This is a genomic window from Undibacterium sp. 5I2 (assembly GCF_035019605.1).
Lineage (GTDB): Bacteria > Pseudomonadota > Gammaproteobacteria > Burkholderiales > Burkholderiaceae_D > Undibacterium.
Map to the genome: position 1 here is coordinate 1 of NZ_JASJVS010000014.1, position 56,921 is coordinate 56,921.

At 59.8% G+C, this 56,921-nt stretch carries 52 protein-coding genes (1 of these 52 running past the window's edge); 14 read left to right on the plus strand and 38 right to left on the minus strand.

Annotation, left to right across the window (positions count from 1 at the left end; all coding sequences use genetic code 11):
• Window positions 1-313: 313 nt before the first annotated feature.
• The 4 genes from QN359_RS07055 to katG form a co-directional block, all read right to left on the minus strand.
• Complete coding sequence (locus tag QN359_RS07055; protein ID WP_322248677.1) at window positions 314-622, minus strand: helix-turn-helix transcriptional regulator; 309 nt, start codon at window positions 620-622, stop codon at window positions 314-316.
• A gap of 158 nt (window positions 623-780) precedes the next feature.
• Entirely contained in the window at window positions 781-2,148 is a 1,368-nt protein-coding gene (locus QN359_RS07060) for an ATP-binding protein (RefSeq protein ID WP_322248676.1), read from the minus strand.
• An 11-nt stretch (window positions 2,149-2,159) separates the two neighbouring features.
• Window positions 2,160-2,930 carry a two-component system response regulator OmpR gene (gene ompR, locus QN359_RS07065; protein ID WP_322248675.1) on the minus strand — a complete coding sequence of 257 codons (771 nt, stop codon included), beginning with the start codon at window positions 2,928-2,930 and terminating at the stop codon, window positions 2,160-2,162.
• Between the two features lie 137 nt (window positions 2,931-3,067).
• Entirely contained in the window at window positions 3,068-5,260 is a 2,193-nt protein-coding gene (gene katG, locus QN359_RS07070) for a catalase/peroxidase HPI (protein ID WP_322248674.1), read from the minus strand.
• 419 nt (window positions 5,261-5,679) lie between these two features.
• On the opposite strand from katG, the gene QN359_RS07075 reads away from it, so the two are divergent.
• A complete protein-coding gene (locus tag QN359_RS07075) occupies window positions 5,680-5,991 on the plus strand; it encodes a hypothetical protein (RefSeq protein ID WP_322248673.1) in 312 nt (103 codons plus the stop codon).
• Between the two features lie 16 nt (window positions 5,992-6,007).
• Here QN359_RS07075 and smpB read toward each other — a convergent pair whose 3' ends face one another.
• Window positions 6,008-6,457 (minus strand): SsrA-binding protein SmpB, encoded by a 450-nt coding sequence (gene smpB / locus QN359_RS07080; protein ID WP_186910631.1) that lies wholly within the window; start codon window positions 6,455-6,457, stop codon window positions 6,008-6,010.
• A 101-nt stretch (window positions 6,458-6,558) separates the two neighbouring features.
• Between smpB and QN359_RS07085 the strand changes: the two genes are divergently transcribed.
• Together QN359_RS07085 and QN359_RS07090 are read left to right on the plus strand one after the other, a co-directional pair.
• Window positions 6,559-6,990: a type II toxin-antitoxin system RatA family toxin gene (locus QN359_RS07085; protein WP_322248672.1), complete on the plus strand. Its 432-nt coding sequence runs from the start codon at window positions 6,559-6,561 to the stop codon at window positions 6,988-6,990.
• Complete coding sequence (locus QN359_RS07090; protein ID WP_322248671.1) at window positions 6,987-7,286, plus strand: RnfH family protein; 300 nt, start codon at window positions 6,987-6,989, stop codon at window positions 7,284-7,286. The genes QN359_RS07085 and QN359_RS07090 overlap by 4 nt, the downstream gene beginning before the upstream one ends.
• Here QN359_RS07090 and QN359_RS07095 read toward each other — a convergent pair.
• A complete protein-coding gene (locus QN359_RS07095; RefSeq protein ID WP_322248670.1) occupies window positions 7,283-7,750 on the minus strand; it encodes a DUF4124 domain-containing protein in 468 nt (155 codons plus the stop codon). The genes QN359_RS07090 and QN359_RS07095 overlap by 4 nt on opposite strands.
• Window positions 7,751-7,856: 106 nt before the next feature.
• Between QN359_RS07095 and guaB the strand changes: the two genes are divergently transcribed.
• From guaB to QN359_RS07115, 4 genes are all read left to right on the plus strand, one after another.
• The gene (gene guaB / locus QN359_RS07100; protein WP_322248669.1) at window positions 7,857-9,317 is read left to right on the plus strand and encodes an IMP dehydrogenase; all 1,461 of its coding nucleotides are present in this window, start codon (window positions 7,857-7,859) and stop codon (window positions 9,315-9,317) included.
• Between the two features lie 41 nt (window positions 9,318-9,358).
• Window positions 9,359-10,408 carry a GGDEF domain-containing protein gene (locus tag QN359_RS07105; protein ID WP_322248668.1) on the plus strand — a complete coding sequence of 350 codons (1,050 nt, stop codon included), beginning with the start codon at window positions 9,359-9,361 and terminating at the stop codon, window positions 10,406-10,408.
• A 4-nt stretch (window positions 10,409-10,412) separates the two neighbouring features.
• Window positions 10,413-12,005, plus strand: coding sequence for a glutamine-hydrolyzing GMP synthase (guaA, locus tag QN359_RS07110; protein WP_322248667.1), 1,593 nt, complete (start codon window positions 10,413-10,415; stop codon window positions 12,003-12,005).
• Between the two features lie 293 nt (window positions 12,006-12,298).
• Complete coding sequence (locus QN359_RS07115) at window positions 12,299-13,555, plus strand: tyrosine-type recombinase/integrase (RefSeq protein WP_322209306.1); 1,257 nt, start codon at window positions 12,299-12,301, stop codon at window positions 13,553-13,555.
• On the opposite strand, the gene QN359_RS07120 is transcribed toward QN359_RS07115, so the two are convergent.
• The 16 genes from QN359_RS07120 to QN359_RS07195 form a co-directional block, all read right to left on the minus strand.
• Window positions 13,533-13,904, minus strand: a complete 372-nt coding sequence (locus tag QN359_RS07120; protein ID WP_322118364.1) for a helix-turn-helix transcriptional regulator — start codon at window positions 13,902-13,904, stop codon at window positions 13,533-13,535. The two genes, QN359_RS07115 and QN359_RS07120, sit on opposite strands and share 23 nt — an antisense overlap.
• A gap of 151 nt (window positions 13,905-14,055) precedes the next feature.
• A complete protein-coding gene (locus QN359_RS07125; RefSeq protein ID WP_322248665.1) occupies window positions 14,056-14,283 on the minus strand; it encodes a DUF2274 domain-containing protein in 228 nt (75 codons plus the stop codon).
• The gene (locus tag QN359_RS07130) at window positions 14,280-15,533 is read right to left on the minus strand and encodes a TrbI/VirB10 family protein (RefSeq protein WP_322248664.1); all 1,254 of its coding nucleotides are present in this window, start codon (window positions 15,531-15,533) and stop codon (window positions 14,280-14,282) included. Before QN359_RS07130 ends, QN359_RS07125 begins: the two co-directional genes overlap by 4 nt.
• Before the next feature lie 2 nt (window positions 15,534-15,535).
• Window positions 15,536-16,549, minus strand: coding sequence for a P-type conjugative transfer protein TrbG (gene trbG, locus QN359_RS07135; protein ID WP_322248663.1), 1,014 nt, complete (start codon window positions 16,547-16,549; stop codon window positions 15,536-15,538).
• On the minus strand, window positions 16,546-17,253 hold the full coding sequence (trbF, locus tag QN359_RS07140; RefSeq protein WP_322248662.1) for a conjugal transfer protein TrbF: 708 nt from the start codon (window positions 17,251-17,253) through the stop codon (window positions 16,546-16,548). Before trbF ends, trbG begins: the two co-directional genes overlap by 4 nt.
• A gap of 25 nt (window positions 17,254-17,278) precedes the next feature.
• Entirely contained in the window at window positions 17,279-18,640 is a 1,362-nt protein-coding gene (gene trbL, locus QN359_RS07145) for a P-type conjugative transfer protein TrbL (RefSeq protein WP_322248661.1), read from the minus strand.
• 3 nt (window positions 18,641-18,643) lie between these two features.
• Window positions 18,644-18,907 carry an EexN family lipoprotein gene (locus tag QN359_RS07150; RefSeq protein ID WP_322248660.1) on the minus strand — a complete coding sequence of 88 codons (264 nt, stop codon included), beginning with the start codon at window positions 18,905-18,907 and terminating at the stop codon, window positions 18,644-18,646.
• 10 nt (window positions 18,908-18,917) lie between these two features.
• Window positions 18,918-19,646, minus strand: coding sequence for a P-type conjugative transfer protein TrbJ (gene trbJ, locus QN359_RS07155; protein WP_322248659.1), 729 nt, complete (start codon window positions 19,644-19,646; stop codon window positions 18,918-18,920).
• Window positions 19,643-22,081: a conjugal transfer protein TrbE gene (gene trbE, locus QN359_RS07160; RefSeq protein ID WP_322248658.1), complete on the minus strand. Its 2,439-nt coding sequence runs from the start codon at window positions 22,079-22,081 to the stop codon at window positions 19,643-19,645. The genes trbJ and trbE overlap by 4 nt, the downstream gene beginning before the upstream one ends.
• A 19-nt stretch (window positions 22,082-22,100) precedes the next feature.
• Window positions 22,101-22,373, minus strand: a complete 273-nt coding sequence (locus QN359_RS07165; protein WP_300060117.1) for a VirB3 family type IV secretion system protein — start codon at window positions 22,371-22,373, stop codon at window positions 22,101-22,103.
• The gene (locus QN359_RS07170; RefSeq protein ID WP_322248657.1) at window positions 22,370-22,747 is read right to left on the minus strand and encodes a TrbC/VirB2 family protein; all 378 of its coding nucleotides are present in this window, start codon (window positions 22,745-22,747) and stop codon (window positions 22,370-22,372) included. Before QN359_RS07170 ends, QN359_RS07165 begins: the two co-directional genes overlap by 4 nt.
• Window positions 22,744-23,760, minus strand: coding sequence for a P-type conjugative transfer ATPase TrbB (gene trbB / locus QN359_RS07175; protein ID WP_322248656.1), 1,017 nt, complete (start codon window positions 23,758-23,760; stop codon window positions 22,744-22,746). Before trbB ends, QN359_RS07170 begins: the two co-directional genes overlap by 4 nt.
• Complete coding sequence (locus QN359_RS07180) at window positions 23,757-24,242, minus strand: CopG family transcriptional regulator (protein WP_322248655.1); 486 nt, start codon at window positions 24,240-24,242, stop codon at window positions 23,757-23,759. Before QN359_RS07180 ends, trbB begins: the two co-directional genes overlap by 4 nt.
• Complete coding sequence (locus tag QN359_RS07185; RefSeq protein ID WP_322248654.1) at window positions 24,239-26,230, minus strand: conjugal transfer protein TraG; 1,992 nt, start codon at window positions 26,228-26,230, stop codon at window positions 24,239-24,241. Before QN359_RS07185 ends, QN359_RS07180 begins: the two co-directional genes overlap by 4 nt.
• 423 nt (window positions 26,231-26,653) lie before the next feature.
• The gene (locus tag QN359_RS07190) at window positions 26,654-27,577 is read right to left on the minus strand and encodes a hypothetical protein (protein WP_322248653.1); all 924 of its coding nucleotides are present in this window, start codon (window positions 27,575-27,577) and stop codon (window positions 26,654-26,656) included.
• Window positions 27,574-28,380: a hypothetical protein gene (locus tag QN359_RS07195; RefSeq protein ID WP_322248652.1), complete on the minus strand. Its 807-nt coding sequence runs from the start codon at window positions 28,378-28,380 to the stop codon at window positions 27,574-27,576. The genes QN359_RS07190 and QN359_RS07195 overlap by 4 nt, the downstream gene beginning before the upstream one ends.
• A gap of 167 nt (window positions 28,381-28,547) precedes the next feature.
• On the opposite strand from QN359_RS07195, the gene QN359_RS07200 reads away from it, so the two are divergent.
• Genes QN359_RS07200 through QN359_RS07225 form a run of 6 tightly spaced genes read left to right on the plus strand, consistent with a single transcriptional unit; the run spans window position 28,548 to window position 39,784 of the window.
• Window positions 28,548-29,429 carry a WYL domain-containing protein gene (locus QN359_RS07200; RefSeq protein WP_322248651.1) on the plus strand — a complete coding sequence of 294 codons (882 nt, stop codon included), beginning with the start codon at window positions 28,548-28,550 and terminating at the stop codon, window positions 29,427-29,429.
• Window positions 29,430-29,471: 42 nt separating this feature from the next.
• Window positions 29,472-32,186 (plus strand): DUF499 domain-containing protein, encoded by a 2,715-nt coding sequence (locus QN359_RS07205; protein ID WP_322248650.1) that lies wholly within the window; start codon window positions 29,472-29,474, stop codon window positions 32,184-32,186.
• Window positions 32,186-33,181: a hypothetical protein gene (locus QN359_RS07210; protein WP_322248649.1), complete on the plus strand. Its 996-nt coding sequence runs from the start codon at window positions 32,186-32,188 to the stop codon at window positions 33,179-33,181. Before QN359_RS07205 ends, QN359_RS07210 begins: the two co-directional genes overlap by 1 nt.
• Before the next feature lie 8 nt (window positions 33,182-33,189).
• Complete coding sequence (locus tag QN359_RS07215; RefSeq protein ID WP_322248648.1) at window positions 33,190-36,483, plus strand: DUF1156 domain-containing protein; 3,294 nt, start codon at window positions 33,190-33,192, stop codon at window positions 36,481-36,483.
• Entirely contained in the window at window positions 36,480-37,001 is a 522-nt protein-coding gene (locus tag QN359_RS07220) for a hypothetical protein (protein WP_323493564.1), read from the plus strand. Before QN359_RS07215 ends, QN359_RS07220 begins: the two co-directional genes overlap by 4 nt.
• Window positions 37,001-39,784: a DEAD/DEAH box helicase gene (locus QN359_RS07225; RefSeq protein WP_322248646.1), complete on the plus strand. Its 2,784-nt coding sequence runs from the start codon at window positions 37,001-37,003 to the stop codon at window positions 39,782-39,784. Before QN359_RS07220 ends, QN359_RS07225 begins: the two co-directional genes overlap by 1 nt.
• A gap of 27 nt (window positions 39,785-39,811) precedes the next feature.
• Here QN359_RS07225 and QN359_RS07230 read toward each other — a convergent pair whose 3' ends face one another.
• Complete coding sequence (locus tag QN359_RS07230) at window positions 39,812-41,776, minus strand: DUF3363 domain-containing protein (RefSeq protein WP_322248644.1); 1,965 nt, start codon at window positions 41,774-41,776, stop codon at window positions 39,812-39,814.
• 20 nt (window positions 41,777-41,796) lie between these two features.
• On the opposite strand from QN359_RS07230, the gene QN359_RS07235 reads away from it, so the two are divergent.
• On the plus strand, window positions 41,797-41,973 hold the full coding sequence (locus QN359_RS07235) for a hypothetical protein (RefSeq protein WP_323493256.1): 177 nt from the start codon (window positions 41,797-41,799) through the stop codon (window positions 41,971-41,973).
• A 139-nt stretch (window positions 41,974-42,112) separates the two neighbouring features.
• On the opposite strand, the gene QN359_RS07240 is transcribed toward QN359_RS07235, so the two are convergent.
• From QN359_RS07240 to QN359_RS07310, 15 genes are all read right to left on the minus strand, one after another.
• On the minus strand, window positions 42,113-42,622 hold the full coding sequence (locus QN359_RS07240) for a S26 family signal peptidase (protein ID WP_322248643.1): 510 nt from the start codon (window positions 42,620-42,622) through the stop codon (window positions 42,113-42,115).
• Window positions 42,619-43,152 carry a DUF2840 domain-containing protein gene (locus tag QN359_RS07245; protein ID WP_322248641.1) on the minus strand — a complete coding sequence of 178 codons (534 nt, stop codon included), beginning with the start codon at window positions 43,150-43,152 and terminating at the stop codon, window positions 42,619-42,621. The genes QN359_RS07240 and QN359_RS07245 overlap by 4 nt, the downstream gene beginning before the upstream one ends.
• Window positions 43,149-43,394, minus strand: a complete 246-nt coding sequence (locus QN359_RS07250) for a chromosome partitioning protein ParB (protein WP_322248640.1) — start codon at window positions 43,392-43,394, stop codon at window positions 43,149-43,151. Before QN359_RS07250 ends, QN359_RS07245 begins: the two co-directional genes overlap by 4 nt.
• Window positions 43,391-44,029 carry a ParA family partition ATPase gene (gene parA / locus QN359_RS07255; protein ID WP_322248639.1) on the minus strand — a complete coding sequence of 213 codons (639 nt, stop codon included), beginning with the start codon at window positions 44,027-44,029 and terminating at the stop codon, window positions 43,391-43,393. Before parA ends, QN359_RS07250 begins: the two co-directional genes overlap by 4 nt.
• Window positions 44,030-44,234: 205 nt before the next feature.
• On the minus strand, window positions 44,235-45,125 hold the full coding sequence (locus tag QN359_RS07260; RefSeq protein WP_322248638.1) for a replication initiator protein A: 891 nt from the start codon (window positions 45,123-45,125) through the stop codon (window positions 44,235-44,237).
• 22 nt (window positions 45,126-45,147) lie between these two features.
• Window positions 45,148-45,441, minus strand: coding sequence for a helix-turn-helix domain-containing protein (locus tag QN359_RS07265; RefSeq protein ID WP_322248637.1), 294 nt, complete (start codon window positions 45,439-45,441; stop codon window positions 45,148-45,150).
• A 134-nt stretch (window positions 45,442-45,575) separates the two neighbouring features.
• Window positions 45,576-46,322, minus strand: a complete 747-nt coding sequence (locus QN359_RS07270) for a DUF7011 domain-containing protein (RefSeq protein ID WP_322248636.1) — start codon at window positions 46,320-46,322, stop codon at window positions 45,576-45,578.
• 276 nt (window positions 46,323-46,598) lie between these two features.
• Window positions 46,599-46,946, minus strand: a complete 348-nt coding sequence (locus QN359_RS07275) for a DUF2958 domain-containing protein (RefSeq protein ID WP_322248635.1) — start codon at window positions 46,944-46,946, stop codon at window positions 46,599-46,601.
• A 308-nt stretch (window positions 46,947-47,254) separates the two neighbouring features.
• Complete coding sequence (locus QN359_RS07280) at window positions 47,255-47,599, minus strand: DUF2958 domain-containing protein (protein ID WP_322248634.1); 345 nt, start codon at window positions 47,597-47,599, stop codon at window positions 47,255-47,257.
• A 706-nt stretch (window positions 47,600-48,305) separates the two neighbouring features.
• Window positions 48,306-48,611 carry a DUF736 domain-containing protein gene (locus QN359_RS07285; protein WP_322125617.1) on the minus strand — a complete coding sequence of 102 codons (306 nt, stop codon included), beginning with the start codon at window positions 48,609-48,611 and terminating at the stop codon, window positions 48,306-48,308.
• A 590-nt stretch (window positions 48,612-49,201) separates the two neighbouring features.
• A complete protein-coding gene (locus QN359_RS07290) occupies window positions 49,202-51,172 on the minus strand; it encodes a ParB/RepB/Spo0J family partition protein (RefSeq protein ID WP_322248633.1) in 1,971 nt (656 codons plus the stop codon).
• A gap of 910 nt (window positions 51,173-52,082) precedes the next feature.
• On the minus strand, window positions 52,083-52,910 hold the full coding sequence (locus QN359_RS07295) for a DUF932 domain-containing protein (RefSeq protein ID WP_322248632.1): 828 nt from the start codon (window positions 52,908-52,910) through the stop codon (window positions 52,083-52,085).
• Between the two features lie 571 nt (window positions 52,911-53,481).
• Entirely contained in the window at window positions 53,482-53,988 is a 507-nt protein-coding gene (gene radC / locus QN359_RS07300) for a RadC family protein (protein WP_322248631.1), read from the minus strand.
• A gap of 379 nt (window positions 53,989-54,367) precedes the next feature.
• Entirely contained in the window at window positions 54,368-55,189 is an 822-nt protein-coding gene (locus tag QN359_RS07305; RefSeq protein WP_322118373.1) for an abortive infection family protein, read from the minus strand.
• A 198-nt stretch (window positions 55,190-55,387) separates the two neighbouring features.
• Window positions 55,388-56,921 carry the end of a helix-turn-helix domain-containing protein gene (locus tag QN359_RS07310; RefSeq protein WP_322248630.1) on the minus strand. Its footprint extends 2,501 nt past the window's final position, so 1,534 of the gene's 4,035 nt are visible here — the last part of the coding sequence; its start codon lies off the right edge, out of view; its stop codon occupies window positions 55,388-55,390.

The window sequence follows — 56,921 nt, forward strand, 5'->3', positions numbered from 1 at the left end:
GTTCGTGGTTAACTGAAAATGCCAGATATGATCGTGTTTTCAGCGCTGAAAACGACACTGGGTTCCCGCCAAAAGCACGCGGGAATGACGAGGTATACGGTGTTTCAGGTTTAAAAACGCGTCCATCAGGCTTTTGCGACAGCCTCTGAACGACGGGGTTTTACGCGCAAATCCGATAAATTGAATCCGGCAGCAATCGCCGCTGCGCTCCATTGGAAAGCCGCCACTTTTTCACTATCCACCCAGATGCACTCTCCAAGCAGCAGCGGTTTGGCGGTGGCACCGAAATCCAAATGCACTGCCAGTCGTTTGCTCATAGCCGCGCTCTGACACGTGAAGCCGTGGCACGGGCCGCCTCGATGCGCTCAATTTCATCGAGCGTTTGCGCTTGCGGTTGACAACTTTCCCATACGCCGCGTGCCAAATTCAAAGCCTGCACCACTTTGAGGAAGGTGATCAATTCGACTTTGCCGCCACCTTCCAAATTTTTAATCGCTTGCACGCTGGCACCGCTTGCCAGCGCTAAGTCTTCTTGGCGCAAACCGCGCGCCGCGCGCGCCAGTCGCAAGTTCTTTCCTATGCCGGAGGCCAACTCGGGGGCGCTCATCAGTTCGCAGATCATGGCTTTCCTTGAATCTCTTATTTACCAGATTAAGTATAGCAGCTCTTAGGAAAGCTACAATCAAGAGGATGAACGTTCGCACGCGACTCCCAGGAGTCTGTCGGGCTTAGGAGTAATCGGCTGCAAAATCGCTTCGATTCCTTCAGTCCGACAGACTCCTAGTAATCTCTGAACTTGATTTCCGGAAAAACCATCACCGCCACAAAGCCCTTGTGATCATGGTTGTAGATACGCAAGCGACCGCGATGACGGCGCACGATGCGGTCGACGATCGCCAGTCCCAGTCCGGAACCATTGGCTTGGCTGCGTGAAGCATCGGCGCGGGTGAAGGGCTTGAGTAATTTATTGAGATCGTCACCCGGGGCACCCTCTCCATAATCGCGAAAACTGATCAGTATGCCTTGCTTTTTACCTTTGTTTTTATACGAGCATTGAATCTCGATAACGGTATTCAATTGGTCCGGGTTTTTGCCGTAGCGGCAGGCATTTTCGATCAGATTGCTGAATAAGCGGCGCAATTCGGTGGCGTTGCCAGCGATATGCAAATCCTCGGCCAGTGCGCTGTGGATGTGCAGGTAATTCACTCGTGAATACTCAGAGACTAATTGCGCCAGTAATTGGCCGATATTGATTTGTTGGAAACGCAGACTCTCTATCGGCTTGGCATAATCGAGGAATTGATTGATGATTTCATCCATCTGGGCTAAATCGGCTTGCATGCCGGTGCGCGCCGCATCGTCGACGACCGCCATTTCCACTTCGAGTTGCATGCGTGCTAAGGGCGTGCGCAGGTCATGGGAAATGCCGGCCAAAATGATGCTGCGGTCGACATCGATGCGCGCTAAATCGGCCACCATGTGGTTGAAGCTGGCATTGGTGTCGCGAATTTCTTTGAGTCCGCGTTCCGGTAGTAGCGGTGGTTGCCGGCCTTGTGCCAGCAGGCGCGAGGCGCGGCTCAGGCGTGACAGCGGCTCGTTGATCAGTTTCGAACTGGCGGCCGCACCGAGTAGGGTGACGAGCAGGGTGGCAAACGCCCAACCCAGAACGGGCATCGTAAACGGTGGCTCAACCCGGTCTTCTTCCAAGCGCAGCCAATACGGGTCACCCTCGATATCAATGCTGACCCAAAAACCGCTGATACCGTTGACCGCGCGCGCGAAGCGGGTGGCCTGACCCAGCTTGGTTTTGAGCAGTGCGCTCAACTCTATGAAAAACGCGCTGGCTTCGGCGGCTTCAACGGTGTCGCCGTCGCGCAGAAAATAAATTCGTATGCCTTCGTTATTGGCCAAATCATGCAGTAGTGCGCGCCGCTGTTCCGGTGCCGCATGCGTCAGTGCCGAGCGCGTGATGGTCGCAATCGATACAATTTGCGTACTCAATTGCTGCGCCCGTGGCGAGCGCTCCAGGCTACGAAAGCTGAGTAGCCAGAATGCCATGCTGACGATGACCAAACATACCAGCATGAAGAAGGTGCGCCAGAACAGGCCGCTGCCTAACCATGTCAAGCTGTTGAGGTAAGAACGCATGCTACTGCGTGTTAGTTTTTATGGGCATCGGGAATGAAAACGTAACCGAGCCCCCACACTGTTTGTATGTAGAGCGGATTGGAAGGGTCGGGTTCGATTAATTTGCGCAGGCGAGAAATTTGCACGTCAAGGCTGCGATCAAACACTTCATATTCGCGTCCGCGCGCCAGTTCCATCAATTTTTCGCGCGACAGCGGTTGCCGTGCATGGCGCGCAAACACTTTGAGTACCGAGAATTCGCCGGTCGTCAGCGCCACGGTATCTTGCTTCTTTTTCAGTGTGCGGGTTGCCAGATCGAGAACGAAATCGCCGAAAGCGAAGCTTTGCGCGCCTTCCGAGGGGGCACCCGGCAATTCATCGGGGGCTTTGCGGCGCAAGACGGCATTGATGCGGGCCACCAGCTCGCGCGGATTGAATGGTTTAGGCAGATAATCATCGGCACCCATTTCCAAGCCGATGATGCGATCGACTTCATCGCTTTTCGCCGTCAGCATGATGATCGGTGTTTTATCACCGGCACCGCGCAGACGGCGGCAAATGGCCAAGCCATCTTCGCCTGGCAACATCAAATCGAGCACCAGCATGTCGTAGCGTTCGCGTATCCATAATTTATTCATGGCTTGCGCATTTTCCGCGCCGACCACTTGAAAACCTTGTTCGGTCAAGTAGCGGCGTAATAATTCACGCAAGCGCACATCATCATCAACGACCAGAATTTTTGCTTTTGGTGGGGAAATGGCGGGAGGGCTGCCGGTGTCAGAGAGGGGTGGGTGATTTTGCATGCGAATATCTTACTGGCATCGCTGATACTTGGAAACCGCTTAATGGCGAGGCTTACAAATTGTTACACATGAATTGTTACATTTTGCCTGTGAAAAACCCCTCCCGCAAACAGCGGGGAGGGGGCGGCGCTGTTGAATTACGCTAAATCAAAACGGTCGAGCTGCATCACTTTATGCCATGCGGCGACGAAGTCGCGCAAGAACGTCGCTTCGCCATCGGCACTGGCATACACTTCCGCCAGCGCGCGCAGTTGCGCATTTGAGCCGAACACTAAATCGACCACGGTGGCAGTCCATTTCAACTGACCGCTGGCACGATCGCGCCCTTCCAAGACGCCGGTTGCGGCAGCGGGGCGCCAGACGGTAGCCATATCGAGCAGGTTGAGGAAGAAATCATTGCTCAAGCTTTCCGGTTTATCGGTCAATACGCCGTGTGCGACTTGTCCCGTATTGGCGTTCAAGACACGCATGCCGCCGATCAAAGCCGTCATTTCCGGCGCACTTAAAGTCAGTTGCTGCGCCTTGTCAATCAATAAGGCCGCAGCGGCCGATTCGAAACCGGGACGCACGTAATTTCGGAAGCCATCGGCAGCGGCTTCGAGCACGGCAAATGATTCGACATCGGTTTGCGCTGGCGTGGCATCCATGCGCCCTGAGGTAAATGGCACGCTGAGCACGTGGCCGGCTTTGGCTGCCGCACTTTCGATGGCGGCAGCGCCACCCAATACAATCAGGTCGGCCAAGGAAATCTGCTTGCCATCGGTTTGCGCAGTATTGAATGCCTGCTGTATCGCTGTGAGTTTCGGTAAGACTTCGGCCAATTGTTGTGGTGCATTGGCTTCCCAGTCTTTTTGCGGAGCCAGCGCGATCCTTGCGCCATTGGCGCCGCCGCGTTTGTCGCTGCCGCGAAAGCTCGCCGCAGCGGCCCAAGCGGTATTGACCAACTGGCTGATCGACAGGCCGCTGGTGAGTAATTGCGACTTTAACTGGAGCAGATCTTGCGGGTCGACCAAGCGATGGTTCAGCGCTGGAATCGGATCTTGCCACAGCAAAACTTCGTGCGGCACCAAGGGGCCGAGTAAGCGCGCTGCCGGGCCCATGTCGCGATGGGTTAATTTGTACCAAGCGCGGCTGAAGGCCGTGGCGAATTCTTGCGGATTGGCTTGAAAACGTTTGGCAATGACTTGATACGCCGGATCGACACGCAAGGCGATATCGGCGGTCGTCATCATAGGCGCATGGCGGCGGCTGGCATCATGCGCATCCGGTACCGTGGTTTTAGCGGCCGGATCGGTCGGGGTCCATTGATGGGCGCCGGCCGGGCTCTTGCATAATTCCCATTCATAGCCGAACAAGGTGTCGAAATAGCTGTTGTCCCATTGGGTAGGGGTGGCAGTCCACGCACCTTCTATGCCGCTGGTAATGGCATATACGCCACTACCGTTGCCTAAGCTGTTTTTCCAGCCCAAGCCTTGCTCTTCGATCGGGGCCGCTTCCGGTTCCGCACCGACTCGCGCCACATCACCGGCACCATGGGCCTTGCCGAAGGTGTGGCCACCAGCCACCAGGGCTACCGTTTCTTCATCATTCATCGCCATACGCGCAAAGGTTTCGCGGATGTCGCGCGCCGAACCGAGTGGGTCGGGTTGACCGTCCGGACCTTCCGGATTGACGTAGATCAAACCCATCTGTACCGCCGCCAGCGGCTGAGCCAAATCGCGCTCACCGCTGTAGCGCTGCTCTGTCATCCAAGCGGTTTCGGCACCCCAGAAGGTCGCGTCGTCCGGCTCCCAGATATCTTGGCGGCCGCCGGCAAAGCCAAAGCTCGGGCAGCCCATCGATTCCAGTGCCACGGTGCCGGCTAATACGATCAAATCAGACCAAGACAGTGCTTGGCCGTATTTTTGCTTGATCGGCCAGAGTAAGCGCCGTGCCTTATCGAGGTTGCCATTATCAGGCCAACTATTGAGTGGCGCGAAGCGCTGCGCGCCACCGGCCACACCGCCGCGGCCATCGCTGACGCGATACGTGCCGGCACTGTGCCACGCCATGCGGATGAAAAATGGGCCGTAGTGGCCATAATCGGCCGGCCACCAAGGCTGCGAATCCGTCATCAAGACATGCAGATCGGCGATGACGGCAGCCAGATCGAGTTGCTTGAAGGCCGTGGCGTAATCGAAGTCGGCTGACATGGGGTTGGCACGCGGCGATTGTTGATGCAGAATTTTCAGATTCAATTGATCGGGCCACCAACTGGCGTTGCTGGGGGTGCCGGCGACGGCATTCTTACCTGCACTGTGGTTGAACGGACATTTTTCTTCATTTGACATGCTAGACTCCGGTGATAAGTGGCGGTGGGACTACTCCATGAAAGGCATGATGCATCTTAGGTCGACAATGACTGAAACGCTACTTAATTGAAATGATCGAATCGATTTATTTTAACTATAACGAAATGCCCGAGTAGCGTCTCAGCGCCTGACTCAGGTGAAGCGCTGACTCGGGAGTGGGTGAGGAGCCTGACGGCTCGATATACTGTGGCATCTCTAAGAGTGACTGTTTCGCGAACGCATAGGTTCCCGAGTTCAAAGACATTTTATGCAAATGATCACAGGCAATTTTAAGTTGGCGCTGGTACGCGGCGGTGTTTCCGCATAGAATCGTAGGCGTGCCGATTCACTGCGCGCCTCCTGATGTGGTTTTGCTGCACAGGATATTTCTGCCCATCCTATACAGGCTTGCTGACCGCATGAAACCAGTTGTTTGTGTCCGTGCTCTGTTTTACATTGTGCTGGTTTGGCTGACGATGGTGCCAGTCCTGTGTTGGTCGGCGCATGCTGGTCGGCACATGGCTGGCGGCAGTCAAACCGAAAAAGCGCCGCATAAGCCGCTACCGACTTGTGCTTCAGACCGGAAGGGTGGGGCGGGGGCATGTGAGGCTAGCCACGCCGAGGTGAGTAAAGCGGCGGCCAGCAAAGCGCAATTAGATGCCGATCAGAGGCAGATGCTGCGCGAGCAAATCCGCCAGAGCGAACAAGAATTGCCGCGCCCGCGGCATTGAGGGACGTGGCGCTGCCTTAACGGCGATGCTGCTTCATGATTTTTTGTTGCTCACGCTGCCAGTCGCGTTCTTTTTCAGTGTCGCGTTTGTCATGCTGCTTTTTACCCTTGGCCAAGCCGATCTGACATTTGATCCGACCTTTGACGAAGTGCATGTTCAGCGGCACCATGGTGTAGCCGGAACGTTCTACCTTGCCAATTAATTTACTGATTTCTGCCGCATGCAACAATAACTTGCGCGTGCGTACAGAGTCGGGGTGGATGTGGGTGGAAGCAGTAGGTAGCGCGCCTATGTGCGCGCCGAACAAGAAAATCTCGCCATCGCGGACGATGACATAGGCTTCTTTGAGTTGCAGGCGACCCGCGCGTATGGCTTTGACTTCCCAGCCTTGCAGTACGACGCCGGCTTCGAATTGTTCCTCGATAAAATAGTCGTGGAATGCTTTTTTATTATCAGCAATGCTCATGAGGGTGAAAATTTGGTTACTCGTCGTCGCAAATTTGCTTCGGCGATGGGGGTGACTCGGTTAAAATGCGAACCTGTGATTCTACCAAATGGTTACCTGAGATGGCAGTCGTACATAAAACAGTTTTCGTCGCTTACAGTGCTGCACAGATGTTCGCTCTCGTGGACGAGGTCGAAAAATATCCTGAATTTTTGCCTTGGTGTGGCGGCGTCACGGTAGTTGAGCGCTCAGAGACACATCTTACCGCGACTTTGGCGATAAATTATCACGGCATCAAGCAAAGTTTCACCACCCGTAATCAGAACCAAGCACCGCACACGATGGAAATGAGCTTGGTCGACGGCCCGTTCCGGCAATTGAGCGGCTGCTGGAAATTCAGCGAATTGCGCGCCGATGCCTGCAAAATCGAATTTGATCTCAGCTACGAATTTTCCAGTAAATTATTGGAACATTTGATCGGCCCGGTATTTGGCAAGATCATCAACAGCTTTGTCGATTCGTTTTGCGCCCGCGCCGATAAAGTCTACGCGTGAGTACCGCACTCGTGCAGGTGCAAGTTTGTTATTGCGCCCAGTCTGGCTATCGCTTGCTGGATTTGGAACTGCCTGCTGGTGCTACGCTGGCCGAGGCAGTCCAGGCCAGCGGCATCCTTGCGCTGTATCCCGAATTGACCATCGGCACTTGGACATATGGCGTGTTCGGCAAATTGAAGCCGCTCGATGCGCTACTTCATCACCTCGACAGAGTTGAAATTTACCGCCCTTTGTCGGCCGATCCTATGGAAGCGCGCCGCCGCCGGGCCGCCAAACAGCTGGCCGCCCGCACTTAGCAATCCGCCAAATGCTTTTTCACTGCTTCGCTTTCTTTTTGCCGTTCGGCATCGTCGAGGAAGTTACGTTGTCCATTTTTATCAGTACGCACGATGCGCGAGCCACCATCGAGGGACTGTTGATATGATCGGGCGCGCTCACAATTTTGTTTTTTATTATCAGCTAATTGTTGATCGGCTGCCGCTTTGCGGTCTTTCTCGGCTTGCTCGACGCGCCGTTTGTTGTAATCTTCATTGCGGCTGGACAAAGTTGCTGGCGTTGGTTTCGCCTCCGGCTCGGCCGCCTTGCTGGCTAAGCTATTACTTTGATTCTTGAGAATTTTTTTGCTGGCGATCGAAGCTGGTGGTGGGGTATCGGTAAATTGCTTGACGCCTTTCTCGTCTACCCAGACATACTGAGCGCTTGCATTAGCGCAACTAAGCATGAAAAGCACAGAAAACAGGCAGCGGCCGGTGTTGGACATAAGAAGTCTCGTTAAAAAATAATCAAAAGATGCAAGAGTTTTACACGCACAGAGACTAGACGGCAAGTTTTCTGTATAATTTGCTTTTGCGCCTATAGGAAATAGTATGCGTCTACTACAAAAAGCACTCACATTTGACGATGTGCTCCTCGTTCCAGCTTATTCAGACATCTTACCAAAAGATACTTCGCTCGCTACCAAGCTGACGCGAAATATCGATATCCGTATCCCTTTGATATCCGCCGCGATGGATACCGTCACCGAAGCCCGGCTCGCAATTGCCATGGCTCAAGAGGGCGGCATCGGTATCATTCACAAAAACATGACGGCCAAAGAGCAAGCGCGCGAAGTGGCCAAGGTCAAGCGTTTTGAATCGGGCGTCTTGCGTGATCCTATCACCATCCCGCCGAGCATGAAGATTCGCGAAGTCATCGCCTTATCTCAGCAACATGGCATCAGTGGTTTCCCTGTCGTCGAAGGTAACACCGTCGTCGGTATCATTACCAACCGCGATTTGCGTTTCGAAGAAGAACTCGACGCCGAAGCGCGCGCCAAAATGACGCCGCGAGAAAAATTGGTCTACGTCGATGAAGCGGCCGATTTGTCCGAAGCCAAGCGTTTGATGAATAAACACCGTCTCGAACGTGTGTTAGTGGTCAATGCTGCCTTTGAATTGCGCGGCCTCATCACAGTAAAAGATATCCAAAAATCGACCGAACATCCGTTTGCCTCCAAAGATGAACACGGCAAACTGCGCGTCGGCGCGGCTGTCGGCGTCGGTGCTGACAACGAAGAGCGCGTTGATTTGCTCTCCAAAGCTGGGGTCGATGTGATCGTGGTCGATACCGCGCATGGTCACTCCAAAGGCGTGCTCGACCGGGTACGTTGGGTAAAAGATAATTATCCGCACATTCAAGTTATCGGTGGCAATATTGCCACCGCAGCAGCAGCGCTGGCGCTGGTCGAGCATGGTGCGGACGCGGTCAAGGTCGGTATCGGTCCCGGCTCGATCTGCACCACGCGCATCGTCGCTGGTGTGGGCGTGCCGCAAATTTCTGCGATTGCCAATGTCGCCAATGCACTCAAAGGCACGGGCGTGCCGTGTATCGCCGATGGTGGTGTACGTTTTTCCGGCGATGTCTCGAAAGCGTTGGCAGCTGGTGCCTCAACCGTGATGATGGGCAGCATGTTTGCCGGTACTGAAGAAGCGCCTGGTGAAGTCATCTTGTTCCAAGGACGCAGCTACAAATCGTATCGCGGCATGGGTAGCCTCGGCGCTATGGCCGATGGTTCGGCTGATCGTTACTTCCAAGATGCCTCCAACAATGCCGACAAACTGGTACCAGAAGGCATAGAAGGCCGGGTTCCTTATAAAGGCAGCGTCTTGGCGATTTTGTATCAACTCGTCGGTGGCGTCCGTTCTTCCATGGGTTACTGTGGTTGCGCTTCGATTGACGACTTGCATACCAAGGCCGAATTTGTCGAAATCACTTCGGCCGGCATGCGCGAATCGCATGTCCATGATGTGCAAATTACCAAGGAAGCACCGAACTACCGTGCCGATTGATCGCCGTTTGACTGCGCGCCCTTAGGGCCGAGGAGAATAGCATGTCAGCCAGTGCTGAGAGCGCCAGTTCCACTACCATACTTTTCGCCAACTCCGGGATGGAACGGATGTTGAATGAAAAGTTCGAAGCGAAGATCAGCCGCTTCGAACGCATGGGTGTGCAACTGTTCGCCGTGGCCAATTGCTTTGTTTCGTTCGGCCATGTCAGCGGCCGTTCCGGTGGCAGTGGCCGTTCGATCACCGAGATGGAAGCCGGGTTTTCCGACAGCTTGGCTTTGTCGGAAGAGTTTGTCGTGGTGCCGGATTTAGCGGCCAACGAACATTTTGCCAGCCATCGCGGCGTCGTCGGCGTGCCCTACATTCGCTTTTACGTGTCGTATCCGATTTACGCGCAGGATGGCAAGCTGATCGGCTGCATCCGCCTGCTCGATTATCAGGTGCGCACGATGAGCGAGGCGCAGCATTTGTTATTGACCGATTTAGCGATCGTGATCGAGCGCGAACTGGCCTTGGGTCTGATATATCAGCAGCAAATCGAACTGCTCAAAGAGAACCGCCAACTCAAGCGTGAATCGCTGCTTGATCCGCTGCTCGGGACTTGGAATAAAACCGCCATCCTGCGCTCTTTGCGCATCGAGCTCGATCGCTGTAACAAGGCCCGTAAACCCTTGTCACTGCTGTTAGTGTATCCCGATCAGCTCGATGCGGTACGGGCCCAGTATGGCATGGCGCTCAGCGATCAGATTTTGATACGCACGGTCAGCCGCATACGCTCATGCATACGACCGTTTGATGCCTTGGGCCGTTACGGCAGCGACCAATTGTTGGTGGTCTTGCCCGGCGCTTCGCATCTGGTGGCCACCGCGGTAGCCGAGCGAATACGCTTGGCCATCACGATGCACCCCGAAGTAATAGGTAATACAGCAACTGCAATGACGATTTGTGCCGGGTTGGCAGCGAGCGACATTTTTCCCGACATCGATCCTGAAACATTCATCAGCCTGGCTGAACAAGCCCTGCTCTCTGCGAGGAATGCAGGAAACAATACGGTGGTTCAGGCCAAGCCCGACCATCCTGACATGATAATTTGATTTTATGCACTCTAAAATTCTGATTCTGGACTTCGGTTCACAAGTGACCCAATTGATTGCTCGTCGTGTGCGCGACGCCGGCGTGTTTTCTGAAGTGCATCCGTATGATGTCAGCGATGAATTCATTCGTAACTATGGTGCTGCCGGCATCATCCTCTCGGGCGGCCCCAACAGCGTCACCGATGGCGATACCCCGCGCGCACCGCTGGCGGTGTTCGATGCCGGCGTGCCGGTACTCGGCATTTGCTACGGCATGCAAACCATGGCCGCACAATTGGGTGGCAAAGTGGAAAACGGCACGGTGCGTGAATTCGGCTACGCCGAAGTGCGCGCGCGCGGCCATACCGCGCTGTTTGATGGCATTCATGACTTCGTCACGGCCGAAGGCCATGGCATGCTCAAGGTCTGGATGAGTCACGGCGACAAGGTCAATGACATGCCGCCCGGTTTCAAACTCATGGCCTCGACCGACAATTGTCCGATCGCCGCAATGGCCGATGAAGCACGGCGTTTTTATGCCGTTCAATTTCATCCGGAAGTCACGCACACTCTGCAAGGCGAAGCCATCATCGCCCGCTTCGTGCATCAAATTTGCGGCTGCCAATCCGATTGGAATATGCCCGATTACATCGCCGAAGCGGTCGCGTCGATTCGTGCCCAAGTCGGCAGCGATGAAGTGATCCTCGGTCTCTCCGGCGGGGTCGACAGCAGTGTCGCCGCGGCGCTGATACACCGTGCCATCGGCGACCAATTAACCTGCGTCTTCGTCGACCATGGCTTGCTGCGTCTCGACGAAGGCAAGATGGTGATGGAAATGTTTGCCAACAACCTCGGCGTGAAAGTCATCCACGTCGATGCCACGGCCCAGTTCATGGGTCACTTGGCCGGCGTCGCCGATCCGGAAGCCAAACGCAAAATCATCGGCCGCGAATTCGTCGAAGTCTTCCAAGTCGAATCGGCCAAGCTGAGCAAAGCCAAATGGCTGGCGCAAGGCACCATCTACCCGGACGTGATCGAAAGTGCCGGCAAAGGCAAGAAGGGTTCGCACACCATCAAGAGCCATCACAATGTCGGCGGTTTGCCTGATACTCTCAAGCTGCAACTGCTCGAGCCTTTACGCGAACTGTTCAAAGATGAAGTGCGCAAGCTCGGCGTCGCGCTCGGTCTGCCGCATGGCATGGTGTACCGTCATCCTTTCCCGGGTCCTGGCCTCGGTGTGCGCATCCTCGGTGCCGTCAATAAAGAATTTGCCGACCTCTTGCGTCGTGCCGATGCGATTTTCATCGAAGAGTTGCGCAATAATTTCGTCGATGACAAAGCCGCTGTGCCAGTCAGTTGGTACGATGCCACCAGCCAGGCGTTTGCGGTTTTCTTGCCGGTCAAATCGGTCGGCGTGATGGGTGATGGGCGCACTTACGAATACGTGGTGGCTTTGCGCGCCGTGCAGACGCAAGATTTCATGACCGCGCACTGGGCACATTTGCCGCACGAATTGCTCGGCAAAGTCTCGAACCGCATCATCAATGAAGTGCGCGGTATTAATCGCGTGGTGTATGATATTTCGGGGAAGCCGCCGGCGACGATAGAGTGGGAATGATTTTAGGTCTTTCAGCAGCTTTCGTGGACTATCGGAAAAGTAGCTTAACTTATTGATTTATATAAGTTTATACCGCGAAAGCTATCGGCATCTATTGACGGCAAGCGAATCTTTTTGTCGGTAATCCTGACGGTAATGAAAGCTAGGCAAGTCATCTAAAAATATTTACCGTCTGACCGTTTTCGGCTCTGACGGTAAAAAATAAGAGAAAGAGCTAGTATTCATGCGGGTTTCAGAGCATTCTGTGTCTTTTGAGTCGTTGACGGTAAAATTGCCGTTCTCAGGAGGACACCATGCTGACCGATACCGCACTGAAGAATCTCAAACCCAAGGATGCGCCCTACAAGGTGACGGACAGGGATGGCATGTATGTGACGGTCTCGACGGCGGGTACCGTCACGTTCCGTTATGACTACCGGATCAATAGCAGGCGCGAAACGCTGACGATTGGCCGTTATGGGCCAGGCGGTCTGTCGCTGGCCCGTGCACGCGAAAAGTGCATCGACGCGAAGCGGGCAGTTTCGGAAGGACAGTCTCCGGCGCAGGAAAAGCAGCGAGAGAAGAGGCGCCTTTCGGACGCCAAAACCTTCCAGGAATTTACCGACGAGTGGTACGAGGGTGCGCGGATGGCCGACAGCACGCGGTCGATGCGCAAGAGCATCCTTGACCGGGACATCCTGCCTGTGTTCAAGAGCCGCTTGCTGAGCGAGATAAGTCCTGATGACCTGCGCGATCTGTGCGACAAGGTGAAGGGGAGGGGAGCGCCAGCAACGGCAATCCATGTTCGCGACATCATCAAGCAAATCTACGGTTTTGCCATCTTGCACGGCGAGAAGGTGGCCAACCCTGCCGACGACGTTGGACCATCGTCGATCGCCACTTTCGTGGCACGGGATCGAGCGCTGTCGCCGTCCGAGATACGCATCATGCTCAAGCAGTTGGAGTACGTCGCTTCGTACCCGACCATCAAACTGGGTCTGCGGCTGATCTTGCTCACGCTGGTGCGCAAAGGTGAACTGATCCACGCGACATGGGATGAGATCGATTTCGAGAAAGCACTGTGGACTATCCCAAAAGCCCGCATGAAGGCCGGCAAGGCCCACAACATCTACCTGTCGCAGCAGGCGCTCGACATCATGATCGCACTGCGCACCTGCGCCGGTGGCTCAAGATACCTGTTGCCTTCGCGCTATGACGGCGACAAGTGTATGTCGAACGCCACGCTGAACCGTGTCGGGCAGATAGTCGTGGAGCGGTCGAAAGCGAAGGGTCTGCCAATCGAAAATTTCACTGTGCATGACCTGCGCCGCACCGGTTCGACCATCCTCAACGAGTTGGGCTTCAACAGTGACTGGATCGAGAAGTGTCTTGCCCACGAAGATGGCCGTTCATCACGCGGCATCTACAACAAGGCTGAATACGCCGAGCAGCGCCGCCACATGCTGCAAGAGTGGGCCGACATGGTTGACGCCTGGGTGGCCGGCGAATCGCACACCCCGACGTTGCTGCCCCCGTCGATGAAGATCATCACGACACAGGCGTTGCTTTGACGGGGCGGTGCTTGCGCTGACGCACGTCCGGCGAGGGGGCTCGTTTTATCTGCGCGCTGTCGGAAGCTTGGCGGCGCGCATCAAGCCATGCCTCTACCTCCGTCAAATCCCACACCACGCAGCGTGCGGTTAGATTGAACCTGCGCGGAAATTCACCGCGCCGTTCCATGTCGTAGATCGTGGTGTCGGCCAGAGGCACGATTTGTCGCAACTCGGGACGGCGGATCGTGCGTCGGAACGGCAAGATATTCGGCGCGATCAGTCGTGGTAGCGGCATGCCGTGCAGGTCGTTTGCATCAGAGTCGTTGTTCGACCTCGCGGCCTGCAAACTTCGATCTGCTTTGTTCATGATCTTCTCCATCAGCAGGGCAGTTGCTGCGTGCATTGCAACCGCCGATATAAATACGGTCCTGTGATGGTGATCTTTCCGGCATCTATTGAAAACTCGCTCAGGCGTGCATGAGCGTATTCCGATTGCGCTCACGCGGCGCGGTTGTGAATCACTTCGCCGTGATCTTCTTGAAGCCGCGATCCCGCGCCATGAATGCTTCGAGCATGTGCGGGATCAGCGTCGTGGCATCAATCGGCTCGCCGTAGGTCTGAGCATGTTGCGCGGCGTAGCGTTCCAAGTCGGTCTTCAACGCGGTGGTGAGCGCAATGGTGATTTTGACTGTCTCAGTCTTGGTCGGCAGCGGCCCCAGCCGCAGCTTGTTGGTGGTCGTACTCATTGCGATGATCCCTTCTGAAAGAACAGCGGCTGATACGGCCGCAGGATCAGATCCTTGTTCACCATAACCCGCATTGGGAAGCCGGGCCGGATAGTAAGCGTCGGCTGGATGCTCACATTGCGTTTGGTGATTTCCTGACCGACCTGGTTCACTGTGTCCTGCCCACTCTGACGTGTGGCGATGATGATTTTGCTATCGCTGCCGGTTCGATCAGGCGCAGCCAGTTCAGCACCCACGCCGAGTAGCGTGGACAGCGCAGCGCCAGCGAGGATGCGATCCCAATGCCAATCGACGCCATCTTCCAGTCCGGCATAACCCGCCGGGTCGATGCCGGGCAGGCGGTCGAGCGAAATGGATGAGGTATCGGGCAGGATCAACCGTGTCCACACAAGTAATACGCGCCGCTGACCGAATGACACCTGGCTGTCGTAGCGGCCGATCAGGCGCGAACCCTGCGGAATCAGCAGGAAGCGACCCGTGGCCGTGTCGTAGACCGCCTCGGTGACGTTGGCGATGACCTGTCCCGGCAGGTCGGAATTGATGCCCGTCACCAGCGCTGCCGGAATGATGGTGCCCGCCATCACTTGGTAGGGAGAGGTTGGCAATTGCAAGCTGGCCGGATTGCGGGTTGCGGTGTCGCCGCCATTGGCGACAAACGCCTGCTTCTGATCCTGCCGGTTTTGCACCGCCGTCGGGTCGGTCGGCTGCGCCGATGCGACCGCAGGCGCCATCGGATTGAATGGCTGGTTGCCAGATACCGACTCGGGCATGGCCGTAGTCGAAGTGGGCGACGCTGCCGCTTTGACCGCACCGCTGCGAAAGAAAACCCCCGAATGTGCCGCCTCGTCGGCATCACCTGGCTGTGCAATGCGCCCAGTCTGCGCGGGCGCTCCCGCGTTACGCTGTGCCACTATGGCCGGACCCAAATCGCCCGGCAATGGTTCACCCAAAACGGGCACCGGCTTGGCAGCCACCGGCACCTTGGAATAGTCCTTGGGCAACTGGTCGAGGTTCTCGGCATGTGAGACACGATCCACGTTGTACAGCTCGGCGGCCGCGTTGCGCTCGCGTTTGTGCGATTGCAGCGACCAAAGTGTGCCGCCCAATACGACCGCGCCCAGCGTTCCAGCAAGGACGGCCAGCATGCGCCGGTTCAGTCGCGTGACCGGGCGCGGCGACGCGCGCAGAGCCATGGTGTCCGGGTCGGCCTTATTCAACCCAGTTGGTGGTGGCGTGGCGGGCGTGCTCATGCTCAATGCCTCCGTGCCGTGCTGCCCACACCATCGGTGCGCTCAATGCGAACAACGGCGGCCTTGTCAGCGCCCAGCCGCAATTCGGCCGCACCGAACAACCGATCCACCACGTAGTACGGTGAGCGGAAGCGGTAGTTCACGAGCTGGCCATCACCCTGGGCTCCGATCACGAACAGTGGCGGCAACTCGCCCTGCGCGATGCCGGCGGGGAACTGGATGTAGACCCGCTCGCCGTCGTCGAAGGCGCGTAGCGGCTTCCACGGTGGACTATCGCCGGAAATCGCGTAGCGGAACTTGATCTGCTCCAGCGACAAGCCTGAGTCCACCGGCGCTGCCGTCTGAGCCTGCTGCGCTTGCTTTTGCAAGGCCAGCAGACGGTCCTTCGGGTAGTCCCACGATGCGGAGGCCATCCACGCCTGCGGCGTCGAAGACAGTTCGAGCAGGTACGTGCGGCGATTGGTGGTGATGACCAGGTTCGTCTTCAGCCCGATGCGCGTCGGCTTCACGAGAATGTTCACACGCAGGCTGGTGCCCGCACCGCTGGCCGTGTCGCCGACGATCCAGCGCACGGTGTCACCGGCCGAGACCGTCACCAACTCTTCGCCCTGCTGCAAAGCGATGACGGTGACGCGGCCCGGACTGGTGTAGACCTGATACAACGCGCCGTCCGCATAAGGCCAGACCTGGATGGCGTTGATGTAACCCTCGCGGCTCGGTGCCACGCGCGCTTCGGCATTGGCGCGCGCCACGCGCGTTTTCTCATCGGGTGATTCGGTTGCCGGTTTGTCCTCGGGTGCGTTGCGCAAGGATTTCAACTGCTCGGGCAGCGGCAGCGGTTTCGGAACTTCGACTACCGTGATGGGTTTGGGTGGCTCAGGCAACGCGTGCGCCGCGACAGATTCATCCAGCGTGATGTCAGGTGGCGGCTGTCCATGCGTGGCGCAGCCGGTGACGGTTGCCACGGTGGCACTCAGGATCAACGGCAAAGCGTAATTGCGGATTTGTGTTTTCATGGTTTCTTCACTCCTTCAGTTGCGTCGAGTTCGCGGCTCCAGGACAGGCCGTTGACATAGATTCCCAGCGGGTTTTTGCGCAGTCGCTCTTCGGTGCGTGGCGGCTGCAACACCACGGACAACATGGCGGTCCAGCGCTCGGTGCCCGAGGGCGAACCGTTCGCATAGTTGCGTTCGATCCAGCGCACCTGGAACGAGGATTCGCTGGCGCGAACCACACTGGTGATCTCCACCGCCGTCGAGGTCTGGCCGATGCGCGCGAATGGATCGTTGGTGCGTGCGTAGTCGTTCAGCGTGGCCGCACCCTTGTCCGTCGTGTAGTCGTAGGCTTCGAGCCAGTTTTGGCGGACGACGATGGGATCGATCGACAGCGAACGCACGTCGGTGACGAAGCGCGCCAGGTGGTAGGCGATCTGTGCGTCATTCGGCTTGTACGGCGTGGCCGCTTCGCCGACCGCGCGCACCTGGCCACCGGCGGCCACCTCCACCACATACGGCGTGACGATGGATTGCGCTGAGCGCCACACCAGCCCGCCCGCCATCAGTAATGCCAGCGACAGACAGCCGAAGGCCATCAGCCGCCAGTTCTTCGCCTGCACGCGGGCGCTGCCGATACGCTGGTCCCAGACCTGTGCAGCGGCCTGGTAGGGGGTGACAGGCTCGGGCGATTCCGAGTAGCGCACCTGGGGTCGTTTGAATAGCATGAATTTTTCTCCTCAAGGGTTAGCGTCAAGTGCTGGATTCATCGCGCAGGCTCGGACTGGCGCCGCTGCCACCGTGGTCGCCCGAGCGCAACGTGTGCGCCGCCGTCGAGACCGCACTGCTTGCCTGCTGTTTGCGCCGCATTTGTTTGGCCCAAGCGGGCTCGCCCGCAGGGGGCTTGGCGTCCGTCGATTCGGCTGATTCGGGTGCGCCGGCTGCCGCCGCAGGCGCAGCAGCCTCCGCGACGAAATTCGCTACGCGGTCCTTGACCGCTTTCGCACCGGCTGCGACGCGCTGGCCGACCGCACCGGCACCGCTCTTGGCCACATTGGCGAGGCCCGCGCCGGCAGCGCGAACACCGCTACCCTCTGATGCCGCAGCACCGGCCTGGTAGGCCGACTTCGCACCGCTTGCCATTGAGCTGGTCGCACGCCCGGCCGAAGCGGCGCTGCCGATGGCCGCGCGCGCGGCACCCGGCGCCATGCGCGCGCCCGCCGCGACCGCTGCGCCACCTGATGCGATAGCGGCACCACCGGCCACTGCCAAACCCGCGACACCCAGCGCCGTTCCGGCCGCAGCGCCAGCGCCGAGCTGTGGTGCGCCCGACACCAGCCCGGTTGCGATGCCAGGCCCGAAGATTCCCAGTCCCAGCATCGCCAGCGAGGCCAGCATGATGGTCAGCGCAAGGTCGATGGATGGTTCGGTGCCGGGCGGCACCTGAAACTGCGCAAACAGTCCCGTGCCAATGCCCACGATCACGGCCAGCACCAGCACCTTGATGCCTGACGACACCACGTTGCCCAATACGCGCTCGGCCAGAAATGCCGTCTTGTTCCACAACGCAAACGGCACCAGCACGAAGCCCGCGAGTGTCGTCAGTTTGAATTCGATCAGCGTGACGAAGAGCTGCACCGCCAACACGAAGAAGCTGATGATCACTACCAGCCAGGCGAGGAACAACACCGAGATGACATCGAGGTGCGCGAACACTTCAGGGAAGCCGGTCATGTCGCTGATCTGCGCCATGATGGGCCGTGCCGCATCGACGCCGACTTTGGCTAGTACACCCGGTCGTAGAAACTGCGCTTGCGTCAGCGTGGAACCCGACGCCACCAGCCCGAGACCGGCAAAAGAGCGAAACAGTATGCCCGCCAGATTGTTGAAATTGCCGATGATGAAAGCGAAGGCACCGACGTACAGCGTCTTTTTGATCAGCTTGCCAATGACCTCTTCGCCGCCCATGGCCCAGAACAGTCCGGCCAGTGTCATGTCGATCACCACCAGCGTGGCGGTGAGAAACGCCACCTCGCCATGCAGCAAGCCGAAACCCGAATCGATGTAGCGCGAGAAGACATCAAGGAAGTGGTCGATGACCGACAAGTCGTTCATGGCTCAGTCCTTTGGTGTGGGCGGTGGCGTTGCTGGTGGCGCAGGCGTGTACGGCGTGCCGCTGCCCATGAAGCGCCGCCGCGTGGCCTCGGCGGCCATCGTGCATAGCGCATCGCCGACCTTGGCGTGGTCGGCTTTGCACTGGGCGCGGACATCCTTCAGACGTTCGGGATTGGCCATCAGCGATTCGACGGACTCGGTGGGGACCGGCTTGTTGCACGCGGCCAGTAGCAGGGTGCAGGCGGTAACGGTGAGAAGGGTTTTCATGGTCGAGTCCTCATGGGTTGTAGAAGTTGATCGTGGTTGGCGTGTAGAGAGTGCCATCGCCCTGGAAGCGACGGCGCACTTCACGCGCACGCTCTTGGACTGCGACCTGCCGTGCTTGTTCCAGCGCGCTGGCCCGGTCCTGCGTGATCTGGAGCTGCTGCGCCTGGATGGTTTGGCGGGATAGCAGTGCCAGCAATTGGTTCGTCGCCTGCGTGGCCTGCAGCGCGCCAACGGCGGACTGGCTGCGGTTCACGAGGTCGGTCAAGGTCTGCTCGTCGGATGCGAAGTTCTGTACTGCTTGCGACTGCACCTGGGTCGCGGTGCGCAGCGCCTCCAACGAATTGCGCCAGCGCGTGCGGGCGTCGGTTGACATCTGACTACCCGACGTGGAGGCGGAATAGGCATTGGGATAGAGCCGCGCGAACTCGGCTTCCATCTGCGACAGGTTGAAGGCAAGCCCCTGCGCCTGTTGCAGGAGCTGGTTCGTCGCGGACAGTGCTGCACGTAGCTGATTAAGTGCGCTGAAGTCCAGACTGGTCAGATTCTTGGCGTCGTTCATCAGCATCTGCGCCTCGTTCTGGAGCTGCTTGATCTGGTTGTTGATCTGCTCCAACGCTCGGGCGGCCGTCATGATGTTCTGCACGAGGTTGGTCGGATCGATCACGACCCACTGCGCCTGCGCAGCAGGCATGGTGCCCACCAGAACGGCGGCAGCGATGGCAAGCAAGGTTTTCTTCATGGCTGTTTCTCCTGGGGTGTGAAGGGGAACGACGGATAAGAGGGAATCAGGTCTGCGGCCCAGTCGAGGCCGCGATGGCGCAGCCAGGCGGCGGCGAAGTCCGCAGGCGGCACCGACGCGGACACGGTGTCGATAGCGCGTTGGTCTTCGGGCTTGGCTGCACCGGCAAATGCCAGCGCCACCGGCCCAAGTCCCAGGTCAAAGACCCGGTTGCCGAGGCGCGACTGGTAGTAGTAGTCGCGCTTGGGCTGGGCGGTCGCCACGATATTGATCTGCCGCGCATTGAGGCCGAAGCCTTCGTAGATTGAGCGAATCTGCGGCTCGGTCGCCTGCGGATTGGGTAAGAAGATACGGTTCACGCAGCTCTCGATGATGGCCGGCGCAATACTGGAATCTTTGATGTCCGCCAACGACTGCGTGGCGAAGATCACCGACACGTTCTTTTTGCGCAGCGTTTTGAGCCATTGGCGAATGCGCGCGGCGAACACCGGGTCATCGAGGAACAGCCATGCCTCATCAAGGATCAACAGTGTCGGGGCGCCATCAAGGCGTTCCTCGAAGCGCGCGAACAGGTAGCGCAGCACGGCCAGCGCAGCCGCCTTGCTGTGCATTAGTTCTTCCATCTCGAAGCACTGCACGTCGGCGAAACCCAGCCTGTCATGGTCGGCATCGAGCAGCTTGCCGTGCGCGCCACCCAGCACATAGGGTTGCAGGGCTTGCCGCAGCGCGTTCGATTGCAGCAGCACAGACAAGCCGGTCATGGTGCGCTGGTCAAGCGGTGCGCTGGCGAGACTGTTCAGTGCCGACCATACGGCGTCCTTCACGTCCGGCCCAACGGACACGCCTTCGTGAATCAAACGTCCTTCGACCCACTCGGCCGCCCAGGCGCGGTAGCTGTCCTGGTCGATGCGGGCCAGAGGCTGGAAGGCGATAGCACCATCTGCGCCCAGGTCGTAATGCTCGCCACCGAGTCCGAGCACGGTGGCGCGAATCGAACGCCCCATGTCGAACGCGAAGATGCGCGAACCGGCATAACGGCGGAACTGCATGGCCAACGTGGCCAGCAGTACCGACTTGCCCATGCCGATGGGGCCGACCACCAGCGTGTTGCCCACGTCGCCGATGTGCGTGACCAGCCGGAACGGCGTCGCGCCATCGGTGCGGGTCACGATCAGCGGCGGGCCGTCAAGATGCGCATTGCGCTCTTGACCGGCCCACACTGCCGACACCGGCAGCATGTGGGCCAGATTCAAGGTTGAGACAATGGGCTGGCGCACGTTGGCGTAGGCGTGCCCCGGAATCGACGACAACCACGCATCGACCGCGTTCAAAGTTTCGGGGATCGTCACGAAGCCGCGACCCTGGATAGTCCGCTCCACTGCGCGCAACTTTTCGTCGGCGGCCGTTGCATCGGTATCGAGTACCGTCACGGTGGCGGTAACGTAGCCGAACGACACCTGGTCACTGCCCAGTTCCTGCAATGCGGCATCGGCATCCGCTGCCTTGTTCGAGGCATCGGAATCCACCAACGGGCTTTCCTGTTGAAAGATGGTTTCACGCAGCAGCGCGACGATGTTTTTGCGCTTGGAGAACCACTGGCGGCGAAGCCGCGTCAGTTCCTTCTCCGCCTCGGCCTTGTCCAGGCACAGGAAGCGGGTGCTCCAGCGGTAGGCAAAGCCCAGGCGGTTGAGGTCGTCGAGCAGGCCAGGCCAGGTCGATGTCGGAAACCCGCGCACCGACGCCACTCGTAAGTGCTGGTTCCCGAGCATCGGTGCAAGGCCACCCGTCAGCGGTTCATCGGCCAGCAGCGCATCCAGGTGCATCGGCACTTCGGGCACGGCCACCGCATGGCGGCGCGTGGACACGCAGGCATGCAGGTAGGTCAAGGTTTGACCATCGTCGAGCCAGGCAATCTCCGGCATGACCCCTTCGAGCAAACCGAAAAAGCGTTCGGTCTCCGACACGAATCCCTCCAGCCGTTCGCGCCAATCCACGCCTTCGACCTTGCTGTTCTCATACAGCAGCTTGGCGGCGCGGGCCGTTGATTCCTCGGGCGGCAGGTACAGCAGCGTCAGGTGGTACGTGCTCTCGAAGTGGCTATCGGCTTCCTCAAAAACGGCGCGGCGCTCTTCATCGACCAGCCACGACAGCGGCTCGGGAAATTCCGACACAGGGTAGTCGGCCGCTTCGCGCCGTTCGGCTTCCACGAACAACGCCCAGCCGGAACCGAACCGGCGCAGCGCGTTGTTCAAGCGCGCCGCTGTGGCGATCAGTTCGCCCTGCGTCGCGCTGTCCAGGTCCGGCCCGCGAAACCGCGCCGTGCGCTGGAACGAGCCGTCCTTGTTAAGTACGACACCCGGCGCGACCAGTCCAGCCCAAGGCAACCAGTCTGCCAGCAGGGCCGGGCGTGTGCGGTATTCGGCAAGATGCATCATGGCGTGTTCTCCGTGGGTCTCATACGTCCAACAACATGCGGTGCTTGATGTGTCGCGCGAACACCGCCATGAACTGCGCGTCCAGCCGTGCGCCCCACACGGCCAGCGAGTGTCCGACGATCCATAGCGCAAGACCGGGGAGCCAGAGTTGCAACCCGAGACCGACCGCAGCGGCCAGCGTGCCGTTGGCAATCGCCACCGTGCGCGGCGCGCCGCCCAACAAAATCGGTTCGGTCAATGAACGATGCAGCGGCACTTCAAAGCCGGGTGCGTCAGCAGGCAGCGCGTTCATGCGATCACCGCTCCACCTGCAAAGCTGAAGAAGGTCAGGAAGAACGAGGATGCGGCGAACGCGATTGACAGGCCGAAGACGATCTGCACCAGCTTGCGGAAGCCGCCGCTGGTGTCGCCAAACGCCAGCGTCAGGCCGGTGGTAATGATGATGATCACCGCGATGATTCGGGCCACCGGCCCCTGGATGGACTCCAGCACCGATTGCAGCGGTGCCTCCCACGGCATGTTCGAGCCCGCTGCATGCGCAGGCAGCGCCACGCACAGCAACAGCGCCGCCATGACGATGACCTGCATACCGACCTGAAGGCGGGCGTTGTGCAGAAGCGGATTTACGGAAGTGTTTGAAGTGTTTGAAATGTGCAAAGGTGTCATGACGGTTCTCCGGGTGTTGATAAAAGTGATGGGAAGGAAGGCATCAGCTCCGTGCTGAGTTGGTAGCCGTGGCTGTCGAAGCCGGTGACGCGGGCGATTTCCTGCACGCGGCGCGCATGGCCGCGACCGGCGATGTAGACGATGATGTTTACGGCCTCGGCGATCAGGGCGCGTGGTGCGGTCACAGCGACTTCGAGAATCAGTTGTTCCAGCCGCAGCAACGCGCCCGCTGCGGAACCAGCATGGACGGTTGCGATGCCGCCCGGATGGCCGGTGCCCCAAGCCTTGAGCAGGTCGAGCGCTTCGGCGCCGCGCACCTCGCCGACGACGATGCGGTCCGGCCGCAGCCGCAGGGTCGAGCGCACCAGCTCGGCCATGGTCACCACACCCGCGCGGGTGCGCAGCGGGACGTGGTCGAGCGCTGTGCATTGCAGCTCCACCGTGTCTTCGAGCACGATCACGCGGTCGCCGGTGGCGGCGATCTCGGCGAGCAGGGCATTGGCCAGCGTGGTTTTGCCGGTGCTGGTGCCACCCGCGATCAGGATATTCTGGCGTTCGCGCACGGCAGTTCGCAGGAAGGTTGCCTGCGCCTCGGTCAGGATGCCGTCGGCCACATAGGTGTCGAGCCGGATCAGGTTGACTGCGCGCTTGCGCAGCGCGAAGACCGGCCCCGGTGTCACGGGCGGTAGCGCGCCCTCGAAGCGTTCGCCCGTTTCCGGTAGTTCGGCGGATAGCAGCGGCTTGCCCGCATGCACTTCGGCGCGCACATGGGCGGCGACCAGTCGGATGATCCGTTCGCCATCGGCGGGCGTGAGACTGACGCCCAGCGGCTCGCGCCCACTGCTCAGTCGATCGATCCACAGCGAACCGTCGGGGTTGAGCATGACTTCCACCACGTCAGGGTCGTTCAATGCCTTGGCGATGTCCGGCCCCATCGCCGTGCGCAGCATGCGAACGCGACGTTCCAGTGCCAGCGAGGCCGACAAGCCCTGATCGCGCGGCGGGTTGCTCATGACGGTGCTCCCGCAGCTTCATCGGCAGGCACTGCGGCGTGAGCGTTTTCCTCTGTGCCAAAGAACTGGCTGGAGTCGGGCTGGATTTCCTCCACCACGTCCTTGACCAGGCTGCGCCCGCGCAGCAGATGTCGGCCGAGCTGTTCGATAAACTGCTCGAAGCGTGCGCGACCCTGAGCGCGTGCCGCTTCCTGATGCGCTTCCGGCACCGGCGTGCTGACGGTAAGGAAGTAGCGCACGTAGAGCGCCAGCGTCTCGATCAGGATGTTCTGATCCCGCTCCAGCTTGTCGAGCTGGCGAGACAAGCGGTCCAGACGTTTGGCGATGGCCGCTTCGCGCTGATCGCCGGAGTCGGGCGACAGGAACGAAGCCAACGCAGCGGCGATGATGGAGGACTTGGACAAGCCCTTCATGGTCGCCAGCTCGTCGAGCCGCTTGGCGTGCTCGTGTTCGATGAAAAGGTTCAGACGTGTGCGGCTCATAGGGATATCCCGTCATCAGGGTCAAGTGCGGCTAGCCGCGCCGTGCGTAGCAGGCGTGGATCGAGCTGGGTGGGCAGCGACAAGTCGTCGTCATCGAACAGGCCCAAGTCGTCCATTGCGTGTTCTGGTTCCGGCGTGAATACGACTTCGGACAGTTCCGGCTGCTGCTGGTGGCCACCGTCGTCGATGGCCCCGCCGTGTGCGGGGATGGCTAAGCCGGAAGTCGGTGCGGCGGGGGCGGGTATAGCCAGCCCGGTCCAATCGTCTGGCCGCAATGGCGGTGCGTCGGCGTAGTGCCCGAGTTGCAATGACGGCGGCGGCTGCATGCGCGTCTTGAAATTCGCATCCATGTAGTAGCGAATTTTTTTCGCCTTGATCGGTGGATGGCCGGACACCATTACCACCTCGTCGTCCGGCGGCAGTTGCATGACCTCGCCGGGCGTGAGCAACGGTCGTGCCGTCTCTTGCCGCGATACCATCAAGTGACCGAGCCACGGGGCCAACCGATGGCCCGCGTAGTTGCGCTGCGCGCGCAATTCGGTTGCGGTGCCCAACGCTTCTGAAATGCGCTTGGCGGTGCGCTCGTCGTTGGTGGCGAACGCGATGCGCACATGGCAGTTATCGAGGATCGAATGGTTTTGGCCATATGCCTTGTCGATCTGGTTGAGCGATTGCGCAATGAGAAATGCGCGCAGGCCATAGCCGGCCATGAAGGCCAGGGCGGACTCGAAGAAGTCGAGCCGACCCAGTGCCGGAAACTCGTCGAGCATCAGCAGCAACTTGTGGCGTCGTGCAATGCCGTCCGAACCATCGAGTGATTCAGTCAGGCGTCGGCCGATTTGGTTGAGGATCAGCCGGATCAAGGGCTTGGTGCGGCTGATGTCCGAAGGCGGCACCACCAGGTACAGCGACACCGGGTGATCGGCATCGATCAGGTCGGCGATGCGCCAGTCGCAGCGTGAGGTGACTTCGGCCACCGTGGGATCGCGGTACAGGCCCAGGAAACTCATCGCGGTGGACAGCACACCGGATCGTTCGTTTTCGCTCTTGTTCATCACCTCGCGCGCCGCTGATGCGACAACCGGATGCGTTGTTTCGCCCAGGTGGCGTGTCGTCATCATCCGGTGCAGCGTTACCTCGAATGGGCAGGCCGGATCGGACAGAAAATTGGCGACGCCACGCAGCGTTTTGTCTTCGTTGGCGTAGAGCACATGTAGGATCGCGCCGACCAGCAGTGCATGCGAAGTTTTTTCCCAATGGTTGCGCCGCTCCAGCGCTCCTTCGGGATCGACCAGGATGTCGGCGATGTTCTGCACGTCACGCACTTCGTGCATGCCGCGCCGCACTTCAAGCAGCGGGTTGTACGCAGCCGAGCGTGCATCGGTCGGGTTGAACAGCAGGCAGTGCGAGAAGCGCGAGCGCCAGCCGGCCGTCAAGGTCCAGTTCTCGCCCTTGATGTCGTGGATCACGGCAGAGCCGGGCCACGAAAGCAGCGTCGGCACCACCAGGCCGACACCCTTGCCCGAGCGGGTGGGCGCGAAGGCCATCACATGCTCGGGACCTTCATGGCGCAGGTAGTCGCCATCTTTACGGCCCAGGAAAACGCCGGCAGGGCCGGTCAGCCCGGAACTGCGGATTTCAGCGGGCAGCGCCCAGCGTGCCGAACCGTAGGTCGTGACCAGCTTGGACTGCCGTGCGCGCCACACCGACATGGTGACGGCCACCATGGCACCGGCTAAACCGCTGCACGCGGCGATGGCACCGCCGCGCAGGAAGATGTCGGGTGCATAGGCATCGAAGAAGTACCACCACTCGAACAGCCGCCACGGGTGATAGATCGGCGTGCCATACAGGTCGAACCACGGCGCGCCGAGGCGCATCTGGTATCCCAGTGCTGCCGCCGTCCACTGGGTGGCACTCCATAGCCCCAGCAAAGTGGTGGCGAAAACCATTGTGATCTGGCCAATCAGCACGCCGGTCGGCACCATGCGCTACCCCTCTTGTGATTGCTCGATTCAGTCCATTTCAATGGGCCGTCAGCGCGGTACACGCGAATCAGGATCGGCCGATCGTTACGGTTCGAAGCGGCACCGAAACGGCACCGTTTTAAGCATCACAAGTTTGGGGGCGCCGCGAGTATGAGCAAACCTGCTCCGGCGAAGGTCGGCTAAGAGGAGAGTACAGGGATGATTATTTCCTGTCGCTGGCACGAACTGCGAAGCTTGTCGTGTGGTATTTCCACAGACGAACCCACGTCCGCAGTGGCCATTGGACGCACGGCCTGCTGCTGCCGTTGACTCGTCATATGCTGCTTGTATGGCGCTACCGAACAGGTAGTTGGGATTGGAGCGGCAGATGATGGCGATAAAAGCCGCACACGAAGTGGGTGGAGCAATTCGAGCGGGAAGGTTTCAAGCGAGGGCGGGCTTTGCCCAATCGTATATTTCACGAGCGAGTTCCGCAGGCTGTTGCATGCTCACCACTTGGAATCCATCTTGTTCGAGCTTCCATTCATGGTCGCCGATGACCTCCTCAATGCGCTTGTATTCTTTGCGCTCCATCGCTTGCGGATCAGGCAGCAGCAGAAATAAGCCCATGGAATTAAGGTGGCGCTTGCGCCAGCAGGTCTTCAAGTCCAGGCTCGCCTTGAGGAGGTTCATCTCCACCGTAGTCGATGTCTTGTAGACGGCCGAGGTAACGCTGCCGCATGAGGTCGGCGTCAGTAAGTTCAAATCCAAGAAATGTCTGGAACCATCGTCGCCATCCACTAGAAGTCCTTGCTGCTCCTCTTGAACAAAGCGTTCGAAGTCAATGCCTGCGATCTCTTTGAGGTAACGGTTCACCAGGCGCCGAGCGTTTGGGGTGTCGATCGTTTCGAAGTCGCTTCCCCGCTTCTTGGGAGAGGGGGCCATGGTGACGACTTCCGCAAATAGGCGCTCGACCTTGTCCTCCCTGTCCTCTCCCGATGTGAACACGGGCGGCGAGATTGACAGGCAGTGCGATTCAAAGCGGACAGCGTCAAGAGGCAACTTGGCTTTGACGGCTTGTTGCAGAGCCTCTGCGGCATAGGCCATTAATTCGCGCGCCGACTTTTGCGGGAACACGTCCGGGTACACGCATTCGAACTTCTTGAAATCGTCCAACAACTTGAAATGCAGACGCTCGTCAGCGGATTGCACAGCCACACCCACAGTGAAGCGCTGCGGGGCAAATAGGTCAGGCTGCAATTCAATTGTTGCCCATGCGCCCACAAAGGCTGGCTTGGGCGTGGCTTTGGCCGCTTGGCTCAGGCTCCCATGGTCTATCTTGATGCCGATTGGTTTGGATTCGCTCATGCGATGACTCCCAATTGGTTAGCGAGCCAGCCTGGCTGCGACCGCGCATTCAACGTGGCGACGATGCCTGTTTTTGCGGCTGTTTGGTTTGGAAGGAGCAGGTCGATCAAGGCGTCGAGATCGGATTGCGCGTTTAAGAATGCGCCCGCATGTCCAGTCGCAGCCTTGGCCATGTCCACCTGGAAGCGCTTGAACTCCTTGCTGTCGAGGGCGCGTTGAGCCTGCTCCATGAGGCACTGCTTATTAAAGCCCTTGGTCTTGCCGACCCATAGCGTATCGTAAAGCAAGGTCTCGTGATCGATCGTGGCGTAGCCCCTGTCTGATCGGATGACATTGCCGAAGTTGCGGTCCCTGAGGTCGCTCCAATGGTCAAATGCGGCGAATTTCCGAGAGTCTTGCGAGCGCAGGAAAGCTTTGCGAGAGGCTATGAAATCCATTCGTTTGGCGTGGTCGCGCACCGCCGACCCAGGCACGGCCTGGCTGCACCAAGCCGGGCAGAGCGGGGCGGCAAAGTGATTGAACTCAGGTGGAAGGGGCTGGCTTTTGCGCAGGGTTGCCACATCCACCATGACGATGGCGACAAACTCCGCTCGACTCAGTCCCGCATGCCCAGCGAGCACCCATCCCAACGCTTCGCAAAGGAGGGCTGGTATGTCGGGGTCGGGCGCAAGCTTCACATAACAAATCCGCTCCTTGCCTGATTCGTCCGCGATCTTCGCGAGGTGGGTCGAATTGACGCCCGGATTGCCGGGTTGCCCTCGGAATTCGCGCCAGGCGGAGGCATCGAGGATTGGCACGCTCATCTCCCACCTCCCTCAGGCATTTTTAGCGTCGTCGAGCTCATTTTTGGCTGCGCGTTATTGTTAATAGCACATAGCATACCCTATCAAAATGATTCGCATGTTATTCTTTGCGTTTTTGGCGCGTTCGTTCCGTACACGCGCGAGGGTCAGGAGTCCGGGAGCATGCATTGAAAGTCAGGGAAGAAGTGTTGTCGCAAACGCAACGGGAGAGGTTGGCCTTCCTAGAGCTGCGCGCGTTTTTTACAGGCGAGCTCAGTCGCGGCGACATCGAGACCCGGTTTGGGATCAAGCCGGCAGCGGCCTCGCGCGATTTGGGCATCTACCGCGAGATGGCGCCGGGAAACCTGGATTACGACGCCGCAGGCAGGCGCTACCGGCCCACGGCATTGTTTGTCCCTATCTTCGCGTTCCATTGTGAGCGCGTGCTCGCATGGCTGTTGCAGGGGTTCGGTGATGGATTGGAACTCGGTCTCAAACCGGCCACGCCATGCGAGGGGCCTGGCCAATTGGTGCAGCCGGACATGGCTGTCTTGGGTGTCATCACCAGGTCTATGTGCGCCAGGCGCCCGGTCAGGATCAGCTACCTATCGATGTCGTCAGGACAGAAACGGCGCGAGATCGTGCCGGTCGCCTTGGCCGACAACGGCCTGCGTTGGCACGTCCGTGCGTTCGACCGGGAGCGGCAGCGGTTCGGCGATTTCGTTCTGACCAGAATTGTCAAGGCGCAAGAGCTCGATGGCGAGACGGAGGAGCGCGAGCTTCTCGGGGCCGACGAGCAGTGGGCGCGGATTGTTGACATGGAATTGGTCCCGCATCCCGGCGTGAAGTGGCCTAAAGCGGTGGAGGCGGACTATGCCATGAGCGATGGAGTGCTGCGGATGAAAACGAGGGCGGCTTTGGCGGGTTACGTCTTGCGGCGCTGGTCGATAGACGCCACGCCAGACCACCGCCTTGATCCTGCGTCGTACCACCTTTGGCTTCGGAACACTCCCACCCTCTATGGAGTCGAGAGCGCCGCTTTGGCGCCTGGGGCTGCGGCCGAGCATTGAACACAGAACATAAACATAGCGAAGTACACAGAAGGGAACAACATGCTTGGATTACAACTGCGCGATGAGTTTCGCGGAACGAGGCTCCGTGGCACGACCATCGACTTCAACAACGACGCCAAGACTGGCGCCTTGGATATGGACGCCAAGGATTTCTTGGCAATCACGTATCCCTCGATTGACCTGATCAAGTCGATCAAGGCGGTGGCGCCAGGCTCGAATAAAGCGGTAGTCATGGTCGGCAACCGTGGGCAAGGCAAGTCCCACTTGATGGCGGCGGTTTGCCATATGCTCAGCGATCCTGATGCCGGCGAGGCTTGGCTCAAGGCATGGTCGGACAGAATTGGGCAACCTGAATTGGCTGGCATGTCGTTGCGATCGAAATTGCATGTGATCGCGGAGCCTTTGCACGAACATCGATTCGCCTACCTTTGGGATATCCTGTTCGCGCGTCATCCCAGGGGCGAATTCGCCAGGGGCAAGTGGGAGGGGCGAAAAACGGAGGTTCCCGGAAAAGACATCCTGATGGCGATGTTCAAAGAGCAGCCCACGGCGCTCTTGCTCGATGAGTTTCAGACCTGGTTCGATGGCCTGAGCGATGCCAACGAGCCTCGACAAGTCTGGGCCTTCAATTTCATTCAGATCCTGTCTGAGATCGCTGAGAACAATCCTGAGCTTTTGTCGCTGGTCGTGTCCGTTCGCGAGGGCAACGCAAACGCAGCTCAGCAGCTTTTCCGCGTCAATCCTGTTCGCGTCGACTTCAAAGGCGAGCAGGCGCAGCACGATCGCCGCAAGCTTTTGCTCTACCGTATTTTCGAGAACCGGATCAACATTCCTGCGGGGCAGATCGAACCGTTGATCGCGGCCCATGTCTCGGAGTTCATGAGGCTGTCAAGCAAGCCAGGGTCGGAGCTTGAGCGCCACAAAGCTAGGTTTTCCGAGTCATGGCCATACTCGCCTGAGCTTTTGCAGCTTCTTGACGACGAGGTCATTTTCGCTGTTCAGGCGCAGGGCACGCGGGACCTAGTCCGCATCTTGGTCGAGCTCTTCAAAGCGTCGGGCGACATGGTTCCTGTCATCACGTCCGCTGATTTCGAACTGTCGGGTGATGATCGTGGCAGCGCTGCGTCGCTCATCGACACCGTCGGCATCGAGCATCACAAGCAGCTTCGCGACAAAGCGCTGCGCAATCTGACCGCAGTGCAGGAGGCCTTGGGTGGCGATTTGTCCCAGGTTCCCCATCTTCGAGAAATCGTCAGCGCGCTTTGGCTGCGATCGCTTTCGCTCGATAATCATCGGGTTGGAGCTGAGCCGGAAACTTTGCAAACTGATGTGACTCGCGATTCGAAGGTCGACGACAATGCGTTCCAAGCGGAATTGGGAACGATCGAGAACAACAGCTACAACATCCATAAGCTGGGCTCGCGGCTGGTATTCAAGCTGGAAGAGAATGCTCGCACCCGTTTGTTGGCGCACGCCCGCAATGACAAGCTTTTCCAAAACGGCGAGGATGTTGATTACCTCTCCACGGAGATTCGCCATGTCATCGGCGGCGACACTCAGTTGTCCGGCATGTATCGGACCATTGTGCTCAAACGCGAATGGAACAATTCGCCATGGGAAGAATTGGACGAACGCGATAGGCCGCAATCATGGGATACGCGCATCATCCCGATCATCGTGTTGCCTGCTAGCCCGGACCCGCTGGATGCGACGTTGGGCCAATGGGTGAAGAAGTTCTTGGTCTCGGGTCGCAATACGCCAAGGTTCCTCCTTCCTCGCAAAGGTGTCGACGGAACCATTTACCAAGATCGCGAGTTGATGATCCTAGCTCGTGCTGCGTTTTTGGCCAAAGACTGGGCGAAAACGGAACCGGCATATCGTGCCTTGGCGACTGAGTTCAACAACCAGATTAAGACCAAGGTTGCAGACCGCTTCGACCGTTTTGCGATATTGCGGACGTGGAATAGCGAGGACGCGGCGAAGTGCGTTTTTGATGCCGAACCACATGGTTCCAAAGCCGAAAAGATTCCCGTCGCGATCCAGGACAAGATCAAGCAAAACCTCTTTATCGCGGAGGAGTTCGACGACATGGTCGTCTCGTTCGCCCAGCGCAGCATGTCGCTTGCGAAGTTGTTGGCGGAGTTGCGCGAGCCTCGCGGAGTCAAGGAATGCATTCCTTGGCTAGGCGAAGCGGCGGCCAAGGATGCTGTCCTCGCGGTATGCGCCGATGGGCGGGTGGCAATCAATGTGCGTGGCCTGCGGTCGCTGCAACGAGTGCCCGGCGAAGATGCTGATGTCGCGTTGAGGCGCATGAAGCGTGACTTTGACGTTGCTGGCAAACAGTTGGAGGATACGCTGCTGACATTGCCTGGCACACCGCCGCAGAGTTCTGGGCAACCAGGCGCTGGCGAGCAGGCCCCAAGCGGCACGCCAGAGCTTCCGGGCATTCCAGGCCTGCCCGGCCAACCGGATCAGCCACCAACCAATCCGTTCGGGCAGCCGATCGCGCCAGGAGATGGAGGCGGCGCGTGGCCGGCGCCGCCAGTAATGACGACAAAGCTGAACGCCGATCCGACATCGGCTTTGAATCTTCTGAGTCGCGTCGCGGACACGTGGCGAATCCAACCAGGCACGACCGTCAAGAATGTGTCCTTGCGCATCGACAAGCTCACCGGGGCGCAACTTCAACAGCTCATCAGGACATTGCCTGATGGCCTTTCATATGGGCTCGATGCCGAGAAGGAGGAATCCTAATGAGTGTCGATTCCACATTGCTTGATCGGCTTTTGATCGAGCCGTCGCAAACAGCATGGCCACTGATATTTGATGAGCTATGGCAACGATTGTCTGTCCCCATCGTCGGCGATCCAGCTTCCGAGCTGGTTCGGCGCGACAAGTTGGTCGAAGGGCTCGACCTGGTCCTTTCCAGCTCTGCGTGGGAGCTATGGCGCGACTTCGAGTCTGCTGCTCCAAGCAATGCCAAAGCGATTGAAGAATTTTGGAATCAGGTACAGGGTGGCAAAGCCGTGTTGGTCCTCGATGCGCTATCGCTGCGGGAGGTGCCGTGGCTATTGGCGGAGGCTGAAAGTCGTGGCTACAAGATCAAACAAGCGAAAGCCTGTGCCTCGGCCCTGCCTAGCGACACAACAAGCTTTGCAAAGTTATTGGGTCTGCCGCAACGCTCAGCTTTGACGGCTGGCGCGGTGAATTCTTTAAAACTCGCAGGCGCTGCGACAGCTCTCTTTGATCAGCCTTGGCAGGAGTGTGCAAACACGTTACCCAACAGCCCGTCTCTTTTCGTTTGGCACGAGTGGCCAGATTCTTTGCTGCACGACTACGCGGCGCCAGGCAAAGGGCTGGCGCCGTTGGCCCAGGCAGTAGACGCAGTGCTGTGCGGCGATGAGTTCTGGTCCTTCATCGACCGTCTGGCAACAGGACGAACGCTGGTGATCACTTCCGATCACGGCTACGCCGCTTCGGGTCATTTCGGTGATGTCCATGACTTGGTTCAGAAGGATTATTTGGCCTCGACATACGGAGCGGAACGGTTCGCTTCATCGCAGGATCAGGCAGGTTCGGCGTGGGCTCCACCGTTGGATATTGCGATGACGACGAAGCGTGGTGCTTACCGTTTTGTCTTGGGGCGACGTTCATGGAGCGTCGCGGGAGGCAGGAAAAATTTGGCTCATGGAGGGATTTCGTTGCTTGAAGTGGCGTCCCCCTTCATTGAGATAGTCAAACAGAATTGAAGGCTCGCATGGCAACTCAAAAAAAATCAAGCAAGCCCAAGGTAGAGCAAGTTCTCGACGCGGTATCGGCGTTATTGGAAGCGGGCAAGCCGCAGATGTTGGAGGGACTCGACTTCTCTGATCCAAATCGTCCGAAGTCCTGCCTGGAGGTCGACTTTCCTATTTTGCCGATCAATGAGGTTGCAGTCATTGAAGGCAACGCCGACAAGCCGATCTATCAGGTCAGCAAATATTGGGCACGCAGGTCTTCCAGCGTGTTCCGGGCGATGCTCATCGCGGCGGCATCAAAGGCACCGACATCGGAGCGTCAAGCCGGCGCGACAGTCTGGAAATCATTTTATGGAAATCACCAGGGCAATCCGGATTTCTCGAAGTTGAAGGTGGCCGATATCTTCATGGGTGGTGGCACCACGCTGGTCGAGGCCGCGAGGCTCGGAATGCAGGTGGTCGGCAATGATCTCAATCCAATGTCGTGGTTTGTGGTCAAAAGCGAGCTTGCGCAGACAACCAAGGAAGAGGTCGAAAGCCTTCTGGCTGATGTTGATGAAAAGATCGGCGCGTCTCTTCGCCCATATTTTGTCCACAGTTGCCCGAAGGGTCATAAAGGGCGTTGGATTTCCAAGCGCACCGGCGAAGATCAACCCGAAGGATTCGATCCAACTACGGTTCCCTATGAAGATCGTGGCAGCTATGGCTATTCAGGCCCAGAGTTGATCTATACATTTTGGGCTAAACACGGTCCTTGTCAGGCGGACGGGTGCGGGCATAAAACTCCGCTGATGGGCAATCCTGTTTTTGCCGTCAAGACGCTAATGGTGAAAGCGTGGCTCGACAGGACTTGCGGGTCATGCGGTGAGACCTATGACCTGGAACAGCGGGCATCGCGGATGGCTCCCGGCGAGCCTTATGTGGTTGCGGTCTCGGAAAAGCCGCATGCCGTGATGGACGGGAAAGGGCGTTACGCCTGTCCAAAATGCGGATTGGAGTCCGTTGATCACGCTGGTCGCTTGCTCGGCGAGTCCTTGTCGTTAGGCAAAGCCGAAAACAAGAAAGTGTATCTGCATTTGATGGTCGATCCAGAATGGCTCAAAGGAGCAGGATCGACTGACGCTAAGGGACAAGCGTTGGGAGGAAGTGCGACAGACACGGCTGAGGAAAATGTCAGGTGGTATCGCGAGCGCGCAAAGACGATAGCCTTCATCGAGATTCGCGCCGAGGTATTGCCTGAAACGATCACGCACCCTGGAACCGACCGGCAGATATTCACGATGATCGGAACGGCGGAGATGCGCCAGACGGCCAGTGGGATGCAGCCGCGTAAGTCTTCATTCGCATGCAAATCGCCGACCTGTGGTCGCGGATCGGATGTGCTTGATGCAGTGCGCGCAAGCCACAAGACAGGGCCAATGTCGCCTTTTGCATACCATTTGCATTGTCCTGAATGCGACGCGGACGGCGAGCCTTATTCGGGCCGCTCGTTTGTTCCTGCAAAAGATGTGTCTGCCATTGTGGCAAGCGAATTGGAATGGGCAAACCGCAAGGACGCCGACCTTGCTGGTTATTGGCCGACCGATGAGCTTTCGAATGGCTGGAAAACGCACAAATGGGGAATTCCTGACCATGGTTACACACACTACTGGAAGATGTTCAATTCCAGACAGTTACTTGTGCTTTCCCAGTTGTTGAAGACGATCGTTGAAAGTCCCGTGGGGCAGTGGGACGCGAAAGAAGCTCTGCTTGGGTCTTTCCAGCAATACATTCGGAACCAAAATCTCCTCTGTTTCTGGAACGAGAGCGCCGATAAAATGGAGCCGCATTTTTCGGGCAACAACTATTCGCTCAAGTCTCGGCCGATTGAAAACAACTTGTTTGGCAAGATTGGACGCGGCAATTGGCGCGCCTGCGCCGAAGGAGCAATTGAGGCGCTCGCCTGGCGCAAACGCCCTTGGGAGCGTGTGACAAAGACGGAGCTTCAACGGACGGCCAAAGATTTGGCCAAGGAGCTCAAGCAGGCCAAGAGTTTGAAAGTTCCGACAGGTGATGAGGTCTTGGACCGCATCACATTGACATGCGGCTCCTCAACCGATCTGCATCGAATCGGAAACGAGTCCATCGACATGGTCATCACGGACCCTCCATTTAGTGAGTTGGTCCAGTATTCCGAACTGTCGGATTTCTTTTACGTTTGGTTGGCACCGACATTGCGTAAACGCTATCCGGAAATCTTTGACAACCCCTTCACACCGAAGACTTTGGAGGCGGTGGAGAACCCATATCGCCAAGGAAAAGACGCCAAGGCTTTCTACCAGCGCATCTTGACCGAGTGCTGGCGAGAAGCGCATCGAATCATCAAGCCGGGTGGGCTGCTTGCGTTCACTTTCCACCACAGCGAGGACGGTCCTTGGGTTCAGGTTCTGGAAAGCTTGTTCTCGGCAGGTTTTTATTTGGAGGCCACCTATCCTATCCGAGGCGATGAGTCTAAGGGCGATTCGCAGTTTGGCTCGATGAAGGTCGAATACGACATCATCCATGTCTGCCGCAAGCGCGTCGATGAGCCTGAAATGATTAGCTGGGCCAAATTGCGTCGCAAGATTTCCGACGATATCCAGCAGCTCAAGGATTTGCTCGAACAGCATCAGCATGATGGATTGCCGAAGGCCGATTTGGAAGTGATCAAGCGTGGCAAGGCGTTGGAGTATTTTTCCAAGCACTACGGCAAAGTCTATGTTGAGCGTGGCCGAGAGTTCACTTTGCCGGAGGCCTTGTCAGGCATTCGCCAGCTCATTGATGATAGCGAAGGCGGCATCGTGCCGCCAGTGTTGGCGGAGCCGTATACCCGTCAGTTTTTGCGCATCTTCGATCAGATTGCCGTCGTTCCTCGCGACCAGATGATGAAGTTTCTGAGAGGCACGGGCACTGAGCTTGATGTTTTTGAAAAGCTTGGCTGGTGCGTCGAAGAAAAGAAATCGTTCCACCTTGTCTCCCCTTTGGAGTTCGCGCAGGCATGGCGGGGCAAGCCGCGCAAGGGAATGTCAGGCGATCTTGATCAGGCTCTATTCTTGATTGGCGCGTGCTATCCAGACAGCGGAATCCGTGTCGACGAAACCTTGAACAACCCGAACTTCATTCCACACCCGGCAGTGGCCGATTTGTTGGAGTGGCTGGGGACTCGCGGTGGCTTGGCGGAGATGCGTAGAGCATCCCATCTTGCGACGAAACTATTTTCCCGGTGGCTTGCTGATCACAAGAGCAAAGAGGATGACGGCAAACGGCAATTTGATATGTTTGGGGAGGCATCATGAGCAGTCCTATGGAAATCGACGTATGGCGTCGTCAAGGCCACTCGATCCTTTGGGACGCTGCGGAACTCGCTGCCCTATGTGGCGACAAGAGTCCCGTCAGCCTTCGGCAACTCTTGAGATTCAAGGCGTCCGGTTGGGCCAACGTTGACGACGTGCTGATCCGGGGCCGGGCGTTGGTTGTGGCTGGCCTTGATGGCGCCTTGGATGCATTACACCCAGACAAGGCCACAGATTGGCTTGAGCAGTCGATTTATCCGGCGATTTTGTCGTTCCAGAAGTCGGTGGCGTCGGGCGGTGGCGAGGCGGCTCTGATTTTTTGGTTTGCCGATTCGCGCCGGTTCACATATCGCCAGGCCGAGCAGGCAGCCTATTGGCATTGCAGCGGCGCGCAAGGTTCAAAGGAAATTCCCATTGGACGTTGCTTGTGGAATGGCTCTGAGCCCAACAGCCAGGAAATCAGGATGAAGGGCAATACTCCGCCGCGCTTGTCGGGTTATTACTTGCAGCGGATTTCCTGATGGCGGTAACCGTCGAGGGCGCTCCAGCGCAGATCATCCATCCCGGCCAGCGGGTAAGGCACGTCCAGTTCGGCGAGGGCGTCGTCGTATCGGTGGCGTCCGATGGCTATGTCCGCGTGTTCTTCCAAGGCGGCGAGCGCCAGGTCGCGGTCGATGCGTTGTTGCCCGCGCTGGGCAGGACTCAGCGCGTGGTGGCCAACGTAGGCCAGGGCCGCGACAGGGCTCGCAAGGCTTGGCTCGCATGGCAGGCCCATGTCCTGCCTTTGATGGAAAGCGCGGCCTCGCTCACGTCAGCCAAGATTGATCTTCTTCCTCACCAAGTCGTTTTGACCCATCGCGTGACGACCACCGCGCCGCGCCGGTTTCTGGTGGCCGACGAGGTGGGCTTGGGCAAGACCATCGAGGCCGCGCTGATCCTGCGTGAGCTGGCCAGCCGTGGCGAGTTGAAGCGGGCGTTGATGGTGGTTCCGGCAGGCCTAGTTAACAACTGGCACCGCGAGCTCAATGAGGTGTTCAACCTCAATTTCGAGGTGTTCGGCTCCGAGGGCGACGTGACGGACCGGAAATCCAACGCCTTCGCTAAGCATGATCGCCTCATCGCCAGCATCGACACCCTGAAGCGCAAGGCGCGAGTGAAGAAGCTTGAAGAAGCGCCGAAATGGGACTTGGTGGTGTTCGACGAGGCCCACCATCTGACCGCCTTCAAGTCGGGTGGTAAGGTCAAGAAGACCGAGAACTACAAACTGGCCGAATCCCTTCGCGACCACAGCCGGGATTTGCTTTTGCTGTCGGCGACTCCCCACCAAGGTGATCATTTTCGCTTTTGGATGCTGATCCAGCTACTGGATTCGACCTTGTTCAATTCTCCCGAGGAGATGGTGCGCGAGCGCCACCGGCTCAACTCGGTGGTGGTGCGCCGAACTAAGGCCGATGCGTGCAAGCCGGATGGAACCGCTTTGTTCGCTCGGCGCTGGGTCCACACCGAGTCGTTTTTGATGAATGACCGAGAGCGGCTGTTCTACTCTGGGCTCAACGAATACCTGCAAGACGGCTTCGCGCTGGCCAAGCGTCAGGGCAACAAGGGGATGGCTCTGGGCTTTGTGATGACGATCTTCCAGAAGATCGCCGCGTCCAGCTTCGCTGCGGTCGCGCGCACGCTGCGCCGCCGCCTCATAGCGTTGACGGTCCACGAATCCTTGATGCATGACGAAAACCGCGACATCGACCGCCGCGACGAATCCTTGCGTGAGGCCAAAGACCTGATCCGCTCGGAGCTCGGGCTTGGGGATGATCGCCTGGCCGACATCGAGGTCGACCGCGCCCTTGGTGACATCCAGCGCAAGATATTGAAGAAGCTCGACGAGGAGGCCATGGACATGGCTTCCAGCGTGTCCGATGAGGTCGCGCTGGCCGCCGCCGAGGATTCGGCCGTGGCCTCAGTAGCTCTCGCTTTGCCGGAAGAGCGCCTGCGTATCAAGGATTTGCTTCGCAGATTCCCCGAGGAGACCGAGACCAAAGTCCAAAAGCTGCTGATGGCGTTGGGCGCATTATGGCGCCAGGACTCGGGCGAGCGCGTGGTGATCTTCGCGACCTATTTGGGCAGCGTCGAAATGCTGGGTCAGATGATTGAGCGCGAGTATCCAGGGCAAGGCGTGGTGGTCCTCAAAGGCGGCGACCATGGCAGCAAGGCCGCCGCCGAGAAGCGGTTCAAGCAGGCGGATGGCCCGCGCGTGATGATCTGCACGGCAGCGGGGCGCGAGGGGCTCAACATGCAGCACGCTCGCGTGCTATTCAACTTCGATCTGCCGTGGAATCCGATGGATATGGAGCAGCGGATCGGGCGTATCCACCGCTATGGCCAGAAGCACACGGCCCAGGTCTACAACCTGGTGCTGTCCGACACGATCGAAGGCAAGATTTTCTTGCTGCTCGACGAGAAGCTCACTGAGATCGCTAAAACGCTTGGCAAAGTCGACGAGCACGGCGAGGTCGCCGAAGACCTGCGTTCCCAAATCTTGGGCCAGCTCTCCGAACGGCTGAGTTACGAGAGGCTCTACGCCGAGGCGTTGGGCGACCCCGAGCTCAAACGCACGCGCGTCGAGTTGGAAGCGGCGATGACCAATGCGAGCCAGGCGCAAGCTGTGGTCTTTGAATTGTTCCAGGACCTCGGCGGCTTCAATATCGACGACTACAAGCCGCTGTCGGACACGTCGGCGGGGATGGGGGCATTGGAAAGCTTCCTCAAGGCGGCCGTGGAATCCGATGGCAAGAAGTTCGCCTCTTCCGGTCACGGCGCGTGGCAAGTTATCGGCGTCGATGGCGCCACGGTCGAGGCCAATTTCGTGTCGGACCGCGACCGGGCATTGGCCGACGAGCGCCTGTCCTTGCTCGGCCTCGATCACCCATTGATCGCTGACTATCTCGATGTCCTCCGATCCACAGCGCCCGAGAGCCTTGGCCTATCGGTGAAAGGCGTGGATGGCCGCCAAGGCATCCTGTCTCTTTGGCACGTGGTCGCCACCGACGACAAGCATCGCCAGCGGTCGCTGATCATTTCGCTTGCGGTGGACGAAGAAGGAAAGAGGTCGCCGTCCATGGAAAAGTTCGCCGATCAGTTGTTCGACGCGGAACCATCCGCGCCGGCCTTGGATCGCGAGCGGGCGTCCGAGAGGCTAACAACGGTCCTTGAGCCCATGCTCCATCGTGATTTGGTTCACCGGGGGCTGGTCAAGCCGGGCCAGGCCTATGAGACCGATTTGGTCGGATGGATTGAGGTCGTCTAGCAAGGGATCGCGTGGCGAATCAATAACCTATCCAACGGATGGCCCGCGCTGCCGCCCAAGCCCCCAAGTGACCGATGACCCCCGCACGATGGCCGATACCTGCTGTCCAAGTCGCTGTTCCACCACCGGTCGCCACGGCACCAGACTGAAACCCATGCCATCGTCCAGCATCGCGAAGCGACCGCTGGCGAGCTGGACTGAGCGGCGGTAGATGCCGTCTGCGCGCTCGCCGTCGCGCAGCGGACGGTGGGCCAGTCCGGTCTCCTGCTGGATCACTTTGCCCACTGCAACCAATTCCCGGTCGCGCAAGGTAGATAGCAAGTTGCGCGCTAAAACCACGCGCGGGCCGCGCCGCTCGGCCAAGCCCTGCTCGACAAGGAAATTGATTCGGCCTTGCAATGCGTCACGCACCTTGACACCGAAGCCCCGTGGCGACAGGTCTTTCGCGTCGCCCACCATTTGATGGTCCAACCATGTTGCGCCCTGGGCGCCTACTTGCTGTTCGATCGACAGGTGCGAACGCAACTCAATAGTGCCCTCTGCGGCCCGCTGCGCATCGTGCGCTTGCGTGCGTGACAAGAAGTCAGGCGGTATGCGCCAAACGCCGTCGGCCATGCGCTCCACGGCTCCAGAGCGGCGCAGCGCTTCGAGTCGGCGCACATGGGCATCTACCGCAGTTTGTGGGTCTGCGGCACCTTCTTGTCGAAGCTGCACAAGATGGTCGGCGCTGCGGTAGAGACCTTCACGCACTATACCCGCGATGTTGCGGTCTACCGCTCGTTCCCGTTCGGCAGGCTTCACTTCCACGATGCCACCCACCGGCAGCGCGGCCAGGTCCGCGCCAACCGGCAGGCGGACATAGTGCGCGCGGCCGTCGATGCCATCCACCACCATATAGCCTCGGTCATTAAGTTCGTCGGCCAGACCCTTGGCGGCGATGCGGCCCAATACTGGCGTTGCCGGCGCAGTCTCCAGTACCAACTCCCGCTGCTCGCCCCGCAAGGCTTTGTGCATTGTGCGCAGGATGTCGCCCCGCTCGCCCATCGTGGTCAATGTCTGTTGCATGTTCGGGGATAGCCGCCAGTGGTTTGCGTCGATTCGCTCGGCCAGCTCCATCGCCTCCAACCGCTGCAACCGGGCACGCAAAACGGTTTGGTACTGTCGGTCGTTGGGCTGCTGGGTCAGGTCCACGATATCCGCGCTGGCCTGCCGCAACAGCGTCCGATCCAAACTCGTCAGCCGCTCCTGCTCGACCTCCCGTAACTGCCCCTGCCGAATATCCAGTTCGGTGCGCGGCCCCAGCCATTCGGTCGCCAGTTCGCTGGCGCGCATGCGCATACCGTGCGCCATGTAGTCCGGCGCAATCACCAGGTCTTGCCCCTTTCCTCGACCAATCCCGGCGTGCCCGCGCAGCACGATGTGCGTGTGCGGATTGTCCGTATCCCAGTGATCGACAGCCACCCAGTCCAGCCGTGTTTCCAGGTCGGTGCTCATGCGCTGCATGAACTCGCGCGTGTAACCGCGCAGGTCTTCCAGCTCTCCGGCATCCTCCACCGAGACGATGAAACGGAACTGGTGGCGATCACCCTTGCCGCGTTCCTCGAAGGCCTTGAGGTCAGCCGTGTCGGTCTCGGCGCCGTAGGCCTGGCCTCGCTCTCCATCGCGCGTCACGCCGTCGCGCTCAATGTAACGCAGGTGCGTCGATACGGAATTGGCGCCAACCTTCTTCAGCACCACAAAACGAGACTTGATGATCACGCGCCGCGCGTCGGCTCCAAGCGTGCGGCCTGCCATGCCTGAAGCCACGCGGCCCCGTCCGAAGGTCGATGCGGGACGCGCACCGCGCGCGCCCGAGGTCTTTGCACCGGCCTTCGAAACCTGCTTCAGGACTTGCGAGACAAAGCGCTGTGCGCGCTGGCCGCTTTGCGATCCATCCGGGCGTTTAGGTGCCCCCGGCTTGATGCGCAAACGGTCGTCGTCACGCGAGGCCATGGCACCAGCTCCAGCGTAGATTGGCATACCGCATCGAAGACGGCACACCGGAAACCTTGAGCCCATCCGGCTTTGCGCTCCACGACGGCACGCTGGCTGCAAGCCGCCGTGCCGTGCCAAACCCACGTGCAGACTGCCATTGCGACACGGTACGTGCCGCCCCTTTTATCTTGCCCTCCGCCTTTCCCGATCGCTGACGCGACCGGCCCCGACGGTCTGGCTGCGATTGTCTGCACGGGTGAAGCACCTCAGCCGCAGGCCGTGGTGCAAACGATGTGCAGCGAGACTGCACGAAGAGCGGTATGCAGCGCTGCACGTTCATGGCCTCTCCCATGTTCACCACGTCCATAATGGCTGCGCGCTGCCGATCACGGCGGAGACAGCTACGGGACCGAAGTACCGGCTGTCAAACGATGCCGGATTGGTTGCACTGAGCAGGAACAGCTCACCACCGTGAAGCTGCCGACATTGTTGCCATGCCGACAGTGGACGGCCACGGCCATCTGTTGCATGGACGCCAGCCACGGGTATGTCGTCGATGCGAACGATGCGCTTCTCGATGCACACCTGCTGCGGTGACATCGCGCCGATGCGCTTGAGCAGCGGGATGTGCTCGGGTAGGTAGCCACGCTGCGCAGCCAGTGCGGCGGTGTCTGCCGGAAGCTGGACGAGCACGAAGCTGCCGACGTGTAGCGATTCAGGCGGGTCGATGCGATACCAGCCAGGCGGTACGCTGTCGCTGGGGTTGTAGACGATGCGCGCCAGTGATGTGTGCAGCGACGGCCAGGCAAGCGCAGCGATGCCGAGGCTGGTGAGCAGCGCGACTACAGCGCGACGGCCGTTCATCGCATCACCTCGCCTGCGAGGTAAGCTGCATGCCGCTCGACCGTATAAGCAGGTAGTGGTAGCCGCGCAGACAGCCGGTTTCCCAACGTGCGCCAGTACGCGGGCGACACGGTCACCGGATTGATGCCAAGCGCTTCGATGGCGTCGATCTGCGGCAGGACTGACTGCACTTGCTGTTCGCCTTCGGCGTGCAGCAACAGGCGCGCACCAGGTTGGATGCCAGCGATGCGCTGCACCGCATCGAGTGGCGTGCAGGTTTGCAGCACCAGGAGCTGCCAGCGCGTCGTGCCGTAGTCGTTGGACTCCCAGCGCACGCGGCAGAACAATGCGGCAGGCAGGAACAGCGCGCAGCGCCGCCAGCGGTCCAGGCGCAGCTCACGAACTGGATGGCCGAAGCGCAGATAGAGGTTGATCCGACGTTCGACGAACGCCAGCGACACGCGCGTCAGCGGCGTGCTATTCGTGACGTTTGAAAACACGGGAAGTGGTATGGGTGGCGCGTTGCTGGCCACCTGCGGTATTGCACTCATGATTGCTTCTCCGGGAATTCATGCTCCAACAGATCACGCAGCATCTCGGCCACCGTGATGCCGCGTGTAAAGGCGTCAACCTTGATGCGGGCGCGCAGCGCCGGCGTCACGTCGATGGTCAGCCGGGCGGTATGGAGGTCGGTTTTGCCGATGTCCGCACCGTCGCCCTGACGCACCCATGCATCGGCATGCGGGTCGGCAGGCGGACGCGCACCAATGGCAACCCGTTTGCTGTTCTTCATCGCGCCATCCTCAACACTTCATCGGCGAGTGCCGCGATCTCGCGGGCAGCGATGCTCTCTGCATCGATTTCGCGGGCAAGTCGGCCAGCGGCCACGCTGTCGGCGAACACGATGCGTTGCCGAACCTCCGACAACAGCGAGGGCAGCGGTTGATCCGCGAGCGCACCGCGTGCCTCGCGTCCGATCACCGTGATGCTGACACGCCGGTTGATGACGAAGGCCGCGCGCAGCGCTGGCCGGAACACCTGCGCCTCGCGGATCAGCGACACCATCTCGGCGCTGGCCCATACGTCGTAGGGACTGGGTTGCACGGGGATCAGTACCAGGTCCGCCGCGAGCAACGCGGAGCGCGCGAGAGCGGCGATCCGGGGCGGGCCATCGATCACGATGTGATCGCAGCGCTTGGCGAGTTCTGACGCTTCCTGATGCAGTGTTTCCCTGGCCAGACCGACTGCACCGAACAACCTGGGCAAACTGTTCTGGCTACGGCGCTGTGTCCAATCGAGTGCCGAGCCTTGAGGATCGGCATCGATCAGGATCACGGCGCTGCCTTGCATTGCCAGCTCACCGGCGATGTGTGTGGCGAGGGTTGTCTTGCCGACCCCGCCTTTCTGGTTCAACAGTGCGATGATCATGATGTGCTCCCTCCTGCCCGCCGACTTGTCCACAGCGCGCGTGGGCTTCTTATCGTTAGTTTTATAGATTCAAAGTTAGAACCTAAGTTAGGAAACGCCGAAACCCGCGCTGCGCAAGGCTTTGCGACGCGTTCGCACTCCTGATAGCACGACAGCACTGCGCCTGATAGCACGAGGATTCCCACTCCCGATAGCACGAGCGTATTCACCGTTTGTCCACAGGCTTTGCACCGGCATTGAAGCTGCCACCGGGGCGCAGCGGTGCCGTGGACGGCACGGCGCGGAAGGTCAGCACCTCCGGCCCGTGCCTGGGACGCAGGACGGCGAGCGTGTAACCCGGCAAGGGTTGTCGCGCCACGATGCAACGCAGGTCGTAGGCGAAGTCGGTGAAGCGCGCCATGCTCCCGGACTTGCGGTGCAAGTGCGGGAAGTCGAAGCGCCAGCCTTCTCGCTGCCAGCCGCCGTGTTTGCGTACCAGGCGGTACAGCCAGCGCTCGATACCGCCGGTCAGGCGGAAGTAGTTGGCGTCGATAGTCAATACCAGGCTCTCTTCGAACACCCCGGCATAGAACCAGTCCGGCAGGATCAGCTCGATGCCCAGCGGCCGGCCTTGGCCGTCCGCACGTTCCTTCCATTCGTTGATCCACGAGAAGCGGTGCAGGCGCCGCGCATTGGCTTGGCGAATCGATGTGGCGACGCTGGTGGACTGCAAGCGGTCCAGCGCAGCCTTCAGGCGCTGGTAGTCGCGCAGCGACGTGCCGCGACCAATGAAGCGCAGGATCTCGTAGGGTGTGGCCGCCATGAGTCGCGACGAACGCAACCCCGCATCGCGCGCCTCGACGATCTGGCTGGCTGCCCAGATCAGGATGTCGGCATCCCAAATTGTCGCCAGGCCATGTTCGGCCGTGCCTTCGACCCGCACGGTCACGCTGTTGGTGCGGAAGTCGATCGGCACCGTGCGCTTGGTCTTTGCCAGCGAAAAGAATGGGTAGGCCATCAGGTCTTGCGCGTCGCGTGCCGGTAGCTCGCCGGAGAAGGCATGGAACAGTTCGAGTTGTTCGCGCTGCGGATCGTGACTGGGGTGCCCGATGGCCATTGGTGACGGTGTCCATCGCCGGTCACCGAGCGCCAGGACGGCGCGCAGTGTGTTGTTCGGCGTATTCGGGATCGGACGTCATCTCAAAGCTGCGTGCATCGGCCCAGGTTTCGAGGTCGATGACGGCGTACATCACGCGCCGGCCAAACTTGCGAAAGCGCGGTCCGCCGCCAATGACGCGCTGTTTTTCCAGCGTGCGCGGCGACAGCCGCAGGAATTCGGCGGCTTCGTTGTTGGTCAGGTAACGCGCCGGCTGCTGGGCGGCGGTGGGTGTGGCTGCGGGTAGGTGCTGCGGCGGTAGCGGTTCGGGTCTCATGGCATGTGCCTCCATCGGTCAGGATCGCCGACGAAGCAATCGCCGCCGGATGGAAGCAGTCTCGGGAAAGTCAGGCGTGTTGTGCAGGGACGTTTTGCGCCGCCGCGCGAACGTCCCTGCGCGGTCTTGCCGAATTAGAGTAGGCGGTGGTATCCACCATCCATGAGCGTTTGCCCGCGCCGGATCATGCGGCGGACCTGGGCGCGCAGATCGCCGTCGTCGTACCAGCGCTCCGTAACGGCGGCGATGCCGAACAACACTTCGGCCACGCCGCGCTGCGAAGCGCCGGCCAGCGTGCCGTCGAGCGCCTGCAGGGTGCGCATGTGGAGCATTGACGCGCGGCCTGGTCGGCCGGTGGTGATCGCAACGGGTTGCACCTTTGCGGTGTCAAGCAACGCCAGCTCGGCTTCGATGGCGCGCCAGCGCTCGGAGAGCTTGCAACCGGCGCGCACGGCATAGGCGTAAGCCATGCCGTCTTCCAGCGCGGGAGATATCGCCATGCGCAGCATGCGATTGACGATTTGGGTGGTCAGCACCAGGCGCTTGCCGTCGTGCATCAGGTGTTTGCGGCCGGGGAGGCACCAGAGCTGGAACAGCAGCGCATCGGCCGTGGGATCGGCATCAGGATAGACCTGGACTACCGAGGACGGATCAGGAAACCAATCGGGGTACGCGTCGCGTGCATCGCGCGCGGGATCTTCCAGCAGGCGCAAGCCCCAGTGAAGAGCATCGTGTTGCGGTCGTCGTCGGTGGCGTTGCCAGGCGCGCCGGTATTCCGGGTTGCGCCGCAGGTATTCCCAAGCCAGCGCGGGGCCGTCCAGGTGCAGGACATACAGGTATGCCGCACTGGGATGCCACTGAATAGTGCTCGACTCTGCCATGGCGCAAACTCCTCTCGGGTAGAAGGAACTTAATCGCCATGGGAATACGGCGGGCAAGACCACGTCGGTCTTCGACCGCTACGAGTCAACAAGGTTTGCAATTGAAGTAAGGTCGCCAGCAACGGGCCGAGTATTCGCACCGCACCCAGCGCAATCCACACGCCTGTCGAGTTTGCTCAAAATAGCCCGCTTGGGCGATTCAATCTGTGCGGTGCCGCACTCAGTGCAGGTCTTTCTGGCTGAGCAATGCCGCATCGCGCTGGCAAGCAAGGACGATCAGTCGTTGACCGATCCGTCGGCCTGAGCCAGTTGGGCGTACTCAGAAAGTCGCCGCCGTGGCGTGAAATGCAAATCGCGTACAACGGCGAGGTTCTGTGGCCCGCGAATGCCTTCCAGGACGGACAAGCGCACATGGCCGAGTTCCGGCGCACCTATACCGAGGTCGATCAGGCCGAAAGCGGTGTCGCCGTCGGCGGGACTGAGTTCGGTCAAGAGCCAGGTCGCATGCGCGTCCAGGGTGAACAGCTTGACAACCGGCAGCGGGTCGCGCTTCTCGCCGCGCGCGGCGGCGGCGCCGTTGTCTAGCAGTTGAACACGGTGATCGTCGGTGATGAGTGGTTTCATGGTCGCTGGGCGCAAGTGGTTACGTTCAACGGAACATTAGTTTTGCGCAAACGCGCCGATGCGTCAAAGTTTGAATGGTCAAGTGTGCTTCTGCGTCACATTGCCATAGCGGATTCCACCGAATCCGTGGGCACACGTATTGGCAATTACGTCAGTACGGAAACCATGATTTCCGTAGATGCGGTTTTCAGAATAGGCACGCCCGCCACAAGTTCAAGCAGGAAAACCATAAATGAGCACCAATCCAGGCCCGGAGGGGAAAATAGGCAACTAAAGAGCGCTGCCTGGCGGCAGCGCCCGTGTGACGGCTACGTCACGATACGCTCCGCGCGGCGCGCTTCTTGCGCATAGGCACTGATTGCCTTCGTGGCAACGAAGTGCAGATCCCGCTCAATCGGAAGACCAAGACGGCCGCGCACTGATTGCAACTCGGCCAGACTCACATAGCCCAGCTCCGGGAAGCCTTGCCCCAGGTCGCAGAGTCCGAAGGCATGGTCGTGGTCGTCCGGGTCGATCTCGGTGAGCAGCCAGGTCGCACCCGCGTCTGGGGTGAACAACTTGACGACGGGCGGTGGGTCGAAGGCTTCGTTGTCGAGGGACTGCTGGCCGTTGGCCAGCAATTGCGCACGCAGTGTTTCGGTGATGAGGTTCATGATTGCAACTCCTTGAATGGACGCTCCCGATCGGAGCGCTGCGTGTCTGGCGCACGCGCATAGCGCGGCCGTCACACCGGTTGACGGGCGTGCGGCGTGCGCCAAGCTGCGCTGCCTGTCCGGTCGGTGATGCGGCCATGCACGACAAGAGTGGCGCCGTCATGAAGCGCCGCAACGCTGCGATGAACAGCGTCGGCATCAGACCAGGTTCGATGGTGCAGGAGTACAGGAGGTCTTGCAGGCCGATCAGGCGCGGCCTGTTCGGCGCATTGCGAGGGGTGCCAAGCACAGCGCGGCGGGGATGGGCGTCAAGCCGATCCCTGGAGGGCAAGCGTAGCGCGCAGCGCCATCCAGCGAGGAGGCGTCAGCGATGGAAGCCGAAGGGGCGAGACGCCATCGGCGGCTTGATGCGCAGCACGACAGCGTGGCCCGGCATCGCCGGGGACGCACGAAGGCCTTCAATGTCCAAACTCATGAAAACGTACAACCGGTTTTACGCCTCTCCGTAAAACTACAGAACCGACAACCCGTAGAAGCGGCTTTGTGCTCAAGCACGAATACGGAAGTGCGGTTCCACGCAATTCCGTACTTCGTCAATCAGCGATTCAGTGCATGAAATGACACGGCCCGTGCTATGAGGCGCGAGCCGCTGACGGTGAACGCAAAAACGCGCCCCGCTGCAAGAACGGGGCGCTAAGGGCGATGATCAGTCGCCCTTGCTGCGCGACCAGATCAGGTTGTGCGCGCCGACCTCGCCTTCGACCAGGCGGGCATAGATGGTCGCCGGGAACGACGGGTCATCCAGGGTTGCCGACAGGTAGGGCCGCTCCGCCTTGCTGACTTTCTTCCACGCCGCGCCGATCTCGAAGTTGCCGGCGACGATGCGGTAGTCCGGGGCGTTGTCGCTCTCCTTGGTGTTGGGAACGAATTTGACCTTGACGTTGAGCGTCAGGGTGCGAACCGTGCCGGTGAAGCTGTCGTTTTGTGCGGTAAAGATGCCGATGTTTGCCATGATGATTTCCTTTCGGTGAATCAAGGTCGCGCCCATCGCGGCCTTGTCGGTGATCCAAAGGGCGAGGTACGGGCGGGCTGCACCGCAAAGCGGCCGCAACAGCGTGGAGGACCGGGAGGCGCGGCGATTTTGTTGCGCGAGGAAGGCACACCGTGCCGGGGAAAATCGTTGCGCCGGACGGTTGCAGCCATGAAGCCCGAGGCGTAGCCGCTGCCGCGCCAGGATTCACGACAAGTCAAGGCCGCCGTTGGGTGCGATCCTCACCGGAAGGCAGCATGGCTCCGGCATCTCAGCACAGGCGCTGCGCCGCCACGCACCCATTCATCATCAAGGTCATTTCCGAATCACCAAGGGTGAACGCTCCTCACGCATTGGCGCGGGCTTGATCGATTGCGGTGGGGATGGTTCTGGGCATGGTGGACGGCCTGTCTGTGACCCGCCGTCGTTTCTGGCGACGCTGCCCGGCAGCGTCGGGGGCGGTGCGTCATTGTGCAAGCGGGCGCAGCAAAAGCTGTCGCACTCCGGCGTCCCGCCTGTGCGGCGGGGCGCGTTTTTGGGAATTGGTTGGGGCTGTCGGCTTATTCGCTTACTTATTCGCTTGCTGACTCGTCCGTCTCAGCATCCGGGAGCGTTTCTGCTGGTGCCTCCTGTACCGCTGCCCGCAACATCACCGGCAGCCAACCCGTGCCCACCGCCAGCCGTTCCGCTTCGCTGGCCAAGTCGTTTTTCTTGAGTTTGGCCAGCCGCGCCGCATGCTCTGGCGCAAATACCTGCACCGCCTCGATGGCTTTGGCCTTTGACACATGGGCGAAGTAGCCGTCGGCGGTCGGTGTCCACCACGGATGCATGTCAAGGCCCACCGCCTGCGCCAGTGCGAATGCAGGCAATTTGTCTTCGTGTGGCGTGACCGCGCCCACCGTCGTAGCCACGCACACCGCCAGCAACGACAGCAGTTCCGGCTGAGGCAACGCCAGCAGTTCCGCGAACAGTGCGTCCGAGTCACTGGGTAGCCGTGCCGCCCACGCCTGCCGTACTTCCCGCAAACCGATCAGGGCGGGCGACTGCGCCACGTCTGGCGCGAACGTATCGAGTCCATCCTGCGGCGAAGCGCTGATGTTGATCGGCGAATCGTCCGAGCGGTAGCCATCGACCACCACGCGCAGCGCGAGGCGATGCACCACGGCCACCAGCGCCACTTGCGGATGGCGGGCGACTTCCGCTTGCAGCGCCGCCGTGCGGTGTGCGCTCAAGCGCCGCGCCAGCTTCTCGGAAATGTTCGGCGTGGTCGGTTGCAGTGCCTCGCCTTCGCTATCACCACCAGCCTGTATGCCTTGCCGTTCCTGCGCCCGCAATGCCTTGGCCTCGGCCTCGCGCAACAGGCCGCGATGGATGATGATTTCGCCCGTATGATCGACAGCCACGATAGCCCCGGCCATCGTCAGCACCTCGGGCGAAAACACCAACAGCGATTGCTCGATGATGTCAAGTTCCGCGCCAAGCTTGTCGCTTTCCTCGTAGAGAGGCGCGGCTTCTTCCTCCGCGATGTCCTCGGCATCGTCGGCATTCAGCTTGTCGTCGATGGCCTGTTGCCGCGATTGCAGCTTGGCGATGCGCTTGGCCTCGCTCTTGTTCGGCGTGCGCCGGTCACGGCGGGCACGCTGGAACCCGTGCAGTTCCGCCGATGTGATGCGCGGCACCGTTTCGACCCATGCCCAACCCTCCGCACGGGCACTGTCCGCAGCGGCTGCAAGTTTGTCTCGCGCCAAGGTGTCCAGCAATGCCGCATCGGAGAGGAACACGCCCCGTGTGTCGTCCGAGAACAGGTCGCGCCGAACACCGCCGCCTGCGGCCTCGTAGGTTTCGATGCCAACGAAGCGCGCCAGCGCATCGCGCGTGGCGTCGATCTCGCGTTCGGTCAGGTGCTCCCGTAGCGCCTGTGCGCTACGCTGCCACTGCGGCGCGTCATAGAACGCCGCCTCCTGTGCGCTGTGGTCGTCCGTGATGGCGAGCGCCATCAACTGGTCGAGCGTGACAGTATCGGCGCGATAGTCGATCAGCAGGCGCGGTGAGACATTTGCCAGTTTCAAACGGCGCTGCACCACTAATGGGGTCACGCCAAAGTCTGCGGCAATATCCTCGATGGGTCGACCTTCCGCGATCAGGTCGGCGAATGCCTCGAACTGGTCGGCGGGGTGCATGGCTTCGCGCTGCACGTTCTCGGTCAGGCTGGCGGTGCGGGCCGAGGCATCGGCCACCAGCAGGCAAGGCACCGCGTAATCTTTGGCAATGCGCCGCTTCTTCGCCAGCAGTTTCAATGCAGCGAGGCGACGGCCACCGGCCACCACTTCGTAATGTGCGCCATCGCTGGCAAGCGTCACGGTCAGGTTTTGTAGCAGGCCTACGCGCTGGATGCTTGCGGCCAGTTCGGTAATGGAAGCGCCCAAGGTCTTGCGCACATTGCGCTTGGATGGGCGAAGCTGCGACAGCGGCACCAGCAGCATGTTTTGCGAGGGTGTAGCGGCTTCAAGGGCTTCGACTTCTTGATGGGTAATGGTGTTCATGGTGATAGCTCCTGTCCCTTGTCGGGATGAAAGAAAACAAAAAATGGAAGAACAAAACTCGGTGTCGATTCACGGTGTCGGTATCTGCATGCGCGTTCTCCTGTGGTTTCAAAGCTGACCGGATTCCAAGATTCGGAGCCCGGTGTTGGCTTTGGTTGGTTCGGCGCAGAGACCTGGGTCGGTCCCTGTTTGCCGCCGTCTTTCCTGAGTTCATCGCCCGCGAAAAACCGGGCCAGCGGGGGGCTGGTTGTCAAGGAAGAAGCGCAGGGTTGGTGCGGCCCGCAGCGTAGCGAGGACTCGGACCTGCGCGCCTTGACTGCCAGGCACTGCGGGCTACGGTCGCGGGAAAAAGCGATGAACTAGGGGAAAGACGAAGAGCGGCCGATGGGCCAGGGGCTGCGCTGAATCCAACGCCGCGCGGCAAGCGCCACTGCGTGCCGAAGGCACGCCTGGATGGATGGCTGTTGGTCGATCAGGTGCAACCTGTTCGGCGGCATTGCAGGGGCGCCAAACAGAGTGCGGCGGGGATGGGCTGCATAGCCGATCCCCTGGAGGGCAAACGCAGTGCGCAGGCGTCAGCCGACCACAGGGAGGGAACGATGAAAGCCCGAGAGGGGCGAGACGCTATGGCGGCTCGATGCCACGCACGACAGCGCGGCCCGGCTATGCCGGGAGACGCAACGACAATTCAGGCAGGATTGCCGAACTATTTAATGCGAAGCATCTGGCACCTATCGGCGGGTTCCCATGCTAACGATGGCGAATATCTACAGCCATCGAGTGGTCGCGTAGCGACCGCCGCCGTGCGCCCAGACGGAACGGATGGGCGCGCGGCGGCCTGACCGCCCGCCGTTGCCCCGTGTGCCTCCAATGTCGAGGGGGCATTGCGTCCCCTCGTTGATTCAGCCGGTCAAGCCTTGAGCCGCTTCATGCCTTCGGCCAGCATCCACAAAGCCCGGTTGATCTTGACGTTCTGGTCAATGCCTTGAATAGGCCGGGTGCTGTGCTTGCGCCCAGTGGCGGTGCGTCCATGCAATCCGCCTTGCGTCAAATTCTCCTGCACGCGGTTATATGCACTCCACAAATCGGGCCGGTCGTCATCGCGGCGGCGCGGCGTCAATAGCTGCGATTCGGTGATGGGTGCGGGCGTGGTCGGGTCATCGTACTTGAGGGACAGCGCCGCATGGGCAAACACTTCGGCCTCGCCTCGGTCCAGCGTAATGGCGCGCATTTCGTCGCGGCGTTCGCGCACAAGGTCGAAACCGTCCAGCACGTCATACGCGCCTTCGATCACTTGCCCGACCACATCGCCTTTATGCGGAATGCGCAGATCGGCCACGGTGTCGCCGCACACCAAGCCGTTTTTGCAGACGAAGCGGAACATGCCCGCCAACATTTGATAGCTGCTGGTGCCATCGTGCGAGTTCAACAAAATGATTTCGTTGGCCTCCGCGCCATTGATCTGGTCGGCATGGCGCAGTCGCACCATGTGCTTGGTGTGCTCGCGCTTGCCTTCATCGCGTACACGGGTCTGGCACACCATAAAGGGTTGGAATCCTTCCTTGCGCAATTCGGACAACACCGCGCCTGTCGCTATGTAGCTGTAACGGTCTGAGCGGCTTTCGTGCTTGTCGTCGGCAAAGATGGACGGGGCCACGCTGCGGATTTGGTCATCCGACAGCGGATGATCGGCGCGCAGCATGGGGGAGCGGGAAGCGAAACGGGAACTGAGTTGCATGGTCTTTCTCCTGTGATTGAAGCTGTGGTTTCAAAGCTGACCGGATTCCAAGATTCGGAGCCCGTTGTGGCTTTGGTTGGTTCGGCGCAGAGACCTGGGCCGGTCCCTGTTTGCCGCCGTCTTTCCTGAGTTCATCGCCCGCGAAAAACCGGGCCTGCGAGGGCATGGCCGTCAAGGAAGAAGCGCAGGGTTGGTGCGGCCCGCAGTGCAGCGAGGACTCGGCCCTGCGCGCCTTGACGGCCAGGCACCGCAGGCTAAGGTCGCGGGAGAAAGCGATGAACTTGGGGAAAGACGAACAGCGGTCGATGGGCCAGGGGATGCGCTGAAACCAACGCCGCGCGGCGAGCGCCCCTGCGTGCAGCAAGCACGCCTGACTGGAAGTGGGCAAAGCGCGTGGCGCGCAATCGACGTTGTGTGCTGGCCGATCAGGCGCAGCCTGTTCGGCGGTCCTGTGGGGCGCCAAGCCTGCGCGGCGGGGTGGGCGTCAGCCGACCCCTGGAGGCAAGCGTAGCGCGCAGCCTTTACTGGATGTCAGGGACGCAGCAAAAAAAGGGGGCAACGCCCCCTCGGGCTACAACAGCCCGCGTTCCGCCATAGACAGGATGTCGCCACCAGCGACGATCAAGTGATCCAGCACGCGCACGTCCACCAGCGCCAGTGCCGACTTCAGCGCCTGCGTGAGCGTCTCGTCGGCGCGCGACGGTTGGGTTGAACCGCTCGGATGGTTATGCACCAGCAATAACGCAGCGCTGTTTCTGGCCAGGGATTCCTTGACCACCTCGCGCGGATACACCGATGTCTGGCTCACCGTGCCGCGAAACATCTCGACGTATTCGATGACACGGTTCTGTGCATCCAGATGGATGACGGCGAACACCTCGTGCTCCAGTGCCCCCAGCTTCACCCGCAGGAAGTCGCGCACCACCTGCGGCGAGTTCAGGACTTCGCAGTCGCGCATTTGTCCTGCGAGTACACGCTGCGCAGCCTGCAACACCTCGTCGGCATTGGCAGGACGGTAGTCGCCTGTGACATCGCGAACGAGAAGGGAAGAATCGAGAGAATGAGTAAGTTGCGACATGATCGTGCTCCAGTCCGAATCGGGCGGAATTGCCTGGAACCGGAGGAACACGCCGCAGCGCAAGCAGTCAGGGGTCGCAGACGGCCGCATGGACGCCAGCGTGCAGGGCACGCGCAGCCCTTGACGGCGAGAACGGCGTGGTACATTGAAGGGAACAGCAAGACCACCCCACACACTCCACCGCCTTTACGGCAAGCGGCGCGCGCAGGCCCAAGGGCCGGAGGCGTCAGGGATCAATGCCGAATGGCCGTGACTCGGCACGAGGCGCGGGGCAACGCCCGCGAGCCCGACGGCGGCAACGCCGGGACGCCCGGCATCGCTCAACAAAATTCACTGCACAGTAAATATTGCTGTTTGGTCGAATATCGATACGGACGAATTAAAACGGCAAATCGTCGTCGGGTGCCACGATCGTTATCGGCGTAGTCGCGTGTTTCGTTCTGGCTTCGATTGATTTGATGAAGCGAATCGAACTGGCAACGTGGTTGAAGATGAGCAGGCTTTCCTCGTAGTTGAGGATTGGGTTGTCATGGGCCAGGCTCTTGTTGTTGCGAACGTCACTGAAGGCTTCGAGCACAGAAATGCTGGATTTCAGGATGCGCTCGGTCATCACCGATTCAAGGTGACCTGCGTCGCGTAGGCGTTTCACATATTCGCCGAAAATGCTGTGCAAGGCTTTGTCGCGGTTGACTTCAACGCCGCGCTGCTCGCACAGTGTGCGCACGTATTTGATGACGAACGTGTGCAGCCGATCCAGAGCCGCTTCGGGCTGGTTTTTCTCGATGGCTTCGCGCACATGTTGAGCAACCGTTTCAAAGTCGCGCTCGTCGACCGTGGCGGTCAGTGCATCCAGTTCGGCGACGGGTGTGTCGCGCATCATACGGCTGGCGATTTTCCAGCAATCGTCGGTCAGTTCGGTCAATCCCGGCTCGTCGCCCAAACAGTTCTCAGCCTGACCGTACAAGATCAGCGCTTGGATTACTTTGCCGACCAGGTGGTTGCCTTCGACCTTCCAGAATCCGCGCATACGGTTGGCTTTGGAAGTACCACGCTCGCGGTAGACAGCGGTATCGATGTCACGGCGCGTGTGTTCCTCGAAAAACTCGCTGAATGTGCGATCGGTGAAATTGAGCACGTAGCCGCCACCCATGCGAAATAGCCGTTCGAGTTTGCGATGTTCTATGGAAGACAAATCGGCCATGGTGCATCCCTTTGGTGAGTAGGTAACCGGTCGGCCGCCGACCTTCGGCAAGTTGGCGGCGCGAACGACGCGCAGCGCCGAACGGACGTTTAGGCACGACCGCCAACGAAAAGCCAAAACGAGAATCGGATGAAGACGGAACCTTCAAAAATTCCATCCCACAACTCTGAGCGAGACAGAGCGCTGAGCGCGCCGATTTCAGGCATCAGCATCCTCCTCGTCCATGCTGCGCCCCTCCTCAAGCTGGCGTTCGATCGCGTGGGCAGCGTAGTCCCGGAGGTCTCGGTAGAGCTCGAATGTCGCGTCGCTCTTTGCAAGGTGCGCCAGACGCTGCTCCGCCATCTGCTTGAGTTCGAGATCAGCATCGAACGGCTTGCCGGGTGCCCCCGAACGGACTCCACTCACGCTGGCCGCGAAGATCGCTGAGGAAAGATCCTTATGCGCCTTGCGGCTAATGCCACGCGCAGCCTTCAGCGTTCGTGCTGCGAATCCCTCATTGGCATGGATGAAGCGAGGGCCGGCATCGCGAAGAATTGCAGTAACGACCTTCAAGTGCTCGGCGGAGCCACCGGTGAACCAGTCCTCCATGGTCGCGACGCACACCGCACCGTACGGACTGCAGAGCGACTGCATGAGTTCGGCGAAGCGGTAGCTGAACGTGTAGTCACCGATCCGGGCGAGCGCCCAGTCGAGCAGGCCGCGAAGGAGCGCCGGCCCCTCAGATAGGGACATGAGGTTGAGCGCATCCCGGTCATGAAGGACACCACCAAGGGGTTGCTTTTGCCAATCGTCGGAGGCTATCGCATCGTCGATGCGCGCCATAGCCAATTCGAGGACCAAGCCCGGTGCCCGTCGAATAACCTTCTTCAGGAACGCGTTGACCCAGTGATCGTCTAGGCGAGATGCGTGGCGCAGACCGCCGATCAGTCTTTGCAACTGGTCGTCGCGGATCAGATCGAACGGAATCGTCTCTTCGTGAACAATCCACATGAAGAAGTCGCGCGCGTAGCGCAGTGCGTTTTCCATGTCGACACTTGCCAGGAGCTCGATTGCCAGCCGCTTGTCTGTCCGCGCTACCTCGTGCGCGATGCGCGGCGCGCACCAGAGGACCGCCCCTTCGCGGCTGGCGAAGACACGTTTCAGCGCGACAAGGTCGAGCTCAGAATACGGGGCGATATTGGACGCGAACAGATAGCCCTCCGCAACCATCTGAAGCTGCGAGTCGCTCTTCGCGAGTAACTCCTCGATCAATGCAGACACTTCCTCACGGGCGCTAGTCAGCAGGACTCCCAGGGCTCGCCCAACGTGCGGAGAGAGCTGAGAACTTTCGCCACGCAGATACGCTTGCACGAGATGCCGGGCAAGCGATAGGTTCGATTGCAGCAGGCGACCGAGGAAGAGTTGGGCGGGCCCGTAGTTCGGGGAGCCGGTCGCGCGGGTGATGTCCTCCAAGCGGTCATGCAGGAATTGCGCGAGTCGGGTCGGCTCAGGGTACTGCGCTCCAAGTTCGAGGCAGAGCGCGTCGATGTCCGCGTCGTGTTGCGGGCGGCCGGTGTTCTCTTCCATCGGCCACGTATTCGTACCCCAGGCGTCCATGAACGCGCGGATCGTGCGCGTGACGAGGTCGCGACTGAGGCGAGCGAGAATCCGTCGCGCCGGCGCCTGGGTACGCGCGGGACCGTAGAACGCGTGCCAATGAACTGACTCCGCGACCCTGAGCAGGATTGTTGCG

What these genes read in the sequence shown, in the direction of transcription:
- QN359_RS07170 (WP_322248657.1), bottom strand. Translation starts at nt 22,747, where the DNA reads ATGACACCTTTGCACATTTCAAACACTTCAAACACTTCCGTAAATCCG.
- QN359_RS07130 (WP_322248664.1), bottom strand. Translation starts at nt 15,533, where the DNA reads ATGAGCACGCCCGCCACGCCACCACCAACTGGGTTGAATAAGGCCGAC.
- QN359_RS07105 (WP_322248668.1), top strand. Translation starts at nt 9,359, where the DNA reads ATGTCAGCCAGTGCTGAGAGCGCCAGTTCCACTACCATACTTTTCGCC.
- QN359_RS07055 (WP_322248677.1), bottom strand. Translation starts at nt 622, where the DNA reads ATGATCTGCGAACTGATGAGCGCCCCCGAGTTGGCCTCCGGCATAGGA.
- trbE (WP_322248658.1), bottom strand. Translation starts at nt 22,081, where the DNA reads ATGATGCATCTTGCCGAATACCGCACACGCCCGGCCCTGCTGGCAGAC.
- QN359_RS07210 (WP_322248649.1), top strand. Translation starts at nt 32,186, where the DNA reads ATGAGTGTCGATTCCACATTGCTTGATCGGCTTTTGATCGAGCCGTCG.
- QN359_RS07085 (WP_322248672.1), top strand. Translation starts at nt 6,559, where the DNA reads ATGGCAGTCGTACATAAAACAGTTTTCGTCGCTTACAGTGCTGCACAG.
- QN359_RS07195 (WP_322248652.1), bottom strand. Translation starts at nt 28,380, where the DNA reads ATGAGCGTGCCAATCCTCGATGCCTCCGCCTGGCGCGAATTCCGAGGG.
- QN359_RS07240 (WP_322248643.1), bottom strand. Translation starts at nt 42,622, where the DNA reads ATGAACGGCCGTCGCGCTGTAGTCGCGCTGCTCACCAGCCTCGGCATC.
- QN359_RS07265 (WP_322248637.1), bottom strand. Translation starts at nt 45,441, where the DNA reads ATGAGACCCGAACCGCTACCGCCGCAGCACCTACCCGCAGCCACACCC.
- QN359_RS07185 (WP_322248654.1), bottom strand. Translation starts at nt 26,230, where the DNA reads ATGGTGCCGACCGGCGTGCTGATTGGCCAGATCACAATGGTTTTCGCC.
- QN359_RS07250 (WP_322248640.1), bottom strand. Translation starts at nt 43,394, where the DNA reads ATGAAGAACAGCAAACGGGTTGCCATTGGTGCGCGTCCGCCTGCCGAC.
- QN359_RS07245 (WP_322248641.1), bottom strand. Translation starts at nt 43,152, where the DNA reads ATGAGTGCAATACCGCAGGTGGCCAGCAACGCGCCACCCATACCACTT.
- trbJ (WP_322248659.1), bottom strand. Translation starts at nt 19,646, where the DNA reads ATGAAGAAAACCTTGCTTGCCATCGCTGCCGCCGTTCTGGTGGGCACC.
- guaA (WP_322248667.1), top strand. Translation starts at nt 10,413, where the DNA reads ATGCACTCTAAAATTCTGATTCTGGACTTCGGTTCACAAGTGACCCAA.
- QN359_RS07115 (WP_322209306.1), top strand. Translation starts at nt 12,299, where the DNA reads ATGCTGACCGATACCGCACTGAAGAATCTCAAACCCAAGGATGCGCCC.
- QN359_RS07280 (WP_322248634.1), bottom strand. Translation starts at nt 47,599, where the DNA reads ATGAACCTCATCACCGAAACACTGCGTGCGCAATTGCTGGCCAACGGC.
- QN359_RS07290 (WP_322248633.1), bottom strand. Translation starts at nt 51,172, where the DNA reads ATGAACACCATTACCCATCAAGAAGTCGAAGCCCTTGAAGCCGCTACA.
- QN359_RS07060 (WP_322248676.1), bottom strand. Translation starts at nt 2,148, where the DNA reads ATGCGTTCTTACCTCAACAGCTTGACATGGTTAGGCAGCGGCCTGTTC.
- QN359_RS07180 (WP_322248655.1), bottom strand. Translation starts at nt 24,242, where the DNA reads ATGAGCCGCACACGTCTGAACCTTTTCATCGAACACGAGCACGCCAAG.
- trbL (WP_322248661.1), bottom strand. Translation starts at nt 18,640, where the DNA reads ATGAACGACTTGTCGGTCATCGACCACTTCCTTGATGTCTTCTCGCGC.
- QN359_RS07225 (WP_322248646.1), top strand. Translation starts at nt 37,001, where the DNA reads ATGGCGGTAACCGTCGAGGGCGCTCCAGCGCAGATCATCCATCCCGGC.
- radC (WP_322248631.1), bottom strand. Translation starts at nt 53,988, where the DNA reads ATGTCGCAACTTACTCATTCTCTCGATTCTTCCCTTCTCGTTCGCGAT.
- guaB (WP_322248669.1), top strand. Translation starts at nt 7,857, where the DNA reads ATGCGTCTACTACAAAAAGCACTCACATTTGACGATGTGCTCCTCGTT.
- QN359_RS07165 (WP_300060117.1), bottom strand. Translation starts at nt 22,373, where the DNA reads ATGAACGCGCTGCCTGCTGACGCACCCGGCTTTGAAGTGCCGCTGCAT.
- trbG (WP_322248663.1), bottom strand. Translation starts at nt 16,549, where the DNA reads ATGAAAACACAAATCCGCAATTACGCTTTGCCGTTGATCCTGAGTGCC.
- ompR (WP_322248675.1), bottom strand. Translation starts at nt 2,930, where the DNA reads ATGCAAAATCACCCACCCCTCTCTGACACCGGCAGCCCTCCCGCCATT.
- QN359_RS07220 (WP_323493564.1), top strand. Translation starts at nt 36,480, where the DNA reads ATGAGCAGTCCTATGGAAATCGACGTATGGCGTCGTCAAGGCCACTCG.
- QN359_RS07295 (WP_322248632.1), bottom strand. Translation starts at nt 52,910, where the DNA reads ATGCAACTCAGTTCCCGTTTCGCTTCCCGCTCCCCCATGCTGCGCGCC.
- QN359_RS07150 (WP_322248660.1), bottom strand. Translation starts at nt 18,907, where the DNA reads ATGAAAACCCTTCTCACCGTTACCGCCTGCACCCTGCTACTGGCCGCG.
- QN359_RS07305 (WP_322118373.1), bottom strand. Translation starts at nt 55,189, where the DNA reads ATGGCCGATTTGTCTTCCATAGAACATCGCAAACTCGAACGGCTATTT.
- QN359_RS07190 (WP_322248653.1), bottom strand. Translation starts at nt 27,577, where the DNA reads ATGAGCGAATCCAAACCAATCGGCATCAAGATAGACCATGGGAGCCTG.
- QN359_RS07275 (WP_322248635.1), bottom strand. Translation starts at nt 46,946, where the DNA reads ATGAAACCACTCATCACCGACGATCACCGTGTTCAACTGCTAGACAAC.
- QN359_RS07285 (WP_322125617.1), bottom strand. Translation starts at nt 48,611, where the DNA reads ATGGCAAACATCGGCATCTTTACCGCACAAAACGACAGCTTCACCGGC.
- QN359_RS07075 (WP_322248673.1), top strand. Translation starts at nt 5,680, where the DNA reads ATGAAACCAGTTGTTTGTGTCCGTGCTCTGTTTTACATTGTGCTGGTT.
- katG (WP_322248674.1), bottom strand. Translation starts at nt 5,260, where the DNA reads ATGTCAAATGAAGAAAAATGTCCGTTCAACCACAGTGCAGGTAAGAAT.
- QN359_RS07095 (WP_322248670.1), bottom strand. Translation starts at nt 7,750, where the DNA reads ATGTCCAACACCGGCCGCTGCCTGTTTTCTGTGCTTTTCATGCTTAGT.
- QN359_RS07125 (WP_322248665.1), bottom strand. Translation starts at nt 14,283, where the DNA reads ATGAGTACGACCACCAACAAGCTGCGGCTGGGGCCGCTGCCGACCAAG.
- trbB (WP_322248656.1), bottom strand. Translation starts at nt 23,760, where the DNA reads ATGAGCAACCCGCCGCGCGATCAGGGCTTGTCGGCCTCGCTGGCACTG.
- smpB (WP_186910631.1), bottom strand. Translation starts at nt 6,457, where the DNA reads ATGAGCATTGCTGATAATAAAAAAGCATTCCACGACTATTTTATCGAG.
- QN359_RS07230 (WP_322248644.1), bottom strand. Translation starts at nt 41,776, where the DNA reads ATGGCCTCGCGTGACGACGACCGTTTGCGCATCAAGCCGGGGGCACCT.
- QN359_RS07205 (WP_322248650.1), top strand. Translation starts at nt 29,472, where the DNA reads ATGCTTGGATTACAACTGCGCGATGAGTTTCGCGGAACGAGGCTCCGT.
- QN359_RS07260 (WP_322248638.1), bottom strand. Translation starts at nt 45,125, where the DNA reads ATGGCCATCGGGCACCCCAGTCACGATCCGCAGCGCGAACAACTCGAA.
- trbF (WP_322248662.1), bottom strand. Translation starts at nt 17,253, where the DNA reads ATGCTATTCAAACGACCCCAGGTGCGCTACTCGGAATCGCCCGAGCCT.
- QN359_RS07270 (WP_322248636.1), bottom strand. Translation starts at nt 46,322, where the DNA reads ATGGCAGAGTCGAGCACTATTCAGTGGCATCCCAGTGCGGCATACCTG.
- parA (WP_322248639.1), bottom strand. Translation starts at nt 44,029, where the DNA reads ATGATCATCGCACTGTTGAACCAGAAAGGCGGGGTCGGCAAGACAACC.
- QN359_RS07120 (WP_322118364.1), bottom strand. Translation starts at nt 13,904, where the DNA reads ATGAACAAAGCAGATCGAAGTTTGCAGGCCGCGAGGTCGAACAACGAC.
- QN359_RS07215 (WP_322248648.1), top strand. Translation starts at nt 33,190, where the DNA reads ATGGCAACTCAAAAAAAATCAAGCAAGCCCAAGGTAGAGCAAGTTCTC.